General features: G+C 67.9%; 55 protein-coding genes, 1 tRNA gene and 1 pseudogene (2 of these 57 cut by a window edge). 17 read left to right on the top strand and 40 right to left on the bottom strand.

Going from position 1 to position 55327, the window contains the following annotated elements:
- The coding region annotated (locus tag E5A74_RS19675; RefSeq protein ID WP_135987318.1) for an autotransporter family protein crosses the window boundary (this coding region is incomplete at its 5' end): on the top strand, window positions 1-1073 show 1073 of its 2491 nt. 1418 nt of the annotated region lie to the left of the window's left edge.
- Window positions 1074-1116: 43 nt separating this feature from the next.
- Here the strand turns inward: E5A74_RS19675 and map are convergent.
- Genes map through E5A74_RS19660 form a run of 3 tightly spaced genes read right to left on the bottom strand, consistent with a single transcriptional unit; the run spans window position 1117 to window position 3754 of the window.
- Complete coding sequence (map, locus tag E5A74_RS19670; protein WP_135987317.1) at window positions 1117-1887, bottom strand: type I methionyl aminopeptidase; 771 nt, start codon at window positions 1885-1887, stop codon at window positions 1117-1119.
- Window positions 1884-2096 carry a ParD-like family protein gene (locus E5A74_RS19665; protein ID WP_135987316.1) on the bottom strand — a complete coding sequence of 71 codons (213 nt, stop codon included), beginning with the start codon at window positions 2094-2096 and terminating at the stop codon, window positions 1884-1886. Before E5A74_RS19665 ends, map begins: the two co-directional genes overlap by 4 nt.
- 44 nt (window positions 2097-2140) lie before the next feature.
- Window positions 2141-3754 (bottom strand): ArnT family glycosyltransferase, encoded by a 1614-nt coding sequence (locus E5A74_RS19660; protein ID WP_166745644.1) that lies wholly within the window; start codon window positions 3752-3754, stop codon window positions 2141-2143.
- Window positions 3755-3842: 88 nt separating this feature from the next.
- On the opposite strand from E5A74_RS19660, the gene rfbF reads away from it, so the two are divergent.
- Both rfbF and rfbG read left to right on the top strand, forming a co-directional pair.
- Window positions 3843-4616: a glucose-1-phosphate cytidylyltransferase gene (gene rfbF, locus E5A74_RS19655; RefSeq protein ID WP_135987314.1), complete on the top strand. Its 774-nt coding sequence runs from the start codon at window positions 3843-3845 to the stop codon at window positions 4614-4616.
- Window positions 4613-5692 (top strand): CDP-glucose 4,6-dehydratase, encoded by a 1080-nt coding sequence (rfbG, locus tag E5A74_RS19650; protein WP_240699897.1) that lies wholly within the window; start codon window positions 4613-4615, stop codon window positions 5690-5692. Before rfbF ends, rfbG begins: the two co-directional genes overlap by 4 nt.
- Here rfbG and E5A74_RS19645 read toward each other — a convergent pair.
- Genes E5A74_RS19645 through E5A74_RS19600 form a run of 10 tightly spaced genes read right to left on the bottom strand, consistent with a single transcriptional unit; the run spans window position 5647 to window position 16658 of the window.
- Window positions 5647-6600, bottom strand: a complete 954-nt coding sequence (locus tag E5A74_RS19645; RefSeq protein WP_135987313.1) for a class I SAM-dependent methyltransferase — start codon at window positions 6598-6600, stop codon at window positions 5647-5649. The two genes, rfbG and E5A74_RS19645, sit on opposite strands and share 46 nt — an antisense overlap.
- Window positions 6597-6995, bottom strand: coding sequence for a GtrA family protein (locus E5A74_RS19640; RefSeq protein ID WP_240699896.1), 399 nt, complete (start codon window positions 6993-6995; stop codon window positions 6597-6599). Before E5A74_RS19640 ends, E5A74_RS19645 begins: the two co-directional genes overlap by 4 nt.
- Window positions 6995-8815, bottom strand: a complete 1821-nt coding sequence (locus tag E5A74_RS19635; protein WP_240699895.1) for a thiamine pyrophosphate-binding protein — start codon at window positions 8813-8815, stop codon at window positions 6995-6997. Before E5A74_RS19635 ends, E5A74_RS19640 begins: the two co-directional genes overlap by 1 nt.
- Complete coding sequence (locus E5A74_RS19630; RefSeq protein WP_135987310.1) at window positions 8812-9825, bottom strand: NAD-dependent epimerase/dehydratase family protein; 1014 nt, start codon at window positions 9823-9825, stop codon at window positions 8812-8814. Before E5A74_RS19630 ends, E5A74_RS19635 begins: the two co-directional genes overlap by 4 nt.
- Window positions 9822-11114 carry a hypothetical protein gene (locus E5A74_RS19625; RefSeq protein ID WP_135987309.1) on the bottom strand — a complete coding sequence of 431 codons (1293 nt, stop codon included), beginning with the start codon at window positions 11112-11114 and terminating at the stop codon, window positions 9822-9824. The genes E5A74_RS19630 and E5A74_RS19625 overlap by 4 nt, the downstream gene beginning before the upstream one ends.
- Entirely contained in the window at window positions 11111-12079 is a 969-nt protein-coding gene (locus tag E5A74_RS19620) for a glycosyltransferase family 2 protein (RefSeq protein WP_135987308.1), read from the bottom strand. Before E5A74_RS19620 ends, E5A74_RS19625 begins: the two co-directional genes overlap by 4 nt.
- Window positions 12076-13164, bottom strand: coding sequence for a capsule biosynthesis protein (locus E5A74_RS19615; RefSeq protein ID WP_135987307.1), 1089 nt, complete (start codon window positions 13162-13164; stop codon window positions 12076-12078). The genes E5A74_RS19620 and E5A74_RS19615 overlap by 4 nt, the downstream gene beginning before the upstream one ends.
- On the bottom strand, window positions 13161-15014 hold the full coding sequence (locus E5A74_RS19610; protein WP_135987306.1) for an SLBB domain-containing protein: 1854 nt from the start codon (window positions 15012-15014) through the stop codon (window positions 13161-13163). The genes E5A74_RS19615 and E5A74_RS19610 overlap by 4 nt, the downstream gene beginning before the upstream one ends.
- Window positions 15011-15841: an inositol monophosphatase family protein gene (locus E5A74_RS19605; protein ID WP_135987305.1), complete on the bottom strand. Its 831-nt coding sequence runs from the start codon at window positions 15839-15841 to the stop codon at window positions 15011-15013. The genes E5A74_RS19610 and E5A74_RS19605 overlap by 4 nt, the downstream gene beginning before the upstream one ends.
- Window positions 15842-15845: 4 nt before the next feature.
- Entirely contained in the window at window positions 15846-16658 is an 813-nt protein-coding gene (locus E5A74_RS19600) for an aldolase/citrate lyase family protein (protein WP_240699894.1), read from the bottom strand.
- A 170-nt stretch (window positions 16659-16828) separates the two neighbouring features.
- Between E5A74_RS19600 and E5A74_RS19595 the strand changes: the two genes are divergently transcribed.
- From E5A74_RS19595 to E5A74_RS19580, 4 genes are all read left to right on the top strand, one after another.
- A complete protein-coding gene (locus tag E5A74_RS19595; protein ID WP_135987304.1) occupies window positions 16829-17494 on the top strand; it encodes a M23 family metallopeptidase in 666 nt (221 codons plus the stop codon).
- Window positions 17495-17595: 101 nt separating this feature from the next.
- Window positions 17596-18111, top strand: a complete 516-nt coding sequence (locus tag E5A74_RS19590) for an RNA polymerase sigma factor (RefSeq protein ID WP_135987303.1) — start codon at window positions 17596-17598, stop codon at window positions 18109-18111.
- A 33-nt stretch (window positions 18112-18144) separates the two neighbouring features.
- Complete coding sequence (locus E5A74_RS19585; RefSeq protein WP_166745643.1) at window positions 18145-19089, top strand: FecR family protein; 945 nt, start codon at window positions 18145-18147, stop codon at window positions 19087-19089.
- A gap of 22 nt (window positions 19090-19111) precedes the next feature.
- Entirely contained in the window at window positions 19112-21481 is a 2370-nt protein-coding gene (locus E5A74_RS19580) for a TonB-dependent receptor (protein ID WP_135987301.1), read from the top strand.
- 21 nt (window positions 21482-21502) lie between these two features.
- On the opposite strand, the gene E5A74_RS19575 is transcribed toward E5A74_RS19580, so the two are convergent.
- Both E5A74_RS19575 and E5A74_RS19570 read right to left on the bottom strand, forming a co-directional pair.
- Complete coding sequence (locus E5A74_RS19575) at window positions 21503-21898, bottom strand: TrbC/VirB2 family protein (protein ID WP_135987300.1); 396 nt, start codon at window positions 21896-21898, stop codon at window positions 21503-21505.
- A gap of 153 nt (window positions 21899-22051) precedes the next feature.
- Entirely contained in the window at window positions 22052-22957 is a 906-nt protein-coding gene (locus E5A74_RS19570; RefSeq protein WP_135987299.1) for a LysR substrate-binding domain-containing protein, read from the bottom strand.
- 87 nt (window positions 22958-23044) lie between these two features.
- On the opposite strand from E5A74_RS19570, the gene E5A74_RS19565 reads away from it, so the two are divergent.
- Both E5A74_RS19565 and E5A74_RS19560 read left to right on the top strand, forming a co-directional pair.
- The gene (locus E5A74_RS19565) at window positions 23045-24079 is read left to right on the top strand and encodes an aldo/keto reductase (RefSeq protein ID WP_135987298.1); all 1035 of its coding nucleotides are present in this window, start codon (window positions 23045-23047) and stop codon (window positions 24077-24079) included.
- A 10-nt stretch (window positions 24080-24089) separates the two neighbouring features.
- A complete protein-coding gene (locus tag E5A74_RS19560) occupies window positions 24090-25283 on the top strand; it encodes an MFS transporter (protein WP_135987297.1) in 1194 nt (397 codons plus the stop codon).
- A gap of 112 nt (window positions 25284-25395) precedes the next feature.
- On the opposite strand, the gene E5A74_RS19555 is transcribed toward E5A74_RS19560, so the two are convergent.
- A tRNA-Lys gene (locus E5A74_RS19555) sits at window positions 25396-25471 on the bottom strand.
- Window positions 25472-25565: 94 nt separating this feature from the next.
- Here E5A74_RS19555 and xth point away from each other — a divergent pair.
- A complete protein-coding gene (gene xth, locus E5A74_RS19550) occupies window positions 25566-26339 on the top strand; it encodes an exodeoxyribonuclease III (RefSeq protein WP_135987296.1) in 774 nt (257 codons plus the stop codon).
- Window positions 26336-26656, top strand: a complete 321-nt coding sequence (locus E5A74_RS19545) for a hypothetical protein (protein ID WP_135987295.1) — start codon at window positions 26336-26338, stop codon at window positions 26654-26656. Before xth ends, E5A74_RS19545 begins: the two co-directional genes overlap by 4 nt.
- 780 nt (window positions 26657-27436) lie before the next feature.
- Here the strand turns inward: E5A74_RS19545 and E5A74_RS19535 are convergent.
- The gene (locus E5A74_RS19535) at window positions 27437-28882 is read right to left on the bottom strand and encodes a UvrD-helicase domain-containing protein (protein WP_135987294.1); all 1446 of its coding nucleotides are present in this window, start codon (window positions 28880-28882) and stop codon (window positions 27437-27439) included.
- On the bottom strand, window positions 28875-30623 hold the full coding sequence (locus E5A74_RS19530) for an ATP-dependent nuclease (protein WP_135987293.1): 1749 nt from the start codon (window positions 30621-30623) through the stop codon (window positions 28875-28877). Before E5A74_RS19530 ends, E5A74_RS19535 begins: the two co-directional genes overlap by 8 nt.
- Window positions 30624-30706: 83 nt before the next feature.
- On the opposite strand from E5A74_RS19530, the gene E5A74_RS21035 reads away from it, so the two are divergent.
- Window positions 30707-30859, top strand: coding sequence for a hypothetical protein (locus tag E5A74_RS21035; protein WP_166745642.1), 153 nt, complete (start codon window positions 30707-30709; stop codon window positions 30857-30859).
- A gap of 100 nt (window positions 30860-30959) precedes the next feature.
- Here E5A74_RS21035 and E5A74_RS19525 read toward each other — a convergent pair whose 3' ends face one another.
- Window positions 30960-32399: a helicase-related protein gene (locus E5A74_RS19525; RefSeq protein WP_206365925.1), complete on the bottom strand. Its 1440-nt coding sequence runs from the start codon at window positions 32397-32399 to the stop codon at window positions 30960-30962.
- 19 nt (window positions 32400-32418) lie between these two features.
- Here E5A74_RS19525 and E5A74_RS19520 point away from each other — a divergent pair.
- Window positions 32419-32766, top strand: a pseudogene (locus E5A74_RS19520) (chromosome partitioning protein ParB); the annotation flags it as partial.
- Here E5A74_RS19520 and E5A74_RS19515 read toward each other — a convergent pair.
- From E5A74_RS19515 to E5A74_RS19505, 3 genes are all read right to left on the bottom strand, one after another.
- Window positions 32667-33662: a tyrosine-type recombinase/integrase gene (locus tag E5A74_RS19515; protein WP_240699893.1), complete on the bottom strand. Its 996-nt coding sequence runs from the start codon at window positions 33660-33662 to the stop codon at window positions 32667-32669. The pseudogene E5A74_RS19520 and the gene E5A74_RS19515 sit on opposite strands and share 100 nt — an antisense overlap.
- Window positions 33663-33790: 128 nt before the next feature.
- Window positions 33791-34483 (bottom strand): tRNA (guanine(46)-N(7))-methyltransferase TrmB, encoded by a 693-nt coding sequence (trmB, locus tag E5A74_RS19510; protein ID WP_135987292.1) that lies wholly within the window; start codon window positions 34481-34483, stop codon window positions 33791-33793.
- Between the two features lie 26 nt (window positions 34484-34509).
- A complete protein-coding gene (locus E5A74_RS19505) occupies window positions 34510-35370 on the bottom strand; it encodes an EAL domain-containing protein (protein WP_166745641.1) in 861 nt (286 codons plus the stop codon).
- Between the two features lie 279 nt (window positions 35371-35649).
- On the opposite strand from E5A74_RS19505, the gene E5A74_RS19500 reads away from it, so the two are divergent.
- Window positions 35650-36222 carry a phosphatase PAP2 family protein gene (locus E5A74_RS19500; protein WP_166745640.1) on the top strand — a complete coding sequence of 191 codons (573 nt, stop codon included), beginning with the start codon at window positions 35650-35652 and terminating at the stop codon, window positions 36220-36222.
- Here the strand turns inward: E5A74_RS19500 and E5A74_RS19495 are convergent.
- From E5A74_RS19495 to lnt, 3 genes are all read right to left on the bottom strand, one after another.
- Window positions 36140-36904 carry an EAL domain-containing protein gene (locus tag E5A74_RS19495; protein WP_208411692.1) on the bottom strand — a complete coding sequence of 255 codons (765 nt, stop codon included), beginning with the start codon at window positions 36902-36904 and terminating at the stop codon, window positions 36140-36142. The genes E5A74_RS19500 and E5A74_RS19495 overlap by 83 nt on opposite strands.
- Window positions 36905-37047: 143 nt before the next feature.
- Complete coding sequence (gene metK / locus E5A74_RS19490; protein WP_135987289.1) at window positions 37048-38259, bottom strand: methionine adenosyltransferase; 1212 nt, start codon at window positions 38257-38259, stop codon at window positions 37048-37050.
- A 72-nt stretch (window positions 38260-38331) separates the two neighbouring features.
- Window positions 38332-39891 (bottom strand): apolipoprotein N-acyltransferase, encoded by a 1560-nt coding sequence (gene lnt / locus E5A74_RS19485; RefSeq protein ID WP_135987288.1) that lies wholly within the window; start codon window positions 39889-39891, stop codon window positions 38332-38334.
- A gap of 191 nt (window positions 39892-40082) precedes the next feature.
- Here lnt and E5A74_RS19480 point away from each other — a divergent pair, with 191 nt between their 5' ends.
- The gene (locus E5A74_RS19480) at window positions 40083-40502 is read left to right on the top strand and encodes a VOC family protein (RefSeq protein ID WP_135987287.1); all 420 of its coding nucleotides are present in this window, start codon (window positions 40083-40085) and stop codon (window positions 40500-40502) included.
- On the top strand, window positions 40502-40804 hold the full coding sequence (locus E5A74_RS19475; protein ID WP_135987286.1) for a polyhydroxyalkanoic acid system family protein: 303 nt from the start codon (window positions 40502-40504) through the stop codon (window positions 40802-40804). Before E5A74_RS19480 ends, E5A74_RS19475 begins: the two co-directional genes overlap by 1 nt.
- Window positions 40805-40829: 25 nt before the next feature.
- On the opposite strand, the gene E5A74_RS19470 is transcribed toward E5A74_RS19475, so the two are convergent.
- The 14 genes from E5A74_RS19470 to E5A74_RS19405 form a co-directional block, all read right to left on the bottom strand.
- Window positions 40830-42212: a PQQ-dependent sugar dehydrogenase gene (locus E5A74_RS19470; protein ID WP_135987285.1), complete on the bottom strand. Its 1383-nt coding sequence runs from the start codon at window positions 42210-42212 to the stop codon at window positions 40830-40832.
- Window positions 42213-42214: 2 nt separating this feature from the next.
- Window positions 42215-43141, bottom strand: a complete 927-nt coding sequence (locus E5A74_RS19465) for a hemolysin family protein (protein WP_135987284.1) — start codon at window positions 43139-43141, stop codon at window positions 42215-42217.
- Between the two features lie 9 nt (window positions 43142-43150).
- Window positions 43151-43660 (bottom strand): rRNA maturation RNase YbeY, encoded by a 510-nt coding sequence (ybeY, locus tag E5A74_RS19460; protein WP_135987283.1) that lies wholly within the window; start codon window positions 43658-43660, stop codon window positions 43151-43153.
- 146 nt (window positions 43661-43806) lie between these two features.
- The gene (locus E5A74_RS19455; protein WP_135987282.1) at window positions 43807-44817 is read right to left on the bottom strand and encodes a PhoH family protein; all 1011 of its coding nucleotides are present in this window, start codon (window positions 44815-44817) and stop codon (window positions 43807-43809) included.
- Window positions 44818-45046: 229 nt separating this feature from the next.
- Window positions 45047-45253 carry a hypothetical protein gene (locus E5A74_RS19450; protein WP_135987281.1) on the bottom strand — a complete coding sequence of 69 codons (207 nt, stop codon included), beginning with the start codon at window positions 45251-45253 and terminating at the stop codon, window positions 45047-45049.
- Window positions 45253-46566, bottom strand: coding sequence for a tRNA (N6-isopentenyl adenosine(37)-C2)-methylthiotransferase MiaB (gene miaB, locus E5A74_RS19445; RefSeq protein ID WP_135987280.1), 1314 nt, complete (start codon window positions 46564-46566; stop codon window positions 45253-45255). The genes E5A74_RS19450 and miaB overlap by 1 nt, the downstream gene beginning before the upstream one ends.
- A 99-nt stretch (window positions 46567-46665) precedes the next feature.
- A complete protein-coding gene (locus E5A74_RS19440; protein ID WP_135987329.1) occupies window positions 46666-47484 on the bottom strand; it encodes a lysophospholipid acyltransferase family protein in 819 nt (272 codons plus the stop codon).
- 72 nt (window positions 47485-47556) lie between these two features.
- Entirely contained in the window at window positions 47557-47979 is a 423-nt protein-coding gene (locus tag E5A74_RS19435; protein ID WP_135987279.1) for a Fur family transcriptional regulator, read from the bottom strand.
- 111 nt (window positions 47980-48090) lie between these two features.
- A complete protein-coding gene (locus E5A74_RS19430; RefSeq protein WP_135987328.1) occupies window positions 48091-48504 on the bottom strand; it encodes a Ros/MucR family transcriptional regulator in 414 nt (137 codons plus the stop codon).
- A gap of 109 nt (window positions 48505-48613) precedes the next feature.
- The gene (locus E5A74_RS19425) at window positions 48614-49090 is read right to left on the bottom strand and encodes a GNAT family N-acetyltransferase (RefSeq protein WP_135987278.1); all 477 of its coding nucleotides are present in this window, start codon (window positions 49088-49090) and stop codon (window positions 48614-48616) included.
- Complete coding sequence (gene tsaB / locus E5A74_RS19420; RefSeq protein WP_135987277.1) at window positions 49087-49719, bottom strand: tRNA (adenosine(37)-N6)-threonylcarbamoyltransferase complex dimerization subunit type 1 TsaB; 633 nt, start codon at window positions 49717-49719, stop codon at window positions 49087-49089. The genes E5A74_RS19425 and tsaB overlap by 4 nt, the downstream gene beginning before the upstream one ends.
- Before the next feature lie 4 nt (window positions 49720-49723).
- Window positions 49724-50314 carry a malonic semialdehyde reductase gene (locus E5A74_RS19415; RefSeq protein ID WP_135987276.1) on the bottom strand — a complete coding sequence of 197 codons (591 nt, stop codon included), beginning with the start codon at window positions 50312-50314 and terminating at the stop codon, window positions 49724-49726.
- 29 nt (window positions 50315-50343) lie between these two features.
- Window positions 50344-50916 (bottom strand): NifU family protein, encoded by a 573-nt coding sequence (locus E5A74_RS19410; RefSeq protein ID WP_135987327.1) that lies wholly within the window; start codon window positions 50914-50916, stop codon window positions 50344-50346.
- A 71-nt stretch (window positions 50917-50987) separates the two neighbouring features.
- Entirely contained in the window at window positions 50988-51257 is a 270-nt protein-coding gene (locus tag E5A74_RS19405) for a hypothetical protein (RefSeq protein WP_240699892.1), read from the bottom strand.
- 149 nt (window positions 51258-51406) lie between these two features.
- Here E5A74_RS19405 and E5A74_RS19400 point away from each other — a divergent pair, with 149 nt between their 5' ends.
- Complete coding sequence (locus E5A74_RS19400) at window positions 51407-54280, top strand: M16 family metallopeptidase (RefSeq protein ID WP_135987275.1); 2874 nt, start codon at window positions 51407-51409, stop codon at window positions 54278-54280.
- Window positions 54281-54430: 150 nt separating this feature from the next.
- On the opposite strand, the gene E5A74_RS19395 is transcribed toward E5A74_RS19400, so the two are convergent.
- Window positions 54431-55327: the 3' portion of an AMP-dependent synthetase/ligase gene (locus E5A74_RS19395; RefSeq protein ID WP_135987325.1), read on the bottom strand. Its footprint extends 888 nt past the window's final position; only the last 897 of its 1785 coding nucleotides appear in the window; the start codon falls outside the window, past its right edge; it ends in the stop codon at window positions 54431-54433.

Raw genomic sequence — 55327 nt, 5'->3', positions numbered from 1 at the left:
AGAGCAGCGACGCCTTCAGCGTCAATGCGCAGGGCGCGATCGGCTATGCCAACGACCTGCTCGGCGATGGCCAGATGGTGCAGAGCTTCACGGCTGCGCTGCCGGTATTGGTCTCGGCCAGCGGCCAGTCGAATGCGGGTGCGTTCGAGCGGCTGACGCCTGAAGCCTATGCCACCGCGCAGATGCAGACCGTGCAGACCGGGCTCGCGGTCTCCGAAACGATGCGCAACCTGCGCGCGTCGGCGCCGATCGCGCCGGGCCTGCACGGCTTCGCGCAGGCGCTGGGCCAGTGGAATCGCCTCGCGGGCAATGCCGCCATCGGCGCCTCGGCCGCGCGCAGCGAGCTGCTCGGGCTGCTCGGCGGGATCGGCTATGGCTTCGGCGAGGGCAGCCGTCTCGGCGCCTTTGTCGGGACCGCGCGTTCCACCCAGAACATCGCCGACCTCGGCGCCGAGAACCGGCAGAGCGGGGCGTTGTTCGGAGCGCTGGCCGATCTCGCGCTCGGCGGTTTCGACGTGCACGCGCTGGTCGCCTATGACGCCTCGCACGCCAAAACGCGCCGCACCGCGCCGACCGGCGATGCAATCACCGCGCGCTATGGAACCGGGGGCATCATCGGCGATCTGTCGATCGGCTATGGCGTCGATGCCGGGGCGCTCACGGTCACCCCGCGCGTCGGCGTCACCTATCTCCAGGGCAAGCGCGACGCGTTCGCCGAACGCACGGCGCCATTCGGCCTCACGGTCGATCGCGACAGCGCGGGCATGCTCTATGGAGACACCGCGGTGGCGGTCAGCTTCGACCTTGGCGGGATCAGGCCGTACGCCGAAGCCGGGGTACGCAGCCGCCTGACCGGCGACGCGACGCCGGTGGCATCCGCCCATTTCACCGCCGCTTCGGGCACCGGCCCGTTGTTCGGCTTCGGCGCCGCCACCGATCGCACCGTCGGCCGCGTCGCGCTGGGGCTCGGCGCCGAACTGTCGGGCGGCGTGCGTCTCAACCTCGGCTATACCGGCGAATATGGCAGCAAGGCGCGTCACAATGTGAGCGGCGGCGTGGCGATCGCCTTCTAGTTGTGGCGACCATGAGGGTTCGGGACGCCTTGCGCCCGAGCCCTCAGCCGCGCGGGATCGTCTCGTCCGGCCGCAGCGTGAGGACGCGAACGCCGTCCCTGGTCACTGCGACCGTATGCTCGAATTGCGCGGAGAGCTTGCCGTCGGTCGTGACGACGGTCCAGCCATCGTCTTCGGTGCGCACCGTCCGCCTGCCCTGGTTGAGCATCGGCTCGATCGTGAAGACCATGCCTTCGCGCAGCACCAGACCGGTGCCGGGCTTTCCGAAATGCAGCACTTGCGGCTCTTCGTGCATCTCGTGGCCGATGCCATGGCCGCAATAGTCGCGCACGATCGCATAGCCCGCGCGCTTGGCGTGGCGCTCGATGGCGTGGCCGATATCGCCCAGCCGGGCGCCCGGGCGAACCGCGAGGATGCCCTTCCACATCGCTTCGTAGCTCGTCCGGACCAGCCGCCGCGCCGCGGGCGCGACGTCGCCGACAAGGTAGGTCTTGCTCGAATCGGCGATGTATCCGCCTTTCTCGAGCGTGATGTCGAAATTGACGATATCGCCGTCGCCCAGCACCTCCGCCTCCGAGGGGACGCCGTGGCACACGACTGCATTCCTCGAGCAGTTGAGGACGAAGCCATAGCCATATTGGCCCTTGCTCGCGGGCCGCGCGCCCAGCGTGTCGACGATCAGCGCCTCGACCTGATCGTTGATGTCCATCGTCGTCCGGCCGGCCAGCGTCTGGCGGTCGAGCCAGGTGAAGACGGAGGCGAGAAGCCGGCCGGATTCGGCCATCAGCTCGATCTCTTCGGGCGACTTGATCATTCGACGGCGACGACCATGTCGTCGGGATCGACGCCCGCTTCCCGGAGCTCGCGCACGACGATCTGCTGAAAGCTCAGCTGCGGATTGAGTTCGGCGAGCATGCCGATCCTGATCCAGAACGCCGCCTGCGCATTGATCGACCGATAGGAGGCCTTGCTGGCCTTGCGGAGCTGCTCGTGGAGCGCGTCCTCGACGTTGACGATCCCCATTACGGCATCTGAGATATACGAATCATACATGAAACGTATAGTCGTTACCGTGCGCTCGACAAGGGGGGAGGCGCTGGCGGGGTCTCGAAGATCAAGATCTCGGGCCCGCCCAGCCTTTCCGCGATCGGCGCGATCCTGTGGCGCAGCACCGCCCCTCGCGTGAGCGCGGCATAGCGCCGCCATTGCGCCGCGTAGGTCACGCGGTCGTTCGCGTAGCGATCGATATGGCTGAGCACGAGGAAGCGCGCGCGGCAGCTGGCGAGGCGTGCCGGGTCGACATTGCCGAGATCGACCACGGGGCTGCCCGAGCGCAGCGTTTCGGCATCCGAGTAGCGGATGCGGCCGGCGAGCACGGCGCGGGCATCGACGCACCCGGCCTTGCCCAGCGGAAACAGCGGCTTCCACGGCTCCGAGAGCAAGTCGAGCGCGGCGTGCTCGACGAGGATGGTGCTTTGCGGCGGCGCATTCGCCCGCAGCCAGGCGCTTGCAAGCTGGCGCGTGTCGTTCGCCCGGGTCACGGCGCGAACCTGCGTCGCCTGCAGCATGGGAAGCACGAGCAGCAGCCCCGCCAGCGGCTCGAGCAAGGCCAGCGGGCGGCCGGTGCGCGATCGCGCCATCTCCGCCAGCGCCGCGACCGCATAGCCGGCGGCGATCGCCGCGAAGGGCAGCAGCGGGATCAGCCAGCGCTCCCAGCGCAGCGCCTGCACCGCGAGAAGCAGGACGCAGGCGCCGATGCCCGGCGCCAGCGCGACTGCCGCGCGGCGATTGCGGATGCCGATCAGGATCGTCCCGAGCGCGGCGAGCGCGATGCCTGCGATGCCGAACGTGCCGCGCAGCGGATCGCCCACATACCAGGCGAGGTTGGCGACGAGGCCATGGCCCGTCGCGCCGGGGTGCGTCGGCCGGGCCTCGCTCGCGAGATTGCCGATCACGGTGGGATAGTCGAGCAGCAGATAGGGCGAGGCGAGCAGCAGCGCCGCCGGCGCCGCCGCGACGAACAGCAGCAGCTTGCGCGCGTCGGCGTGTCCGTGCGCGATACGCCAGATCGCGACGGCGATCGGCCCGACGGCAAAGGCTGCGGCGGGCCATTTGGTGGCGCATCCCAGGCCGACGAACAGTCCCGCCAGCAGATAATCGCGCAGCCGCCCCCGCTCGGCGATCGACAAGGTCGCGCCGGCGCAGAGCAGCATGAACAGGCTCGCCTGGATATCGGTGCGGATGACCTGCGAATAATCGACATGCAGCGCGTTGACCGCGAGAAAGGCCGCGCCGAGCAGGCCGGCGCGCACGCCGCCGATGCGCCGGCCGAGGCGCCACGTCAGATAGACGCAGGCGACACCGCAGGCGGCGAAGAACAGCCGGGCGGGGAGGAACAGGATTCCCGGATCGGCATAGACCGCGCTCACAAAGGCGTGCGCATCGGCATATTGGCCGGTCGCGACCCCGCTCGCACCGACCGCGAGGCTGATCAGCGCGAGGCAATAGAAGGTGATCGTGCCGGGATGGCCGAACCAGGCCGGATTCAGACTATGGCTGCGCAGCATGTCGAGCGCGGTCATCATGAACAGCGGCTCGTCGGGGTCGTGGAGCGCGGGCAGCCCGAAGCCGATCCCGCGTATCCGCAGCGCCGCCGCAATCAGCAGGATGACGAGGAGCATGCCGTGCTGCGTCCAGCGACGGGCGTTCGGCTTACGGGCTGGGGGCGAGGCTTCCGTCATCGTGCTGAAGCGATGACGTGGAGTGACGATGCGAACCGTAATCCTGGCCGGCGGTTTGGGTACCCGGCTCGGCGAAGAGACGTCGGTGCGGCCGAAACCAATGGTCGAGATCGGCGGCATGCCGATCCTCTGGCACATTATGAAGATCTATTCGGCGAGCGGATTCAACGACTTCGTCGTGTGCCTCGGCTATAAGGGCTATGTGATCAAGGAGTTCTTCGCGAACTACTTCCTGCATGCCTCCGACGTGACGATCGATCTGCGCGGCGGCAACGGCATGGAAGTACATCATGCCCGCAGCGAGCCGTGGCGGATCACGCTTGTCGATACCGGCGCGACGACGATGACCGGCGGGCGCCTCGCGGCGATCCGCCCCTATCTCGATCCCGACGAACCCTTCTGCTTCACTTATGGCGACGGCGTCGCGGACATCGACGTCGGCGAACTGGTGCGCTTCCACAAAGAGCATGGCCAGCGCGCGACGATCACGTCGGTGTCGCCGCCCGGCCGCTTCGGCGCGCTCGAGTTCGATGACGGCAAGGTCGTCGATTTCAGGGAGAAGCCGGCCGGGGACGGCGGCCAGATCAATGGCGGCTTCTTCGTCGCCGATCCCTCGGTGCTCGATCTGGTCGATGGCCCCGATACCGTCTGGGAGGCCGGCCCGCTCGAGCGGCTGGCGCGCGGCGGCGAGCTGATGGGCTATCGGCACGAAGGCTTCTGGCAGCCGATGGATACGCTGCGCGACAAGCTCTATCTCGACGAACTCTGGAAAGCGGGGAACGCGCCGTGGAAGCGCTGGTGAACGATTGGCGCGGGCGCCGCGTGCTCGTCACCGGGCATACCGGGTTCAAGGGCAGCTGGCTGAGCCTGTGGCTCCACATGCTCGGCGCGGAGGTCACCGGCTTCGCGCTGCCGCCGCCCGACGACACGCCGAGTCTGTTCGCGGCGGCGCGGATCGACGCGCTGATCGAGCATGTCGAGGGCGATATCCGCGACCTCACCGCGGTGCGTGCCGTTGTGGAGGCGTCGCGCCCCGAGGTAATTTTCCATCTCGCCGCGCAGCCGCTGGTGCGGCTCTCCTACCGCGAGCCGGTCGAGACCTATGCGACCAACGTGATGGGCACGGTGCACCTGCTCGAGGCCGCGCGCCGCGCGCCGGGGGTTCGGGCGGTGGTCTGCGTGACCAGCGACAAATGCTATGAGAATCGCGAATGGGTCTGGCCCTATCGCGAGAGCGATCCGATGGGCGGGCACGATCCCTATAGCAGCAGCAAGGGCTGCGCCGAGCTCGTCGCATCGGCCTATCGCAGTTCGTTCTTCGCCAACGGTCCGGGTCTCGCCACGGTACGCGCGGGCAATGTGATCGGCGGCGGCGATTGGGCCGAGGATCGGCTGGTGCCCGATCTGGTGCGCGCGTTCGAGGCGGGCGTGGCGCCGCTGATCCGCGCGCCCGACGCGGTGCGACCATGGCAGCATGTGCTCGAAGCGCTCGGCGGCTATCTGCAGATCGCCGAGCGGCTGCTCGCCGGCGAGCGGAACTTCGCCGATGCGTGGAATTTCGGCCCCTCGGACGACGATACACGTCCGGTATCGTGGATCGTCGAGCAGGTGCGTGGCCTGTGGGGCGGCGATGCCCGCCCGCAGACGCTGGACCATGGCGCGCGCGTGCACGAAGCGGGGCTGCTCCGGCTCGATTGCTCGAAGGCGCGGGCGGCGCTGGGCTGGCGGCCCGGCTTGACTCTCGAACAGGCGCTCGACTGGATCGTCGCGTGGCACAAGGCGATCGGCCGGGGCGAGGATGCCCGTGCGGTCACCCTCGCCCAGATCGCGGACTATTCGGCGGCCTCGCGCCACGGATCGGTGCCCGTCGCCGCCTGAGCCGGGGCGCGGGCCAGCGTCAGCATGTTGCCCAGCCGCAGGCCCAGCGAGAAATTGGGCAGCGGCACCCGTGCGGGCTTGAGCCCGAGCGTCCACAGCGCCTGGCGCGCGAGAAACGGCAGCGGGAAATAGTTGCGGCTGCGCGCGACCCGCACGCCGCCATAGCCGGCCCGCCCGAGCAGCGCAGTGATCGTCGCCGGGTTGTAGAGCTCGGGGTGCTGGAGGCAGAAAGGCGGCCAGCGGGTTCCCATCAGGCTGCGCAACAGCGATTTCTCGTTGTGGGTGACGATCAGCAGCGTGCCGCCGGGGCGCAGCTTGGCGCGGATCTGGGCCAGCATCGCCAGCGGATCGAGCAGGTGATCGAGCACGTGCACCATCACCGCGAGCCCGATCGAGCCGTCGGGCACGGGCGAGAGATCGTCCATGTCGGTGAGCAGGCGCGCCGGGCGTCCGCCCGCCGATGCGCGCAGCGTGTCGTGGATCGCGCGATTGGGCTCGAACAGCCAGAAATGGTCGAACGCGCCGCGCGTCGCCGCTTCGCGGACGATATGGCCGGTATCGGGGCCGATCTCGAGATAGCCGCCATCGAGCGTCGCATGCGCGGCGGCGGCGTCGAAATAGCCCTTCTGGGTCGCCGCGATCGCGTCGTTGGAGACGAGCTCCATATTGGGCGCCATGCTCGAATAGAGATCGGCGAGCTGCGCGCCGTCGAAGAAGGCGGGGGTATAGAGCAGCCCGCAGCCGAGGCAGCGATGATAGGTGAAGAAGCGCTTCTCGCTGAACAGCCCCGACCAATAGGGACGCAGCGCCGCGGCCGACATCGTCTCCGCGCGCACCGGGCTATGCGCCTCCGGGCGCGCCGCGCCGGCGCCGCAGGCCGGGCAGCTGCGGTGCAGGAACGCGCTCATGCCAGACCTCCGATCGAGCGGAACGTGACACGGCTGTGCCAGAACCAGCTGCCGACGATCAGCAGCGCAGTGAAGCCCAGTTGCGCGACGATCGGCGGGATCCCGCCGAGCTCGACGAGCAGCGGCAGTGCGGCCCAGTTCGCGGCATAGTTGAAGAGGTAGAAGCTCGAGAAGGCCCCGAACTCGCGCGCGACATTGCCGCGGGTGCGGAACACGCCGAGCTTGTAGGTCGCGAAGGCGAAGCACAGGCTGATCGCCTGCGCGAGCGCCAGCGCGATCAGATAATGGGTGTGCAACGGCGGCACGCTCCACAGCAGCAGCGGATAGATCGCCAGCCCGAACGCGGTGTTCGCCGCGCCGGCGAGCAGGTAGCGCAACGGACGCTCGCCGCGCATCATTCCTCCTCCAGCAGCGCGATGCGCATGTTCGCGCGCAGCACCTCGCGCGGGAGGAAGGGGGAGAGATCCTCGAGCGCCGGCGAGGTTATCCGGCCGTCGGGATGCGCCTTCGCGCCGAGCTTGGGGGCGAAGGCGACATGCTCGTCGACGAAGATCTCGCAGACCACAGGGCCCTCGGCGGCGAGCGCGGCCTCGATCGCGCCGGGCAGTTCGTCGTGCGACGCCGCGCGGAAATATCCGAAGCCGAACGCCGCCGCGACCTTGCCGAAATCGGGGAAGGTGACGTTGCTCTTGGGCCCGCCGCCAACCTCGACGCCGTTGAAGAAGTTGCGGTGCGTCTGGAAGATCGAGACATAGCCGTTGTTGTTGATCAGGAAGACCTTCACCGGCAGGCCATAGCCCGCGATCGTCTGCATCTCCTGCAGGTTCATCATGATGCTGCCGTCGCCGGCGATGGCGATGACGCGCTGGTTGCCGCCGGTCGCGGCGCAGACGCCGATCGCGGCGGGAAGGTCATAGCCCATCGTCGCGCAGCCCGAATTGGTCCACAGCCGCTGGCCGCGCTTGATCTCGGCAGCCTGGAAGCTGACCACGCAGGCGCTGCCGTTGCCGGTGACGATCACGTCGTCCTCGCCGAGCTGCGCGAACAGCGCGTCCATCGCGACATAGGGGTGCACCGCTGGGCCGTGATCGCGATATTCGGGCAGCACCGTCGGGAAATTGCGCACGCGCTCGCGCGACCACAGGAGCCATGCGTCATGCGCGGCGGTGGGCCCCTGATAGGGTGCTTCGAGCAAGGCCGGGATCAGATCCGCGAGATCGGCGACGACGGGCATGTCGGGGATCACGGTCGGCTTGCGCAGCTCAACCGGATCGATGTCGACCCAGATCTTGTAGGCTTCGCGGGCGAAGGTCTTCCAGTTGTAGCTGACCTGGCGGATGTTGAGCCGGCTGCCGAGAACGAGCAGCAGATCGGCGCTCTGGGTGACCATGTTGCCGCCGCGATCGCCGACGGTGCCGGGGCGCCCGGCATAGAGCGGGTGGGCGTTCCACAGCACGTCGTGCGCGTTCCAGCCGGTGACCACCGGCACGCCGAGCTTCTCGATCAGGCGGAGGAAATCGGCATAGGCGCCGCTCAGCCGGACGCCGCCGCCGGCGAACACGACCGGACGCTCGGCGGCCGCGAGCCTTTCGAGGATGGCGGCCGCCGCCGCTTTCAGATCGGTCGCCTTCCACGGCTCGTCGAGCTCGGCCGGGTCGAAGCCCGCCAGCTGCGCCGGATCGATCTTCGCCGCCTGCACGTCGAGCGGGATGTCGAGCCAGACCGGCCCGGGGCGGCCCGAGGTGGCGAGGTAGAGCGCCTTTTCGAGATGGTAGCGGATGGTCAGCGGGTCGGTGACCATCGTCGCATATTTGGTGATCGGGCGGACGATCGGCTCGATGTCGAGCTCCTGATCGCCGAACTGGCGCAGCGGCAGCCCGGTGGCGCGCACCGTCGTCTCGGTCTTCACCTGCCCCGAGATCACCAGCATGCCGATCGAATCGACATGCGCGCCGTAGACGCCGGTGATCGCATTGGTGCCGCCGGGACCCGAGGTGACGTTGACCACCGCGAGCTTGTTGGTCAGCCGGTAATAGGCCTCCGCCGCCATCGCCAGCGCCTGCTCGTGATGGGTGAAGATGGTGGCGAGCCCCGGATGCGTGCCGAGCGCGTGGTTGAGGTGCATCGCGCCGCCGCCGGTGAGCATGAAGACATGGTCGATGCCGCGCGCGGCCAGCGTATCGGCCACCCAGTTGGCGAGCTTCACTTGAGTCATGGTTTCCATCCGTGGGAGAGCGCGGTGCGCCGGATCGCGGTATCGAGGCCGATCGTCGGCGTGACGCCGAGTTCGGCGCGAATGCGAGCGGTAGAGGGGACATAGCGGCCGGGGTTCCAGCCGGGATCGGGCTTGCCGAGGATCTCGACGCCGGGGCCGCCGAGCAGCGAGGCTGTGCGGCGGGCAAGCTCGGCGATCGACACCGCCTCTTCGGAGCCGACATTGCAGACCGCGCCCGCCCGGCCGGCGATCAGCAATGTCCACAGCCACACCGTCAGATCGGCGGCATAGAGATAGGAGCGCACCGCCTCGCCCGATCCGGTGACGCGGATCGTCTTGCCCGCCATCGCGTCGCGGATGAAGTTGCCCGCGGCGAAGTGGATGTCGAGCGACAGCAGCGGGCCGAGCAGCGCGAAGATGCGCGCGTTGACCGTGTCGAGCCCGAACTGCCTGGCGTAGATCGCGCAGAGCATCTCGGCGGCGCGCTTGCCCTCGCCATAGGCCGAAAGCGGATCGCAGGGATCGGGGCCGCCGCGCCAGTCCTCGCCGACATGCGGCACCTCGTGGGGCTGCGCGCCATAGACCGCGCCCGAGCTCAGAAAGAAGAAGCGCGCATCGCCGCAGCCATTGGCGAGATCGAGCGCGTTGCGGGTGCCCTGCACGATCGTGTCGAACATCCGCCGCGGATCGCCGGCGTTGAGCGCGGCGCTCGCATCGGTCGCGGCGTGGATGACATGGGTATAGTCGGCGGCCGGCGCGGTGAAATGCATCACGTCGCCCCGCACGAGGCGGAAGCGGCGCGCGAGATGCGGCGCGCGCGCGGCGAAGCCGAGCGGGTCGCGGCTGAGCAGGGTAACTTCGGCCTCGACGCCCGAGCGCGCCAGCGCCTCGAGCATCCAGCGGCCGATGAAGCCCGTTCCGCCGGTCATGAAGATCCGCGCGCCCGCGAGCCGCGGCCAGAGCGGCGCGAGCGCGGCGTTGATCGCGGCCATGTCCTGCTCGAGGATCATGCCGGTGCGAGCCCGAGCGTCGGGCGGTGCGCGCGGTGCGCGCGCACGACCCGGACGAGGCTGTCGAGCGCGAGCGCCCAGAGGATCAGCGCGACCAGCCCGGGCCGGACGAAATGGCCGATCGCCAGCCCGAAGCTCGGCGTCACCGGGCGCCCGCTCAGCCAGCTGTTGGTCGACAGCTCGAGCACGGTCGAGAGCGGCCAGTCGGCGACGAGGCACAGCAGATAGGCGCAGACGATCGCGACGATCGGGCCGATTCCCTTCCACGGCTCGAGCAGGACGAGGAAGAGCAGGAAGGTCTGGGTATAGCCGCCGGGCGACTGCGTCACGAGATAGGCGGCGAGCAGGATCGTCGAGATGCGGTGGAGCGGCAGCGCCCTGGGCTGGAGCCACGCGCCCGCCAGCGCGACCAGCGCGACGAGCTGGCTCATGCGGATCACGATCGGGACGAGCCGTTCGATCGTCTCGATGGTGCGCGAAGGAACGAAGTCGAGCACCGGAATCTGCGCGCCGCGGACCAGCAGCAGCGGCGCATAGCTGGTCGAATAATGGATCTCGTTCCACACCTGCCCGCTCTGGAACACCACCCAGTTGGCGGTGTTGGCGACCAGCTCGATCGGGGTGCCCGCGCCGACGATCGCGAGCGTGACGAGATAGACGAAGACCGTCGCGATCCCCGCCAGCTCGAGCGCGCGCCAGTCGCGCTTCACCGCGTGGGCGAGCACCGGCAGCAGCAGATAGGGCTTGAAGTTGATCGTCGCCGCGGTCGCGAGCCAGCGCCACGGGCCGCGCGTCACCAGCGGCCCGTGCGCGATCACGAAACAGGCAAAGGCGACGAGGATCAGATTGCCGCGCTCGAGCGTGAAGAGCAGCGGCAGGCCGAGCCCGAAGGCGAGCGTGCGCATCGGCGCGGTGCGCGGATCGGCGCGGCGGAAGCTCAGCCAGACCAGCGCCACGTCGAGCAGATAGAAGCCGTAGATCACCCCGCGGCCCAGCCAGTCGCAGTCGCGGGCGTGGAACGGCGCCTGGAGATAGCAGCCGGGCAGGCTGAACAGATCGAGGAAGACGAACGAGAGCGGCGGATAGATGCTCCGCCACACATCGTACGCGCCCGGGCGATGCGCCCAATAGGCGGTGTTGAACCAGTCCATGAAGGTGTCGTTGGTGTCGAGCACGAAGGGCTGGGGGAGATAGCCGGTCGCGCGGAACGCCATCGCCGTTGACACGACGCTCGCCACCACGGCGAGCGCGAGCAGCAGTTCCGGGACCAGGCGCAGCCGCCCCTTCACGGCCGCCGGATCAGCGTGCGCGCGGCGGGGCGGGCGCGTTCCGGCGGGAAATTGACGCGCTCGGCCTCGATCACCAGCGGCAGGTTGCGGCTGCGCTCGGCGAGCATGCGCACCTGCTCGCCGATCAGCCCGAGGAACAGCAGGATCATGGCGAACATCGCGAAGCCGACCGCGAAGCCGAGCAGCGCGAGACCCGGGCCGCCGAGCGACACGGCAAGGATCGCCGCGACGAGCAGCGGCAGCGCGATGCCCCCCGCGACGAAGGCGAGCGCGATCGGCAGCCGCAGCAGCGACTTCGCCGATCCAGCCAGCCCCGAAAGCGCGAACGAGGCCAGCGCGCCGAAATCATTCTTGCTGGTCCCGGCGGCGCGCTCGGGCCGGTCGAAGGGGACGATCGCGAGCCGGAAGCCGCTCTCGACGAGCATCCCGCGGAAAAAGGGCTCGGGCTCGTTCCACGCCGCGAGCGTGTCGACCACCTCGCGGTCGAAAAGGCCGAAGCCGGTCGCGCCCGGGATCACCGGATAATCGCCATAGCGGCGCAGAAAGGCATAGCCGAGCCCGCGCGCCACGCGCAGCAGCGGCGAGGCGCGCTCGGAGCGGCGCTGGCCCAGCACGATCTGCGCCCCGGCGCGCCACTGCGCCACCAACGCGCCGATCATCGCCGGCGGATCCTGGAAGTCGGCGCACATGCCGATCACCGCCGCGCCCTCGGCCTGATAGATGCCATAGGTCGGCGAGCGCATCTGGCCGTAATTGCGATTGTTGAAGATCGCGCGGATGCGCGGATCCTCGGCGCAGAGCGCGCGCATCAGATCGCGGGTCGCGTCGGTCGAATCATTGTCGATCAGCAGAATCTCGTGCGACGCCGCGTGGCGCGCCGCCTCGGCGGTCACCGCGGCGCAGATCGCGCGGACATTCTCCTGCTCGTTGTAGCAGGGGATCACGATCGACAGCTCGGGCGTCATTGCGCGGCCTTGCGACCCGGCCGGAGGTCGATGCCGGTGGCGGGCGCGTAGATCTCGGTGAACAAGGCGAGCGCGATCAGCAGCGCGAGCAGCGCCACCGCAGCGACATTGTATTTGCGATCGGAGTCGAGCCGCGGCGCCTCGATCAGCTGCACGTCGGAGGCGGTCTCCGCCGCAAGCGTCTCGACCGCAACTTCCTCCGAGGAGCGCGCATAGACTTCGTACAGCGCCTGCGCGAAGCGATAGTCGCGATAGAGGTTGAGATATTCGCCCGAGACTTCGGACAGGCCTGCGACATTGGGGCCCGCGGCCTCGCTGCCCGGGCTGGTCGTCCGCGCGATCTGCGCGCGCAGCGAGGCGACTTCGGACTGGACCGCCTGGAGCTGGGGGTTCTCCTCGCCCTGGAAGCGCTGGAGCGTCTGCAGCTCGACCAGCTTGGCCTGGAGCTGCGCCTCGAGCCCCGCGCGCACCGCCAGCGCCGAGCCGAGCTGCGCTTCGGGCTCGGCGAGCCGGTTGCGCCGGCGGAAATCGTTGAGCGCGGCCTCGCTCTTGACCACCCGGCCGGCGGCTTCCCTGAAGCGCTCCTGCACCACGTCGCGCTTGCGCCGGACGCGGTCGCGGCCGAGCGCGATGATCCGCTCGCTGATCGCCTGCACATAGGCGCGGGTCAGCGCCTCGGCCTCGGCGCCGTCATGCGTGCGCGCCTCGACCTCGACGATCCCGCCGGTCAGCGAATGCACGTCGATCTTCTTCGCCAGCACGACGCGCGCACGGTCCTGGCTGGCATAGCGGTTTGGCACGAGCTTGAGCTTGCCGATCACCGCATCGGTGACTTCGGTGCCGCGCGCGATCGCGAGATACATGTCGATCGGCTGCTTCGCGCCGCCGAACAAAGCCGCGAAGCCCTGGAGCTGGCCGCCCAGCGCGTTCATCATCGAGCCGAGCCCGATGCTGTTATTGTCCTGCGGCACCAGCTTGGCGCGGGCGACATAAGGCTGCGGAAAGACGCAGAGCAAGGCGAGCACGAGGGCGAGCACGGCATAGCCGATCCGTCGCCGTTCATAGACGAATGCGACCCCCCTCATTTGACCAACGCATTGATCGAGGCGGCGCCGACCAGCCCGCCGAACAGGCTGCCGGTGATGTCGCGCAGCCGCGCCCAGAATTCGCCGCGGTTCGCGTCGATCGGGACGTAGATCAGATCGCCGGGCAGCGCGGGCGCGCGCAGCACGCGCTTGCCGTCGGCCAGCACGGTGCCGTTGGCGCGGACCACGAAGATCTCGCTCTTGTCGCCGAGCTTCTGGACACCGCCGGCCGAACGGACGAAATCGCCGATCGTCGCGCCGTCGCGCCACGCGAAGGATGCCGGGGTCGGCACCGCGCCGAACACGCCGACGGTCACCGGGCGCGGCGGCACGTAGATCGTGTCGTTGTTCTCGAGGACCAGCGCGCCGGGCAGCGCGTCGGCGGTCACCGGCAGCTCGAACACCAGCCGCCCGCTGGGCCGCCGCTCGCGCAGCTGATCGACGATCGAGCGGACGAGCGCGAGATTGGCCGGCTGGACGAGCTGGGCGCGATTGGCCGAAGTCACCGGCTGGGCGGTGAGCAGCAATTCGACATCCTCGACGGCGCGCTCGAAGCTCTGCTGCTGCTGGGCCTTGACGCTCTCGCGGGTGATCACGCTGGCATAGGGGAAAGCCTCGGCGGTGAGCCCGCCCGCCTGCGCGACGACGTCGCCGAGCCGCGTGCCGGGCTTGAAATAATAGCGGCCGGGCCTCGCCACTTCGCCGCTGATCGTGACGAGCACCGATTGCTGCGCGAGCGGGCGGGCGATGCCGACCTGCGAGAGCACGCGCACGATGTCGCCGCGCCGGGCCTTGCGGATGGAGGCCTCGCTGGCGCTGAGCTCGTCCCAGCCGCGCCCGTCGCGACCGAGCGAGTCGAATACCATCAGCCGGCTCGCATCGGCGACGGTGTTGACCCCGCCGGCATAGCGGATCGCGTCGTTGACCGTCTCGCCGGGCGCGACCTCGAAGATCGCCTCGCGATTGACGCTGCCGATCACCGCGACCTGCTCGCCAGCGGGGGCGATGTAGATCACGTCGCCATTCTGGAGCACGGCGTCGCCGCTGCGGTCGCCCTTGAGCAGCAGGTCGTACAGGTCGAAGTCCGAGACGAGCTTGCCGCCGCGGCGCAGCTGGATCGAGCGGAAGCTGCCGCCGGCGGCGGGCCCGCCCGAGGCGAGCACGGCGTTGACCAGAGTCGAGAGGCTGCCGACGGTGTAGGAGCCCGGCGCCGCCGCGAAGCCGGTGACATAGACCGTCACGCCGTGCAGTCGCGCCACGCTCACTTCGAGCTGGAAGCCGCGATATTGCCGCGCGACGCGGCGCGCGATCACGTCCTGCACGTCGCCATAGCGGACGCCGGCGACCATGATCGCGCCGATCCGGGGCACGAAGATCCGCCCCTCGCTGTCGATCTTGAGGCGAAGGCTCGAGGCCTGGACCGAGCCGGTGAGTCCAAGCAGCAGCTCGTCGCCGGGGTTGAGGCGATAATCGGGCGGCACGGTGGCGGTCGGTCCGGCCGCGAAATCGCGCGCGCCGGGCACGAGCAGATCGGCGCCGAAGCGGCGCAACGGCGTGCCGGCGGCGGCCGAGACGAAGCTCTCGAACTCGCTGGGCGGCGTTGCCGGAACCGGCCTCGGCGGCAGATCGGGTTTCTCGTCATGCGCGACAGGCGCGGTCGATTCGATCACGGTCGGCTGCCACGCGGTGACGTCGGGCGAGGGTACCGCGACCTGCGCCGCGGCGGCGCCGCGCGCGAGCGGGGTCGCCGATTGCTGCGTCGTCGCGACCGGGGAAGCGAGCTGGGCGGCGGCGGGCAAGGGCAGGCTGGCGAGCGCACAGCCCGCGAGAAGCATCCGGCGAACAATCATGCGGCGAGCCGATCCCTTTCGACGAGCCCGGCCGCCGGGCGTAGCAGGGCATCGGCGGCGCGCTCCCACAGCCTTGGCGAGGCGGCGGCGAGCACGCCGACGCCATGGCCGCCGACTCGCCACGGGGAGCCGTCCCAATGCGTCACCATCCCGCCCGCCTCGGTGACGAACAGCGCGCCTGCCGCATGGTCCCACGGGAGGATGCGCTGGAACAGCGCGGCGTCGTCCTGACCGAGCACCAGCCGCGGATAGCTTTCGGCGGCGCAACGCGGGACGGCGACGACGTCGAGCTGGAGATCGGCCTCGGCGTGCACCCGCGCGCGCCGGTCGGGAGCGAGGAAATGCGTGCCGAGCGCCGCGCGCGGACGCAGCGCGCCGCTCGGCCGCGCGCGGATGACGGCGCCGTCGCAGATCGCGCCCATGCCGCGCACCGCGTGGCAGAGCCGGCCGGTCAGCGGATCGAGCATCCACCCCGCCACCGTGCTGCCATTCTCGACGAGCGCGATCATCATCCCGAACGGCGCACGGCCAGCGGCGAAGTTGGCGGTGCCGTCGAGCGGATCGATCAGCCAGACCAGCCCTTCGTCGACATTGTCGAGCAGCGCCGGATCCTCCTCCGCCGCTTCCTCGCCGAGGATGCGCGCGCCGAGCCCGAGCGCGGCGAGCCCGTCGTGCAGGCGCAACTCGGCCTCGCGATCGACGATCGTGACGACTTCGCCGGCGCTCTTGATCGCGACGTCCTCGGCGGCGAGCGCGCGGAAGCGCGGCAGCACCACCTCGGCGGCGACGCCGCGCATCAGCGCGGTGACTTCCTCGTGCAGCGGCATCGGATCAGGCCGCGGCGCTCGCGAGGCGATCGGTCGCGGCGTCGGCGCTGCGCTCCTGGATCATGCGAATGCGCGACAGATCCTCGTCGGCGATCGCGCGATAGTGGTCGCGCTTGTTCTCCAGCCAGGCGAGCTCGAACGCCACCGCGTTGGCGATGCCGGCCTCGAAGAGCGACGATTCGGCCATCGCGCCGTCGAAGATCACCTTGCGGGTCTCGAACCGGTCGAGCCGCACGCCGCGGATCTCGCGAAGTGCCGGGCCCGCCTCGACCGCGACCGAGCCACCGACGACGAGGGTCAGATCATTGGCCGCGCAGGCGCGCGCGACCTCGAGCACCGCGTCGGTGATCTGGCGGTCGTTGATGCTCTTGCGCGGCAGCCCGCGCGACAGCGTGAAATCGACGCGGCCGAACACGATACCGTCCAGCTTCGCCTTGGCGATCGGCGCCATCGCATCGAGATTGCGCAGCGTCGCCTCGGTCTCGAGGTTGAACAGGAACTGGGTGCCGTGGACGTTGTCGCCATAGGTCTTGGCCTTGGCCTCGGCGAACTTGGTCAGCGCATAGGGCGTCTCGACCATCGGCGCGATGATGTGATCGACGCCGTAGAGCTTCGACGCGAGCAGATCGGACACCGCCTCGCAGCCGCCGATCTTGAGCGCGACCTTCAGATCGGCGCGATGGGCGAGCTCGAGCAGGCGGAGGAATTCGTCGGGGCGCGTGCCCTCCGCTTCGAACTCGGCCTTGACCGCGACGACCCCGTAGCGGTCACGGCCCATCTTGAGCATGTCGAGCATGCGGCGCTCGGTGGGGTTCATCCTGGCCTCCCTGGCTGAAAAAGCATTTACTGGCTGAGCGGGAGACGGCGCGCGGCGCGGCTTTCCGCAACGATCGGACGGGCAAAATATATTTGCGAAAAGCTTTGCGGGTCCGGCGCGCCGGCTCCGTCGAGACAGTGATGCCCGGCATTTTACCCCTGTTCCTGGCCATGCTCGCGTCCCCCCCGGACGCCGGCCAGGCGGCGCCGGGCATCACCCCCGAACTCCCCGGCCCCGAACTCCCCGGCCCCGAACTCCCCGGTGGCGCCGGTGCGGCCTTTCGCCCGTCGCGGGCGGAGCCGACCCCGACCCCGACGCCGCTGGTTGCCGCCGCGCCCGCTGCCGCACACCCGCGCGCGGCGCTCCCGCGCCTGTCGTCGCGTTTCGGACGGCGGGGCGATCCGATCCGCGGGACCGTGGCGACGCATTACGGCATCGACATTCCGGGCATGCTCGGCACGCCTGTTTTCGCCGCGGCGCCCGGCACCGTCCGGTACGCCGGCACCGCGGGAAGCTATGGCAATATGGTCGAGATCGCGCATGGCGGCGCGCTCGACACGCGCTACGCGCATCTCTCGCGGATCCTGGTTCGCCCGGGCGCGCATGTCGAGCAGGGCGAGCCGGTCGCGCTGATGGGTTCGACCGGGCGCTCGACCGGGAGCCACCTGCATTTCGAGGTGCGCGTCGGCGGCAGCGCGGTCGATCCCTTGCCGTGGCTGGAACGCGACGCGGTCCTGCCGCCCGCGCCCGCGCGCGCGCCCGTGATCGCCGAACCGCCGCACGTCTCCGCGTTCGCGCGCGCGCGTGCCGCGGCGCTACAGGGACGGGCGCTCTGAAATCGCATGAGTTCTCGATCGTGCCCGTCGTTCGGCCGTTGCGTCCTGAGTCACTCGGGTCGGGCTTGGCAAATGCAGCCGGAAATGCTTTGCCGCGCGCCATGAATCGGGCCGGCGACATCAGCGGGCTCCAGCGCGTTGTGATGAACGAGCGGAGCCGATTGCTCCGTTTCCTCGCCGCACGCGGGATGGGCGAGGATGCCGAGGACGTGCTCCACGATCTGTGGCAGCGCGTCGCGGCGACTCCCACCCAGCCGATCGCCGATCCGCTCTCCTATCTGTTTCGCGCGGCCGAGAATCTCGTTCGGGACCGACGGCGCTCGGCCGTCAGCCGTGATCGCCGCCATCACGACTGGCACAAGGTCAGCGTGGCGAGCGAGGAGGCGCCGCAAGGCGAACGCGCGCTGATCGCCCGCGAGCAGCTGCGCGAGGTGCAGGAAGCGCTCGCCGCGCTCGGGCCGCGGGCCGAGCTGGTCTTCCGCCGCTGCCGGCTGGAGGGTGTCGGCCAGGCGCAGATCGCCCGCGAGCTCGGCGTCAGCCTGAGCTCGGTCGAGAAGGATTTGCAAAAGGCATATCGCGCGCTGGCGCAGCTTCGGGCGAAATTCGATGCGGAATAATCGCCCGGGCTCCGTCATAGGGGCGTTATGACGATGCGCGCAGACCATCTGGAGATCGAGGAGGCGGCCCGGCTATGGGCAATCCGCGCCCAGGATCCGGCGTTCGCGGAGTGGGAAGGCTTCACCGAATGGCTGGAGCGCGATCCCGCGCATCTCGCCGCCTATGAGGCCGCGCTCGCCGACGCCGATTGGGCCGCCGGCCTGATGGCTCTGGCGCCCACGCCCGTGCAAGCGCCGGTTGCCACGTCGCGCCCGCGCTGGTGGTTCGGAGCGGGTGCCGCGATCGCGGCCGGCATCGCGGCGGTCGGCGGCTGGGCGGTTCTCGACCGCGAGGCGCCCGCGCAGCAGATCGCGACCGCGCCGGGCGAGCATCGCACGATCGATCTCGCCGACGGCTCGCAGATCGCGCTCAACGGTGCGACGCGGGTGACGATCGACCCCGATACGCCGCGCCATGTGGTGCTCGATCAGGGCGAGGCGCGCTTCGCGGTGCGCCACGACGCCAGCAAGCCCTTCGTCGTGATGGCGGGCACGACGCGACTGCTCGATGCGGGGACGGTGTTCAACGTCGTGCGCGACGGCGAGGCGCTCGAGGTCGCCGTCGCCGAGGGAGCGGTGATCTATCAGCCCGGATCACGCGAAGTGCGCCTCGCCCCGGGCGACACGTTGAAGCGCGCGGGGTCGGGCGCTGCCCCCGTCGTCGGGCGCGCGAACCCGCAGACGATCGGCAGCTGGGCCTCGGGCGAGCTCCAGTATGACAATGCCTCGCTGGAGCAGGTCGCGCGCGATCTGACGCGCAGCCTCGGCCGGCCGGTCCGCACCGCCGACGGCGTGGGCAAGCTCCCGATCAGCGGCACGCTCCGGCTCGAAGGGTCGCCCGAGGAGGTTCTGGCGCGCGCGGGTCCGTTCCTCGGCGTCAGGTTCGTGAAGAACGGGGAAGGATGGACGATGTCCCCCGCACATGGTGCGCCCCGCTAGCCCGCTCGCCCTGGCGTGTTTGATGATAGCGTCTCCTGCGCTTGCGCAGGAGCGAGCGGCCGAGGTCGACATAAGCGAAACCCGGCTCGACGCGGCCATCCGCGCGCTCAGCCGGCAGGCCAGCGCGAGCATCGGCTTCCGCGAGGCTCGCCTCGCCGAGACCGTGGTGCGGCCGGTGCGCGGTCGGTTTCTCGCGTCGCAGGCGCTCGAGCGGATGCTGGCCGGCACCGGGCTTCGCGCCCGCCGGGTCGCGCCCGCGACCTATCTCATCGAGCCCGCGCCCGCGCGGAAGGTCGCCAAACGATCGCGCCCGCCGGTGCCGGTCCAGGCCGTGGCCGAAACGCCGACGCAACCGGTGGAGATCACGGTCACCGCGTCCAAGCGCGACGTTCCGCTCGGATCCTATCCCGGCGGCGTGCAGATCGTCTCCGGATCGGAATTTTCGGCTGCCGACGCCCTGCGCGGGACCGAGGCGATCGAGGCCCGGATCGCCAGCGTCGCCTCGACGCATCTCGGCCCCGGCCGCAACAAGCTGTTCATCCGCGGCATCGCCGATTCGAGCTTTGTCGGTCCGACCCAGTCGACCGTCGGGCAATATTGGGGCAACAGCCGCATCACCTATAGCGCGCCCGATCCCAATTTGCGGCTCTACGACGTCCAGAGCGTCGAAGTGCTCGAAGGGCCGCAGGGCACGCTCTACGGCGCGGGATCGCTGGGCGGGGTGGTGCGCGTGGTGCCGCGCTCGCCCGATCTGCGCAGCGTCGAAGGTGCCGCCTGGGGCGGGGTTCAGGCGGTCCAGCACGGCCAGCCCGGAGTCGATGGCGGCGCGGTGCTCAACCTTCCGATCAAGGAAGACGTGATCGGCCTGCGCGCGCTCGCCTTCGGATCGGTCGAGGGCGGCTATATCGACGACGTCCGGCGCGGGCTCGACGACGTCAATCGCGTCCGCACGCTCGGCGGCCGCGCGGGGCTGCGCGTCGATCCCGGAGACGATTGGATACTCGATCTCAACGCGGTCGGCCAGCGCATCGACGGCGACGACAGCCAATATGCCGAACGCGGCGTCGGCGAGCTCGATCGGGCGAGCAGCATCGCCCAGCCGTTCCGCAACGACTACTGGCTGGTCGATCTGGTCGCGCGCAAGCAATGGGGATCGCTCGAGCTGACCTCGTCGCTCGGCTATGCCGGGCAATATGTCTTCGAGCGTTTCGAGGGCCCCGAGCTCGCCGAACCCGAAGATCCCGGAATTCGCCCCGCCGCGAGCGCGGCCACCGCGGCCTATTCACAGGCCAATCGCATCTCGATGGTCACCGGCGAGGTGCGGCTCGCCCGCCGTGGCGCCAACGGCACGGGCTGGCTGCTCGCCGCCAGCCTGCTCCACAACGAAGCGCGGACCAATCGCCGGATGGAGGTCGCGTTCGGCACGCCGCTCACCGGCGTCAGCAACCAGGTCGAGGAAGCGACGCTCTATGGCGAGGGCACGCTCGAGCCGTTCAGGCGATTCACCGTGACGCTCGGCGGTCGGCTGACGCACGCGCGGCTGTCGGGCAGCGCCGAGGACGTCACCGAGGCGTTCGCCTTTCGGATGGATCCGACCGCGCGCGCGTCGCGCGAGGAGACGCGCCTGCTCCCGTCAATCGCCGCGGCCTATCGGGCAACCGACGCGCTCACGTTGTTCGCGCGGTTCCAGCAAGGGTTCCGGCCCGGCGGCATCGCGGTGCGCCGCGAGTTCATCCAGCGCTTTGCCGGGGATCGGGTCTCGACCGCCGAGGCCGGCGCCCGATATCGAAGCAGCGCGCTCGATGTCGCGGTGAGCGTCGCGGCGACGCGCTGGACCAATATCCAGGCAGATCTGATCGACGGCTTCGGCTTCCCGACCACCGCCAACGCCGGTGACGGACGGGTCCTCTCGCTCGGCATGATCTCGCGTTGGCGCCCGATTGCGGGGCTCGAGCTCGACGCCGCGCTGTATCTCAACGACAGCAAGGTCACCGAGCGCCTCTTCATCACGCTTCCAATCGAGGATGCGGTATTCGTCCAGGCCGATCGCCTGCCCAACGTCGCGGACGCCAGCGGCCGGGTAGGCGCCAGCTATGTCGCGACGCTCGCCGACGGGCTTCAGCTCACCGCCAACGCCTATGCGCGCTATGTCGGCAAATCGACGCTCGGCATCGGGCCGCTCCTCGGGCGGTTGCAGGGAGACTATCTCGATACCGGCGCGGAGGTGCGGCTCGGAAACGCGCGGCGCGGGATCAGCCTGTCGCTCGGCAATTTGCTCGATGCGCGCGGCAATCGCTTTGCCCTGGGATCGCCCTTCCTCATCCGGGATCGCGATCAGACGACTCCGCTCCGGCCGCGCAGCATCAGGCTCGGCTTCGACGCCAATTTCTAGCGCCGCTATCGGCGCGGTCGATCATCGCTGCGGCACTGCCGCGCCCGCATAGGGATCATAGCCGGATTGCCGCGGCGGAAGCTCGGCCAGGGGAGAAATCTCGGCCTGCCCCATGTCGGCGGCTTCCGCCGGCGCGTCTCCGGCCACGAGCCCTTGCAGACCCGCCGCGATGCTCGAGGCGCCGAACAGGACGAAGCATCCGATCACCACGGTGGCGCCGCGCCGGAGATCGATCCGTCCGGTGAGGGCGCCGTAGCCGACGCTCGCAACGGCAAGGACGGCGATGGTTGTCGCCACGGTTCCGAGCAACGTTCCCTCGAGCCATCGAACCGCTGCGTTCAGGGCGCTTTGACCGGTGGGCTCGGCCAGCGATGCGGCATAGGTCAGCGCGAAGGTCGAGAGAGCGGTCGCCGCCATGCCAGCCCTTTTCCCCATTGCGCCGATCGACGCGCGACCGGCCGTGCCCGACCGCAACCCTAGACGCCCGTCCGGGGCGGGCGCGAGACAATTCGTCAGCCTGGTCCATTCGGGCGCGAGGCGGCGGCGGCCGTCCCGTGGCCGCAGAGGCCCTCAGCGCAGATGCTCGGCGAGGAAGTCCACGAAGACCCGCACGCGTGCCGGCGTGGAGGCCCCGCCCACGAACACGGCGTGGATCTGTTCGACATCGCCCGGATTGAAGTCCTCGAGCACGGGCACCAGCCGCCCGTCGGCAAGCTCGCTCGCGACGCTGAACGCGCCCACCCGCGCGATGCCGACGCCGATCGCGGCGAGCTGGCCGAGCGTCTCGCCATTGTTCGCTTCGATGTTGCCGTGCACCGTCATCGCGAAGTCCTTTCCGGCGCGACAGAACGGCCAGACCGGCTCGGCACGGCGGAAGTTGAAGTTCAGGCAGTTGTGCCGGTGCAGATCTTCGGGGACCCGCGGCAGGCCGGCTCTGGCGAGATAATCGGGAGAAGCGACGATCACGCGGCCCGTCTCGCCGATCTTGCGCGCGGTCAGGCTGCTGTCGGCGAGCGGGCCGAAGCGCACCGCCACGTCGGCCTGCCCGGCCGCGACGTCGACCAGCGTGTCGGTCAGGGCGATGTCGACGAGGATATGTGGGTGGCGCGCGGCGAAGCGCCCGAGCAGCGGCACCACGCAGAGCCTGCCATGCGATAGCGCGGCGCTCACCCGCAGCCGCCCGCGCGGCGCGCCCTGATCGGCGATCTGCTGCTCGGCATCGTCGAGATCGGCGAGAATCCGCCGCGCGGCCTGCAGATAGGATTGCCCCTCGGCGGTGATCGTCAACGCGCGCGTCGAGCGCAGCAGCAGGCGGACCCCGAGCCGGGCCTCGATCCGGTCGATCGCCCGCGCAACCGCCGAAGGGCTCAGGTCGAGCAGGCGCCCGGCTCCGGAAAAACTGCCTCGATCGACCACGGCGACGAACAGCGCCATCTCGCGCGCGCGGTCCGCCCCGGCAGCCAGCTTTGCGTCCATTGCAAAAATCCTTCGCGTTTCCGGGCGGTACCGCAGCCGTGGCGGCGCGTCCATCTATGCGCTGCAATAGCAATGGGAAGGTGGAACATGGAGTATCGGCAACTCGGAGCATCGGGCCTGCGCGTGCCGGCGCTGAGCTTCGGCACCGGCACGTTCGGCGGCCAGGGGCCGTTGTTCAGCGCCTGGGGTCAGAGCGATGCCGCCGACGCGCGGCGGATGATCGACATCTGCCTCGATGCCGGCGTGACGTTGTTCGACACCGCGGACGTCTATTCGGGCGGCGCTGCCGAGGAGATTCTGGGCAACGCGATCCGCGGACGGCGCGACGCGGTTCTGATCTCCACCAAGACCGGTCTGCCGATGGGCGAGGGGCCGCAGGATTGGGGCGTCTCGCGCGCCCGGCTGGTCACCGCGGTGGATGCGGCGCTCAGGCGCCTGCAGACCGATCATATCGATCTGCTCCAGCTGCATGCCTTCGATGCCTCGACTCCGGTCGAGGAGCTCGTCGGCACGCTCGACCTGCTGATCGCCGCGGGGAAGGTCCGCTATGCCGGCGTCTCCAACTATCCCGGTTGGCAATTGATGAAGGCTCAGGCCGCCGCGGACAGACTCGGCGCGCCGCGGCTGGTGGCGCACCAGGTCTATTACTCGCTGATCGGCCGGGCCTATGAGCACGACCTGATGCCGCTGGCGGCCGATCAGGGCATCGGCGCGCTGGTGTGGAGCCCGCTCGGCTGGGGGCGGCTGACCGGCAAGATCGGCCGCGATCGCCCAATTCCCGCCGCCAGCCGTCTGCACGAAACCGAGCAATTCGCGCCGCCGGTCGAGAGCGAGCATCTCTATCGCGTCGTCGACGCGCTCGAGGCGGTCGCCGCGGATACCGGACGCAGCGTTCCGCAGGTCGCGATCAACTGGCTGCTGCGCCGCCCCACCGTCGCTTCGGTGATCGTCGGCGCGCGCAACGAGAGCCAGCTGAGGGATAATCTCGGCGCGGTCGGCTGGTCGCTCAGCCCGGCCCAGATCGCCGCGCTCGATGCGGCGAGCGATGTGCTGCCGCCCTATCCGCACACGCCCTATCGCCAGCAGGAAGGCTTTGCCCGCCTCAATCCGGCGCGGGTCTGAGGGGCGTTCCATGAAGCTCAATCCCGGTCTTCTCGCCCTGTCCGTCGGCGCGTTCGGCATCGGCGTCACCGAGTTCGCGCCGATGGGGCTGTTGCCCGTCATCGCCCATGATCTGGGCGTGTCGATCCCCACCGCCGGATTGCTGATCAGCGCCTATGCGCTGGGCGTGATGATCGGCGCGCCGTTGATGACACTCACCACCGGTCGCGTGCCGCGGCGCACGCTGCTGATCGGACTCGCCGGCATCTTCACGCTCGGGAACCTGCTCGCCGCGGTCTCGGACGGCTATGGCATGCTGCTCGCGGCGCGGTTGCTCACCTCGTTCAACCATGGCGCGTTCTTCGGCGTCGGATCTCTGGTCGCGGCGGGCCTGGTGCCGCCCGCAAGGCGCGCGAGCGCGGTCGCGACGATGTTCATGGGGCTGACGATCGCCAATGTCGTCGGCGTGCCGCTCGCCACCTGGGCGGGCGAGTATCTCGGCTGGCGCGCGTCCTTCTGGGGCATCGCCGCGCTGGGCGTCGCGACGATGGCCGCGCTGCGGCTCACCTTGCCCGCGCTGCCGGCGCCCGGCGGCGGCGATGCCCGGGCGGAGCTGCGCGTGCTGGCACGCCCCCGGGTGCTGGCGGCGCTGGGGCTGACCGTGGTCGCATCGAGCGCGATGTTCACCGTGTTCACCTACATCACGCCGATCCTGCGCGACGCGACGCATGCATCGCTCGGTTTCATCACTGCGATGCTGGTGCTCTACGGCGTCGGCCTCAGCGTCGGCAACTGGTTGGGCGGGCGCTTCGCCGATCGCTCGGTGGATCGCACGCTGATGGTCACGCTGGCATCGCTCACGGCGATCCTCGCCGCGTTCGCCGTGCTGATGCCGTATGCGGCGCCCGCCGCGGTGGCGATCTTCCTGTGGGGCGTGGCGAGCTTCGCGCTGGTGCCGCCGCTGCAGGTGCGGGTGATGGGCGCAGCGGCGGATGCGCCGAACCTCGCGGCGTCGGTGAACATCGGTGCGTTCAACCTCGGCAATGCTTTCGGTGCCGCGCTCGGCGGCGGGGTGATCGCCGCGGGGCTGGGCTATCCCGCCATTGCGATCGCGGGCGCCGCGACCTCGTTGGCGGGTCTCATCGCGGTCCTTTTCGCCAACCGGCGCAATTCCAGCGCCGTGCGGACCCCTGCCGGCGATGCCGCGCTCTGCGAGCAATATTGAAAGCGAGCCGGCGCGCGGCGGGGCGCAAATGGGGGATTTGGATGCGTGTCGAAGCGCCCCCCGGCCATCGGCGGCGGACAGGCGAATTTCGCAACATTGGATGGCTCTCGAGTGGTGGGTCCGCCGGGATTCGAACCCGGGACCTCTCGATTAAAAGTCGCTTGCTCTACCGACTGAGCTACGGACCCACGCTGCCGCCCCCCTAGGCGTGGGTGCGGTGCGGGTCAACGGAGGAATGGGAACCGTTCGCCGCCGCGCGGCTTGTCGCGCGAGGAGGCGTGCATGCGGATCGCGACGTACAATGTGAACGGCGTCAACGGGCGGCTGCCGGTGCTGCTGCGCTGGCTCGCCGAGACCGCGCCCGACGTGGTCTGCCTGCAGGAATTGAAGGCGCCCGACGAGAAGTTTCCGGAAGCGGCGATCCGCGATGCCGGCTATGGCGCGATCTGGCATGGGCAGAAGAGCTGGAACGGCGTCGCGATCCTCGCGAAGGGCTGTGATCCGGTCGAGACGCGGCGCGGGTTGCCCGGCGATCCGGACGACAGCCACAGCCGCTATATCGAGGCGGCGGTGGGCGGGGTGCTGGTTGGCGGGCTCTATCTGCCCAACGGCAATCCCCGGCCGGGGCCCAAATTCGACTATAAGCTGCGCTGGTTCGATCGGCTGATCGATCATGCCGCGACGCTGATCGGGATGGACGCGCCGGTGGTGATCGCCGGCGATTACAACGTGATGCCCACCGACCGCGACGTCTACAAACCCGAGCGCTGGCGCGACGACGCGCTGTTCGCGCCCGAAGTGAAGGCGGCCTATTTCCGCATGCTCGGGCAAGGCTGGACCGACGCACTGCGCACGCTCCACCCCGACGAGACGATCTACACCTTCTGGGATTATTTCCGGAACGCCTATGCCCGCAATGCCGGGTTGCGAATCGACCACCTCCTGCTCAACGCCCCTGCGGCGAAGACGCTCAGGGCCGCTGAAGTCGATTCCTACGTCCGCGGCTGGGAGAAGACCAGCGACCATGCGCCGGTCTGGGTCGAGCTCGGCACGTGAAGCATCCGGTGACGCCCGATCGCCGCTATTTCGTGGTGCGCGAGCGCCTGTGGCGGATGGCGGATCCCGCTCTCGACGATTCGGCACGCGCGGCGCTGGTTGCCGAGCTGATGGCGGCGCGGCGCGCGGTCGGCATGGCGCTCGGGGCGGACGATGCAGCTGGCGAGAAGGCCGCGCGGACGCGCGTCGACGCTGCCAAGCGCGCGCTGGGCGAGCGCGGGCCGCCCTGGTGGACCGACGGCGCGCCCGATTTCAACCGACACAGGGTCGCCAACACCCCCTATGCCGGCTGGTATCGCGATCAGACGCGCAGATAGCGGAAATACCAGACCTTAATGAATAAATTACCATAAAACATTGAATTATAGTCAGAAAATGGGGATTTTGAAGTTGCGGAATTCATCGATGTAATCACCGGGTAATCACCAGATTTGCTGCTCTCATGGGTGAGCGCATGTCCTGTGCCACCCTAACCGCTGCCAGCATAGCGCAACTCCGGGCGACCATCGCGCCTGCAGAGGCCAGCGCTCCGTTCGCCGCTATAGCCGTTTCGCCTTTAATAAGCGGCACGCAAGCATCTGATCACTCCATCGCGTGGCGAAAGTTTCGGATATCTCGAACCAGGTCCCGTCGTTACCGGCGCCGTGATTGCGTCCCATGCACGAGCACTGGCATTCGTGACCGACCGCGTTGAGACAGGCGGGGGAACACTTCTCTTGCTCGCGATATGGCTGGATAATGTAGACTTGGCCAAACGTCTCGAGCGCGCGTTCGACGAAGTCGTTGAACCAAAGCCTTTGGCATCTCCCAATAGCGTTTGTTTGAAATCCAGATTGGGCTGTTGCGGCGGCCGTTCTGAAGCCACGACCGATTTGCCTCAGCGTAGGGAAGGCGGGCACGCAGCATCTCGCCCTTACCCTGCCTACGCAAAATCACCGGAATGTCGCTCTGATTCCACACCTGAGTGAGCGTCCGCTCGTCCATAGTGGCATCCCTTTTCTGACCTTCAGACAGCCTATATTTGTGATCTGATATGAATAGGTTGCGCCACACCAAAGGTCACGGCTGAGACTAGGGCGACTGAACACCGGGCAAATTTAGCCTGGAGGTCGGATACTTCTGTCCGGCGAGAGGATCGTGATCCGGTGGGTGGCGCGGGTGAGCGCCACATACCAGTCCTTGTTGCTCAGGTTGGGCGAGTGGACGATAACGACATTCGCAAATTCCAGCCCTTTGACCAGTAAGGTGCTGCCCACGCTGTAATAGGGCACGCGCCGGCCAGCGTGCCGGAGTTGATTCTGGACGCGCCAGACCGCCTCGGCGAGACTGACGTTTTCGCCCGACATGATCAGCTTGAGCGCGGAACGCACCGCTGACAGCATCTCGCGGCGATAGACATGGCATGCTGGCAAACCCGCAAAACCGTCGATTAACGCGAGACACGACGCGTTGCTCGCATCCTGTTCGAGCGCGAGCGCCAGCCCGATCAGGGTTCCAAAGCGCGTTTCGCCGAGCTTGCGGCCGAGCTTTCGTGCCGCAACGGCCTTTTTGAAGTCGGCCCGGCCGACGCCTGACATGCACTTCTCGAGCAGATCCAGCGTGGCTTCCAGCCGCTTGGGGCCGTTGGTCGTGGCAAGTTTCCGGGTCGCACCGAAGATCGCCTTGCACTCCACGGGCTCGATTGTGGAGAAACGCTGCTTTCCGAGCGAGCGCGCGATCGCGGCTCTCGCACCTTCATTCACCGAATCCGCGATGACGACCAAGTTGCCATCGTTGCCCATGGCCTTGAGGCACGCGTTGATGATCTTGTTCTGACGCGGACCATCCTGGTCCGGGAGCCACTCCCACGTCACGCACGCTGGCCTCTTGTCCAGCGCGACAATGCTGCCAGATTCGAGCGCAGGCCTGATCGCCTCGAGCCATGTGGCGAGCGCCGCATTGCCGTGCCGATGCCACCGGTGGGCCTTCGTAAGTGTCCGGATGAGGGGAAAGTGTGGAAAGACCGCCGCATTCCAATCAACCGGCACCTGGCTGTTGAAATCGAAGATCGCCTGCAGCGGATCGCCGAACACGCATGTGGGCAGAACCTTCGAGATGGCCGTCACAATCTCATGCTGGCGGTGACTGCAATCCTGATATTCGTCGACGAGGACGCCGCAATAGGAGGCGCGCAACACACGTTCGATGGCGCCGCTCGCCAGCAGTTGCAGTGCCGCCGCATAGACCGCCGCCCAATCCTGCTCGCCCTTGGGTTCCGTCACGGTCAGCCCGGAGCGTAGCGGGTAAGATGCGGAATAGCGCAGACACCAGCCAGCGATGGTGTCGATGGCGTATCGGGTGGTAGGCACCTTGCGGTCGCGGAGCCGACGGCGCAGGGCATCGACCCCGGCATGGGTATGGGTCAGGATAAGACGCCGGCCCTCACCATGTTCGACAGCATTGGCGATCTGCTCGGTCTTGCCGCAGCCGGCGGCAGCGACGACGCTGCCCACCCGGGTCGCGCAGACAATGGCGGCTAGATCTGCATCGTCGGGTTCAGCCATCGATCCAGTCGCGGACACGCTGAAGGCCGATCGCCAGGGGCGTCATGGGAATCTGATGGAGACAGGGCTGGATGATCGCTGCAATCGCTTCGCCGTGATCGATCGACTTGAACCAAGGCTTCTTCTTCGCCTTGGCGGTCGCACCGAGAAGGCGGCGAAAAACCAGCGTGTCGAAAGCCACCGGCAAGGTAAGATCGGGAAGAGGTGCGACGCCCGCGAGCGCGCACTGCGCGTTGATGCGCGTCAATATGCTTTCCGCCGTGTGGCAGGACGCCGCATAGGCAATGAGGTCGCGCACGATGGGCCAGGGGAGGTCGAGAAAGATGCGTTCCTCGGTCGAGCAGGTATCGGGCCAGAGCAGCATCACCGCGCCGGCGGCCTCAGCGGCGGAGATATCGGCAGGGGATGGTGGCTCGTCGGTATCGAGCAATGCCAGGCATTGATATCCCAGTTCCTGAAGGTGCTTGGTCAACATGACCGCTTCGGGCACGCCGCGCCCGTCGATCGCGACCGTGCCGCTCAACGCAAAGGAATCGGAGCCAGCAGCGATCCAGAGCGTATCGAGGCCGCGAAGCAGTCCGCATTCGGTCCGGCCTTCGCCGACCAGAATGCGACGCGCGAGAAAGGCTTCAGGAGAACTGCGCAGATATCGCTGGGCCGCGCCGTCTTGGGTCGTGCCCTCGACCGAGCGCACCATGGTATCGCCATCGTCACAGCACACGGCGTGGATATTGGGCGCGCTAAGCTCGCGCAGGACGACTTCGGAATGGGTCGTCAGGAATATCTGCGGCGCAGCGGCAGCAGCGGGCGCGACGCTGGTTGCCGGCGGTACGAGCAGATATTTCAGCAGGCGGGCGATCCGGTGCGGCTCGAGGCCGTGCTCGATCTCGTCGACCAGCGCTATATGCGAGCCGCGCGCATTATGCTGGAGCGCGGAGACAATGAGCCTGGAGGAGCCGGTGCCGAGCGTACGGAGCGGCAAATCGCCATCGTGCAGCGTGACCCCGCCTGCCGTGATCGAGGCGCTCTGGATATCGAGCTCGGCGGTCAGCCCTTTGCGGACTCGAACCGAAAAATGCTTACCCAAGATCTCGGCACGCTCCGTCGGGATAGCGAAGACATCCTTGTTGCTGAGGCGGAAGGCGTCGCGCGCTGCGCGGCTGGCTGCGGCGAGCTGCTCGGTCATGCGGGCGCCATCGCCGATGCGGTTCAGAATCGAATGGCGTCCCCAGCCGAGATGGCGTTCGGCATAAGGTCCAAGGCGCGTGGTCGCCAGTTCGCGCGCGTCGGTGAAGCGCAACGAGGGCGGGTCGTCGGTGCCGCTGAGCCGGTCGTTGAAGATCGACCAACGCCCCTCGAGTGTAGCGGGATCAAGTTCGACGCGGATCGAGAGCGCGTCCACAAAGCCGGTGTCGGTTTCGCCAGGCTCGTCGATGAGGGTAGCGGTGGCCGAATTCCAGCCCCGCAAATGGAGGCCATAGCGATTGTCGGCGCAAAACTCAGCTGGAATGCCGACCAAGGTCACGGTGATCGTGGCGGCGGCGGTGAAATCGAGGTTATGGAAGTCGGTATCGTCGCCGAGATAGTTGCTGCGCGGATTGAGCGCGAGGTCGATCGCGTCAAGGATCGTCGTCTTGGTCGAATCTCCAGGTCCGATGAGACAGTTCATCCCGGGCGATGGCGACCAGTCGAGGGACCGGATTCCGCGGTAATTCCTGATCTCGAGATGAGCGATCCTCACAGAAACCTTTCCGGCGCTAGGCGCGCTTCATGGTGAGATAATTGTAGAAGAACAGGTTTTTCACAAGGCGGTGCAGCTGGTGCATGTTGCGGTATCCCTGGACGATCGTGCCGGTCGAGCTGCGCGACGACTATGTGGCCACCCTTGAGCGTGCGAGCACCGAGGCTGACATCGGCCCCTTCGCGGATTTCTTGGCCGAGCTTGTCAGGGAGCAGCTTGCTCGCCCCCTTTCTTGAACCGGCCCGACCCGAAATGCCACTGGGATGAACGCCCCAATCTCAGGGCCGCGCGCGTGAATGGATATAATCCGCTCTCTCGCTGGTCGTCGCATAACGGTCAGGCGCGGCGGCGACCGGCAATCTCGACATATCCAATCAGTTCCGCCGAATAGCTGCCGTCACCGTTCACAGCTCCTTTGTGTTTCAATTCTCGCTGCAAGGTAGGTTCGACCGCGCGGACGAACAGATCGCGGCGCTGCTCGGGCTGGAGGGCCGGTGTCCCCCCAGGTGCCTGTAAGTATTTTTCGCATTGTCGCTCAACCGCCGGGATGCGCGTGCCGTCCTGCTTGACTGCGATCGGCTGCACCACCACCCGACGCTCGCCGTTGCCGGCCGACGTCTCGACCATCCACAGGGAGAGCAGAACCGGCTCATCCATGTCGCCGGACACGGCAATGCCGATCTCCTCCGGCGCCAGGCCTCGCCACCGTCCCAACTCCTCAAGGACCAACGGGTGATCCAAGCCCATAAGTTGTAGCTCATCCTCGTTTGTCGCAGCTTCACGGCTCAGGCTGAAGCGGGCACGGCGCGTGCCCTCCGAAGTGACCAGATCGTAGGTGACATTGTCCACCTTCACCAATTTCTGCTGGCGATCTGCAACAGCCGCCGACATGAAACGCACCAACCGATCCAGGCTGCTCGATACGTCCGAGAACGGTTTGTAGTCGTCCAAACTGAAACCATCGAGATCTTGGAAAAGGTCGAACACAACCTGCCGCGCCTCGCGAGAATTCGACAGCGCCGCTTCCAGCTCCACCTGCGTGCGCTTCAATTCGGGATCAGACAGGGCTTCTTGATATAACCGGTCGTAATTCAACCGCTCGGACAATTGCCCCAGAATCTGCGCCCGTAGGTCTTCGGCAACATTGCCTTGCTCATCAACCTTGCCGACCGTGCGCGCAATCTCGGTCAGTTTCTCGTCCAGCAGCAGGAAGATACGGCCCTCGATGGTGTCCGAGAGCACCAGGTTGTAAACCTGCGCCGTGTGGCTCTGTCCGTACCGATGAATGCGCCCGATGCGCTGTTCCATGTCCATCGGATTCCACGGCAGGTCGAAGTTGAACAGGATGCGCGCGAATTGGAGGTTGATGCCTTCCCGCCCCGCTGCAGTACAGACCAAGACGCGCGGACCATCCTTCTGCCGGAAGCGACGCTCCGCAGCCGCTTTGGCGCCGTGATCGCCGCCACGCAGCACGACCACGCCTTGACCAGGGAAATTCTGCTCGATCTCCCGAGAGATCATGTCCACCGTACCGAGGTAGGTGGCGAAGATTACGATCTTTTCGTTCTGGTTTTGCCTCCACAGAGTGCCCAAGCCATCGACCAATTTTTGCATCTTGGTTTCGGGCCGGAACACGATGCCGTCGTCATCGACCGCGACGCCAAGGATTTCCTGAAAGACCGCCGCGAGCTGCTCGGGTGCGTTTTCGCCCATACCAAGCAGATCTAGGTCGCCGGTGGCGCGGTAGGGTGCTGCCGCCCACAGACTGAACAGCATCGCGCCCTTGGGCGACGCTTCCCTTTCCGTGGTGAAGCAACGGCTTCGCTTGGGGGCTGTCAGCCCTAAGCTGTTGCAGGTCTATCGCGAGGACGGGCTTACGCTGGACCAGCTTATCGCCTTCGCCATCACCGAGGACCATGCCCGGCAGGAGCAGGTATTCGAGGGGCTGCATCACAACCGCGAGCCGTGGATCATCCGGCGCGACATGACTGCCGCCAACGTGCCCGCCGATGACCGCCGCGCGGTGTTCGTGGGGGCCGATGCCTATGTCGAGGCGGGCGGCACCATCATCCGCGACCTGTTCAGCGAGGACCGGGGCGGGTTCTTCGAGGATGCGGGCTTGCTCGATATGCTCGCTGCCGAGAACACCCTGCCGCGACTTGGCCACTTTTCGCCACCCGCGACCGAGTCGAGTTCGGAGATCGCGAGGTCATTGAGCGGTATCGTGGTCGGCTCGCCATTCTTCGTTCGATCGCCGGACAACCGCATCTCGCGTTCCGAACGGCTCAATTCGTGCCAGTGAAGACCACCGATCTCTTCTCGCCGCTGGCCAGTAGCGATGAGGAGCCGAACGATGTGGCCAAAGCAACGATGGCACTCTGAAGCCTGAACCCAAACTCTCGCCAACTCGCTGTCACTCAGCCAGCGCTCGCGAGGTTTAACGGCTTTCGGCGTTTCCATGCCTTCCATCGGGCTTCTGTCAATGTCGCCGCGGCTCACTGCCCATCGAAATAGGCGCCTCAGCACGGCGAAGACGTTGCGACGATTGGCGGCCTGGTCCGCCGGCATGCGATCGAACACGGCCACCACATCAATGCGCGTGATTGTAGGAAGCGCCTTATCCCGCAAGACCGGCTTGACGTGTAGGTGAAGTGATCGCGTTACGAGCGTCGACCACCCTTTCCCTTTGCAGTCGGCCGCAAAGCGGTCGGCGTAGTTGGAAAAGGCGAGGTCGACAGCCTCGCGCCGTCGTTGCTTGTCCGATTCGACGGGGTCGATCCCTTGGGCGACTAGGCGGAGGAGTCTCGTCGCCTCCTCGCGAGCGGTGAAGGGCGTCCATGGCGAACCATGACCGCCGATGGTGTAGCGACGCGTCTTCGCCTCGCGGCCACCCATGCGATACTGGACGACATAAGACGCAGAGCCGCCCGCGGTGATCTTGAGTCCAAACCCCTTCAGTTCGTCATCCCAAAGGAAGCCGGTAACGGCGCCTGCCTGGAGGGCGTCGAGGGTCCGCTTGGTGATTTTTCCGGTGGCCATGACAAACCTCATGTACCAGAAAAGTAATCACCCAGCAATCACCGAAGCGGAAACCGGCGGCGGCAGGCGGCGGCGGGTTTCGGATTAAGACACTGAAATAAGGCGATTAACTGTGATAAGCCATTGATCTAAATCCGGCGGTAACGGAAGTACCAGACCTCGTGCCCCTGCCGGCGCGCCTTGCGCTCGTAGCGGGTCTCGGGCCAGTCGGTGGGGCGGGTGAGGAAGTCGGCGGCGCTCTTCGCCTGCCAGACGAAGTCGCGGCGCTGGTTCATCACCATCATCGACCAGCGGCAATAGGTCGGGTCGTCGGTGCCGAGGCGAAATTCGGCGCCGGGCTTGAGCTTGGCGGCGATCATGTCGAGCGGGCCGTTATTGACCATCCGGCGCTTGGCGTGGCGCGCCTTGGGCCAGGGATCGGGATGGAGCAGATAGAGCCGGTCGAGGCTGGCGTCGGGAAGCCGCTCGAGCACGTCGAGCGCGTCGCCCATGTGCAGCCGGACATTGGCGAGCTTGTCGTCGCGGATATGGTTGAGCGCGCCGACCACGCCGTTGAGGAACGGCTCGCAACCGATAAAGCCGTGGTCCGGGCGCATCGCGGCCTGGCCGGCGAGATGCTCGCCGCCGCCGAAGCCGATCTCGAATTCGAGCGGGCGCCCGGAGCCTTCGGCGTCGCCGAACAGGGTTTGCGCATCGAGCGGACCGGTCTCGGGCACGCTGAGCTGCGGCAGCATCTCCTCGACCAGGGCCGCCTGACCCTGGCGCAACTTGTGACCTTTGGCGCGGCCGTAGAGGCGGCGAATGGAAATCGGATCAGGCATGCGCGCCTGTTAGCGCCGCAGCGCGGTTACGCAACCTGGGCGGTGAGCGCGGCTTCGGCGGGGCGCGCGGCGCGGAGCGGGAAGGCGGCGCGGTGGTGATGCGCGAGACGGCGATGCGTCGGCGCGCTGATCGGATTGCGCGCCTCGCGGCGGGGGAGATCGGGCTGCGGCAGCGCGGGCGCCTCGATCTGGTAGTGGCGCACGCCCATTGCGTGGAGGACGTCATGCTCGCCGCGCCGCTCGACGCCGCGGGCGATCACGGTGACCCCCATGTTGCGCGCGAGGCGCATCACGCCCTCGGCGATCAGCCGGCGCGAGGCGCTGGCGTCGATGCTGCGGACCAGCGACGGATCGAGCTTGACGAAGCGCGGGGTGAAGCGCGCGAGCAGCTTGAGCGCGACCGGGCCGGCGGCGAAGCCGTCGAGCGCCACCGAGAGGCCCCGTCGGGTGCAGGCCTGGGCGAGCGCCGCGGCGGCGTCGAGATCGCCGCGCTCGTCGGCGTTGATCTCGATCACCAGCCGGTCGGTGGGCACGCCATTGGCCAGCGCGGCGCGGAAGAGATGCGAGAGCAGCGGCTCGGCGAGCCCGGCGGCGGCGCCGAGCGGGATGGCGATCAGCGCGTCGCCGCGGTGCAGCTCCATCGCGACCGCGGCTTCGAGCGCGAGCGTGATGCGGCGCGCCTCGAGGCTGGGGCGCTGTTCGGGGAGCAGCGAGGCCGAAAGCGCGGCGAAGCTGCGGCCGCTGGCGGCGGTGGCGACGGCCTGCCACGCGAAGGCGCGATCGGCGCCCTTGGCGATCATCGGGTGGAAGGCGATCTGGAGATCGAGGCGCGCATCGGCGCGGTTGAGCGTGACGGCTGAAATCGTGGCGGTCGGCGTAGCGGTCATGCAAGCTCCTCTGTTGCCGCTGAAATATTGGTTAATGTTTAGGCCGCCCATTCCGTGTGTCGCCGCATTGGGTTCGCACCGATAGGGATTCTCCGGGGTACCCCGCCGGCGACCCGCGGAGTCGCGCGGCGAACCCCACGGCGTTTCGCGGGTTGTTACGCTATGGCAAAAACGAAGCTGAAGGCTCCGAGGGCCGCTGCACGCGCGAGCAAGGCCGAGCGAATCGACGCGGCGCTATCGAAAGCGCTGGTTTGGCACCGCGCGAATCCGGCGGTGCGCGTGCTGGGAATCGCCAGCGAGCTGGCCGACCAGCCGCCGCTGATCGGCATCTGCCTCGCCACGATCGGCTCGGGCGCGGCGCTGCGGCGGCCGCGTCTGCTGCGCGCGGGGCTGCGGATGCTGGCGAGCGCGCTCGTCGCGACCGCGGCCAAGGCCGTGATCAAGCACCATGTCGATCGCACCCGGCCGCGCAAGATGCTCCGCGACGGCCGCTATGCGCTCCGTGCCGACGGCAAGGGCAGCAAGGACGAGGGGCCGTGGAACAGCTTCCCGTCGGGTCACACCGCGGGAGCCGTCGCGGTGGGCAGGGCAGTGACGCGCGAATATCCCGCCGCGCTGCCCGCCACCGGCCTGGCGATGGCGACGGTCGGGCTCATCCAGCTGCCGCGCGGCAAGCATTTCGCCAGCGACGTGCTCGCCGGCGCCATGATCGGGGCGTTGTCGGAAGCCTTGGTGAACGCGGCGGCCCGGCGCCTGCGCGAGTCAGCTTTCAGGCAGCGTCGCGGCGAAGCGCCGGCGTCGGCAGCGTGCGCTCGGCGGGGCTGGCGATCTCCTCGCCCTGCACCAGCGTGATGCCGAAGCTGCGCAGCCGCTGGAGCACCGGCTCGCTGTCGACCCCGGTGGCGATCACCTTGAGGCCGAGTTGGCGGATGCGCGGGGTGAGATCCTCGAGGACGAGGCGGCGCGACCAGCTGCTCGCGATCGCGCTGACCAGCTCCGATTCGAGCTTGACCAGATCGGGGAGATAGCGGCCGCACAAGGCGAGCCCGGCATGGTTGGGCCCAAGGCCGATAAACGCCGTCAGCGGACCCGCCTTGCGATGCACGTCGATGATCTCGGCGAGCTTGTTGCCCGGCAGATCGCGATAGCCTTCGAGGCCGAAGATCAGCCGCTCGGCGATCAGCCCGGCATGGCGCGACACGCGCAGGATCGGCTCGAGATGCTCGGCGGGGGCGCCGATCGATTGCGCCTGGACCGGGATCAGCAGCCGTGCGCCGCTGGTGCCGAGCCCGGCCGCCATCGCCCAGCGGATCGCGCCGGCGGCGCAGCGCTGGTCGAACGTGGCCCTGGTTTCGGGCGGCAGCGAATCGAAGATCTGACCGGCGGTCTCGCCGCCCCGACCGCGGATGATCGCCTCATAGGCATAGACGCGGCTCGCCGCGATGTCGGCGATCGGCTGAAACGCAACGGTGAGGCCGCCCGAGTCGGACACGGGCTTGCGCTCGACTTCCGATGTCACTGATTGCGACTCCAACGTTTCCGCTCCTTTGCACCCTGTGTAGTGAACAAATGCGGTTACCCGGGGGTTAACGCGAGCTCCGCAAATCTGCGGAGTGCCATGACAACGAAAAGGGCCGGGGAATGCTCCCCGGCCCTTCGTCAAGCTTACGGATCAGCTCAGGCCAGCGCGGCCTTGAGGTCGTCGACGAGATCGGTCTTCTCCCACGGGAAGAAGTCGCCCTCGGCCTTGCGGCCGAAATGGCCGTACGCCGCCGTCTTCTGGTAGATCGGCTTGTTGAGCTGCAGGTGCGTGCGGATGCCGCGCGGGGTGAGGCCGCCCAGCTTCTCGATGCCCTGGATCGCCGCCTCGATCCTGTCGTCGCCGACGGTGCCGGTGCCGTGGGTGTCGACATAGAGCGACAGCGGCTTCGACACGCCGATGGCGTAGGCGAGCTGGATCGTCACGCGCTGGGCGAGCCCGGCGGCGACGATGTTCTTGGCGAGGTAGCGGGTGATGTACGCCGCCGAGCGATCGACCTTGGTCGGATCCTTGCCCGAGAAGGCGCCGCCGCCGTGCGGCGAGGCACCGCCATAGGTGTCGACGATGATCTTGCGGCCGGTGAGGCCGGCGTCGCCGTCAGGGCCGCCGATCTCGAAGCTGCCGGTCGGGTTGATGTGATAGACGGTCTCGTCCGAAAGCAGCTCGGCCGGAAGAATGTCGGCGACGACCTTCTTCACATAGGCGTGGAGCTCGGCTTCCTTGTCGCCCTCGTCATAGCCCTTGCCGTGCTGGGTCGAGACGACGATCGCGGTGGCGGCGACGGGCTTGCTGCCCTCGTAGCGCAGCGTGACCTGGCTCTTGGCGTCGGGCTCGAGGAACGGCGCGGTGCCCGAATGGCGGTCGGCCGCCATCTGCTCGAGGATCTTGTGGCTGTAATAGAGCGTCGCCGGCATCAGATCGGGCGTGTCGTCGGCGGCATAGCCGAACATGATGCCCTGATCGCCCGCGCCTTCGTCCTTGTTGCCCGAGGCGTCGACGCCCTGGGCGATGTGCGCCGACTGCGGATGCAGGTTGTTCTCGAAGCGCAGCGTCTCCCAGTGGAAGCCCTCCTGCTCATAGCCGATGCGCTTGACGGTATCGCGCACGGTCTTCTCGACCTCTTCGCGCACGCCCGGGGCCCAGTTGCCCTCGGTGTCCATGATCCCCTTGCCGCGGATCTCGCCGGCGAGGACCACGAGCTGGGTGGTGGTGAGCGTCTCGCACGCGATGCGTGCTTCCGGGTCCTTGGACAGGAACAGATCGACAATGGCGTCGGAGATCTGGTCGGCGACCTTGTCGGGATGGCCTTCCGAAACCGATTCGGACGTGAAGAGATAGCTGGAACGCATGGTTTTCCTCAATCGTGGGAAGGAAGCCGGGCCGTTGCCATGCCCATATAAAGCTTTCCTTATATCTTGCCCCTAGCGGGTGCGGCGCCGCAACGCAATCGCGAACAAATACAGGGCCCCGGCGGTGAGGAAGGCGAGCCAGTTGCCCAGCCGCGCGAACGGCGTCGGCGCGAGCGGCCGCGGCAGCTCGAGCTCGATCGCGCCTTCCTGATGATGCGGGATCGATTCGAGCAGCCGGCCGTGCGCGTCGATCACCGCGGAGATGCCGTTGGGGGTCGAGCGCAGGATCGGCAGCCCTTCCTCGATCGCGCGCAGCCGCGCCTGGGCGAGATGCTGCGGCGGGCCCCAGCGGCCGAACCACGCGTCGTTCGACGGGTTGAACAGGAAATCGGGCCGGTTGCGGCGATCGACGACCTGCCCGGAAAAGATGATCTCGTAGCAGATCTGGATGCCGGCCTTGCCGAAGCCGGGAAGCGCGATCGCGCGGGGTCCCGGCCCGGCGACGAAATCGACGTCCCCCATCACCAGCCGGGCGAGCCCGAGCGGGGCGAGCAGACTGCGCATCGGCAGATATTCGCCATAGGGGACGAGATGCGCCTTGTCGTAGCGCTGGCCGAGCGCGGCGCGTGAATCGACCGACCAGACCGAATTGCCGGCGCCGTTGACCCGGGCGTCGGGGCCGAAGAAGAGCGCGGTCCCGCCGATCAGCGCGATGTCCTTCGGGCCGAGCGCCGCGGCGATGCGCGTGCGCACCCAGCGCGGATCGGCGCGGCCATAGAAGCGCGGATCGGCATAGTCGTCCTCGACATAATAATTGACCATGCCCTCGGGCCACACGAGCAGTCGCGGCGCTTCGCCCGGACGCCCGCTCCATTCGAGCAATTTGACCAGCACGCGCTCGGGATAATCGGCATCGCCGACACCTTCCTGCCCGATATTGGGCTGCACCACGCGGACCCGCGGCGCGAGCGGGTTCGGGTCGACGGGGGTGGCGAGCAGGTCGGCGCGGAGCAACGCCAGCACGATCAGCAAAGGCGCGCCGATCAGCAGCGGGCGATATTGGCGGCGCGCGGCAAGAAAGAGCAGCCCGGCGACGAGCAAGGTGACTCCCGACAGCGCATAGGTGCCGATCCACGCGGCGAGCTGGGCGATCGGCGTAGGCAGCCAGATCACCCCGAGCGGGTTCCACGGATAGCCGGTGAACAGGACCCCGCGCAGATATTCGGTGACGATCCACGATGCGGCGGCGGCAAGCACGAAGCCGGAATCGGGCCCGTTGGCGCGATCGCGCCGCGGCATCGCGCGGGCGAAGCGCCATGCCAGCCCCATCGCCACCGCCGGATAGACCGCGAGATAGAGCGCGAGCAGCACCACGGCGAAATAGCCGAGCGCCGGCGGCATCTTGTCCTGATAGTCGAAGGCGTGCTGGATCCAGTTGTTGCCGACGGTGAAATGCCCGACGCCGAACACCCAGCCGCGCAGCAGCACGCTCTTCAGCGTCGGCGCGGACCAGCTCAGCCAGAGCAGCACCGCGAAGGCGAGCAGCGCGATCGGCCACAGGTTCAGCGGCGCGAAACCGGTGGCGGAGATCAGGCCGGCGATCAGGGCGGTGAGCAGTGGACGGGAGAGCATTGCAGGCGTGCTTAGCCGTTCCTTCTGGGAAGCGGGAGAGGCGATTGCCATATCGTCACCCCGGCCTTGTGCCGGGGTCCACGGTGCCCCGCCGGAAGGACACGAGGCTCTTGCCTTTCCTTTGCCGCACGGTGGACCCCGGCACAGGGCCGGGGTGACGGTGAATGGTCGGCGCGCTAAGGGATGCACCCATGGCCCTGCGTCCCTTCCACCTTGCTTTCCCGGTCCATGACCTCGAAGCCGCGCGCAACTTCTACGGCGATGTGCTCGGCTGTCCCGAAGGGCGCTCGTCCGACCACTGGATCGACTTCGATCTGTTCGGCCACCAGATCGTCGCGCATCTCGATCCGGGCGCGAAGTCCGTCGCAGTGGCCAACCAAGTCGACGGCCACGATGTGCCCGTCCCCCATTTCGGCGTGGTGCTGACCATGGTCGACTGGCAGACGCTGGCGACGCGCGTCGAGGCGGCGGGCATCCCGTTCGGGATCGCGCCGCATGTCCGCTTCAAGGGGCAGGTCGGCGAGCAGGCGACGATGTTCTTTCGCGATCCGAGTGGCAACGCGCTCGAGTTCAAGGCGTTTGCCGATGATGCCTTGTTGTTTGCCCGCTAATGGCTGATCCGGTCATCGTCGAGATCCCGCACCGGCTGGGACGGGATGCGGCTCGCGTGCGGATCGCGGGCGGGATCGGCAAGCTCGCCGAGGTCGTTCCCGGCGGCGGGCAGGTCGAGCAGCGCTGGGAAGGCGACACGCTCTATTTCAGCGTGACCGCGATGGGCCAGACCGTCGCCAGCCGGCTCGACATCTTCGACAACCGCGTGCGCGCCGAGGTCCATTTGCCGCCGATGCTCGCGCTGTTCGCGGCCAAAGTGCGCGAGAAGCTGGTCGAGAAGGGCGGCAAGCTGCTCAGGTGATCGCCCCGGCTTTCGCCGGGACGGCTTAGGGCTTCGCGCTCACCCGCCAGATCATGTTGCCGACATCGTCCGCGACGAGCAGCGCGCCGCCCGCATCGGTGATCACTCCCACCGGGCGGCCATGGACGGTCTTGCCGTCAGGCGCGAGGAAGCCGGTGAGCAGATCGACCGGCTTCGCCTCGCGCACCGGGAAGCCGTTGTCGGCGAAGGGCACGAAGACCACCTTGTAGCCCGATTTGGGCTCGCGGTTCCACGAGCCGTGCAGCCCGATGAACGCGCCATTCGCCCAATTGCCGCCGAGCTTCGCGTCGCTGGCGAAGGCGAGCCCCAGCGGCGCGGTGTGCGCGCCCAGCGCGAAATCGGGACGCCGCGTATATTCGCGCAGATCGGGGCGTTCGGGGGTGACGCGCCGGTCGACATAGCCGCCCCAATAGATCCACGGCCAGCCATAGAAGGCGCCGAAATCGACCTGGGTCAGATAGTCGGGCGGCATGTCCGATCCGAGCATGTCGCGCTCGTTGACCACGGTCCACAGCGCGCCGCTCTTCGGCTCGAACGCCATGCCGTTGGGGTTGCGCAGGCCCCAGGCATAGACGCGCAGCGTCTTCGTGTCCGGAAAGACCTGCAGGATCATCGCGCGGCCGGGCTTGGTCGAGGCGCGCGCCATCTCGGCGACGCCCGCGGCGGTATAGGTCGGGCCCTCGGCCTCGAGCCCGTTCTCGGCGATGTTCGACGACGAGCCGACGCTGACGAACACGCTCTTGCCGTCGGCCGCGGCGATCACGTTGCGCGCCCAGTGATTGCCGCCGCCGGGCAGGTCGACGATCTTCTCGGGCTTGGCGGTGATCCTCGTCTGGCCGGGGGTGAAGGGGAAGCGCACCAGCGCGTCGGTATTGGCGACGTAGAGCCACGGCCCGACCAGCGCCATGCCGGTCGGCGAATTGAGCCCGGTGAGCAGCGCCGAGCGCTGGTCGGCGACGCCGTCGCCATTGCTGTCGCGCAGCAGCGTGATCCGGTTGGGCGAGGGGACCGCGGCGCCGGCCTGGCCGAGCAGCTTGTTCATCACCCAGCCGGTCACACCGCCGCCTTCGCGCGGGGGCGAATTGGTCTCGGCGACGAGCACGTCGCCATTGGGCAGGCGATAGAGCCAGCGCGGATGCTCGAGCCGGTCGGCAAAGGCGGCGACCTGAAGCCCCGCGGCGGCGGTCGGCTTGCCGCCGTTCCAGCCCACCGGCTTGGCGATGCCAACGGTGGGGACGGACTGGCTCCGCGTCTCGCTCAGCTGCGGCGAGCGGCCGGTGACCGCCTGCTCGCTCAGCCGAGCCTTGTCCGGCCGGCTCGCCCAATACCAGCCGCCCGCGACCAGCAGCACGAGGACGAGCAGGACGATGAGAATGCGCTTGAGCATGGTTATTCCTCGGACTCGGCGAGCTTCTTCGGCGGGTGCAGGCGGAGGCGCGTGACCTTGCGCGAGTCCGCCGCGGTCACCTCGAGCGTCCAGCCGCTCGGATGGGCGAGGCACTCGCCGGCGGCGGGGACGTGCCCGGCGAGCACGAAGGCGAGGCCGCCCAGCGTGTCGACATCCTCCTCGACCTCGCCGAGCCGCTCGTCGATCGTCTCGGCGACGTCCTCGAGCTCGGCGCGGGCATCGGCATCCCAGCCGCCGCCGTCGATCGGCACGAGCAGCGCGGTCGGCGCCTCGTCATGCTCGTCCTCGATCTCGCCGACGATCTCCTCGATCAGATCCTCGATCGTGATCAGCCCCTCGGTGCCCGAATATTCGTCGAGCACCACCGCGAGATGGGTGCGGCTCGAGCGCATCTGGGCGAGCAGGTCGAGCGCGCCCATCGCCTGCGGCACATAGAGCGGCTGGCGGATCAGCCCGGCGATGCTCGCGGGCTGCGGCGCGCCGGTCGCGAGGATCGCGAACACGTCCTTGATATGGACCATGCCGATGATCGTATCGAGCTCGTCGCGATACACCGGCAGCCGGCTGTGCCCGGCCTCGGCAAACAGCTGGACGAGATCGGCGAAGCTGGTCGATTCCTCGACGGCGATGATGTCGGCACGCGGCACGCCGACATCGCCGGCATCGCGCTCGCCGAAATGGAGCAGGTTCTTGAGCATCTGGCGCTCGATTGGCGCGAGGTCGCCGGCGGGCGCCTTGCCGCCTTCCTCCTCATGCTCGTCGATCGCTTCCTCGATGCGGTCGCGCAGCGTCTCTTCCTGCTCGTCGCCGAACAGGAGCGTGCGGATGCCCCGCCATATGCCGCCGGATTCGCTGGGGGTCTCGTGGGTTGCGGTGTGCTGACCGCTACTACTGGGGCCCTCGGGCATGGTGTGTATTCAGTCCTCGCGAACGGGATAGGGGTCATGCAGGCCGAGACTGGCGAGCGCGGCGCGCTCCATCTCTTCCATCGCCTCGGCTTCGGCGTCGCCCATATGGTCATAGCCTAGCAGATGGAGCACGCCATGGACAATCAGGTGAGTGGCATGATCCGCCACGCTGATCCCGCGTTCCTCCGCCTCGGCGGCGCAGACGCCATGCGCGAGAATGATGTCGCCTAGGATGACCTCGCCGTCGTCGCTGTTCTGCGTCACGCTCTCGAGCAGGTCGGGCTGGACCATCGGGAAGGACAGCACGTTGGTCGGCTTGTCCTTGTGGCGATAGTCGCGGTTGAGCGTCTGCACTTCCGCGTCGCTGGCGAGGCGCACCGCGATCTCGATCACGGTCGGCCATTCGCGCCATTCGCCGAACGGCGTCTCCGCGATCGCCGCCTCGGCGGCGCGGGCGGCGAGCGCTTCCCAATCGCCCGCGGGCCATGGGTCCTCGCGCAGCGCGGCGACGTCAAGCATGTGCGTTCCTCCCCGGAACGGGGAGGGGGACCAGCCGCAGGCTGGTGGAGGGGGCGCGCCATAAGCGGATCGCTGGAGGAGAGCCCCCTCCACCACCAGCTTCGCTGGCGGTCCCCCTCCCCGTGCCGGGGAGGATCGAGTGGAAATTACGCATTGGGCCCCTCATAGGCCTGGACGATGCGGCCGACGATCGGATGGCGCACCACGTCGGCGGCGCTGAACCACGAGAATTCGATGCCTTCGACGCCCTCGAGCCGGCCGATCGCGTCGTTGAGGCCCGATGCCGCCGGGCCGCCCGGAAGGTCGACCTGCTTGGGGTCGCCGCAGATCACCATCCGGCTGTTCGCGCCGAAGCGCGTCAGGAACATCTTCATCTGCGCGGGCGTGGTGTTCTGCGCCTCGTCGAGGATCACGAAGGCGTCGGCGAGCGTGCGGCCGCGCATGAAGGCGATCGGCGCGATCTCGATCTCGCCACTGGCGATCCGCCGTTCGACCTGCTCGGCGGGGAGGCAGTCATAGAGCGCGTCGTAGATCGGGCGGAGATAGGGATCGACCTTCTCCTTCATGTCGCCGGGCAGGAAGCCGAGCCGCTCGCCCGCCTCGACCGCGGGGCGCGACAGGATCAGCCGCTGGACACTGCCGGTGATCAGCTGCGCCACCGCCTGCGCCACCGCGAGATAGGTCTTGCCGGTGCCCGCCGGCCCCAATGCGAAGATCATGTCGTTCGACATCAGCGCGCGCATGTAATGCGTCTGCGCGACCGAACGCGGCACGATCGTCTTCTTGCGGGTGCGGATCATGATCGGCGGGGCGCCGGCACCGCTCTCGGCGGGCTCGGCCCGGACGATGCCGGAGAGCGTCGGTTCGCTCGACATCGCGATCACTGCGTCGATCAGCCCGGTATCGATGTCCTCGCCGCGGATCACGCGGCTGTGAAGCTCCTGAAGCACTTCGCGGGCATGCGCGACCGACTCGGCCGAGCCTTCGATCACCACGCGCTGGCCGCGGGCATGGATATAGACGCCCAGCCGTTCCTCGAGCGCGAGGATGTTCGAATCATATTCGCCGAAGAGCTGCGGCAGGAGCTGCGGCTTGTCGAACGTGACCTCCACCCGTGAGCGTTCACCGGACTGGGCGGGGACGGGCTTGCGGCTCATGCGGTCCTTTCAGGCGAGTGGATGCGTGTGCTTGGCCGCGCCGGATGACAGCGCGATGAAGCGAAGAATGCGCGCGGCCCGAAAAGGCGAAAACCGGAAGCGAAGCGAGTGGTTCCGTGGCGCATGTACAAGGGCGAGATTGGCAGGTTTGCGCAGCAGAGGACAGGCGGAAAACCCACTGGCTGTTAAAATGGCGGCAGCGTGTTCTGGCGGCAACGGTGTTGATCGATCAGCAAAACTCGATCGGTACCAGATTTTGATCCCGCGCGATTTCCTGCAGATGGTGAGAGAACGCGCCATCGATCGGATGTCGGAGGCTCTCGGCATTTGCGAAGATCCGCTTCACTCCATCCGGCCAGCCGGGGCCGCCGTGCAAGGCGTCCCAGAAAGCATCCTCGCTCTCGATTCCTCCGCAATCGAAGGTGAGCGTTCGCATCACGCCGCGACGCGCATCCGCTCCATTCCGGCAAGCGAATTGGGATCCGCCCGGACGATGTCGACCTCGACGAGATCGCCGATCTGCGCGTCGGTCGTCAGGTGGACCGATTGCAGCCAGGGCGATTTGCCGAGCATCTGGCCGGGCAGCTTGCCCTTGCGCTCGATCAGCACGGTGCAGCGCTTGCCCAGCGTGGCGGCATTGAACGCCGCCTGATCGCGGTTGAGATGCGCCTGCAGCCGCTGGAGCCGTTCGTCCATCACTTCGGCGGGAACGAACCCGTCGGTCATCTCCGCCGCCGGGGTGCCCGGGCGCGGGCTGTATTTGAAGCTGAAGCACTGGGCATAGCCGACCGCGTCGACGAGGCTCAGCGTCTCCTCGAATTCGGCGTCGCTCTCGTGCGGGAAGCCGACGATGAAATCGCCCGACAGCGCGATGTCCGGCCGCACGGCGCGGACGCGGTCGAGGATGCGCAGATAGGAATCGCGCGTGTGGCTGCGGTTCATCGCCTTGAGCACCCGGTCGCTCCCCGCCTGCACCGGCAGATGGAGGAAGGGCATCAGCTTCCCGATCTCGGCATGCGCGCGGATCAGCCCTTCACGCATGTCGTTGGGGTGGCTGGTGGTGTAGCGGATGCGGTGCAGCCCCTCGATCCGGTCGAGCGCGTGGATCAACCCGTGCAGTCCGTTGCCCGCCGCATCGTCCCACGCATTGACGTTCTGGCCGAGCAGGGTGATCTCGCGTGCGCCGGCGTCGACCAGCGCCTTCGCCTCGTCGATGATCGTGTCGAACGGACGGCTGATCTCGGCGCCGCGGGTATAGGGCACGACGCAATAGGTGCAGAATTTGTCGCAGCCTTCCTGCACGGTGAGGAACGCCGAGGGGCCGACCTTGCGGCGTGCGGGGAGCGCGCCGAACTTGGCGGTCGCCGGCATGTCGGTATCGAGCGCGGCGTTGCCGCTGGCCGCCTGCGCCACCAGCTCGGGAAGGTTGTGATAGGCCTGCGGGCCGACCACGACATCGACCTTGGCGCGCGCGACGATCTCGGCGCCTTCGGCCTGCGCGACGCAGCCAGCGACTGCGATCATCGGATCCTTGCCGTGCTTTCTGAGGCGGCCGATGTCCGAATAGACTTTCTCGGTGGCCTTTTCGCGGATGTGGCAGGTGTTGAGCACGACGAGATCGGCGGCGTTGGCGTCGTCGGTGGCGGTCATGCCCTGCGCGGCCATCAGCTCGCCCATGCGCTCGCCGTCATAGACGTTCATCTGGCAGCCGAACGACTTGACGTGGAAGGTCTTGGGAGTCGGTTTCATTTGGGCGGGGCTATAGCCCGCTTGTTCCTCCCCTGAAAGGGGAGGGGGACCGCGCAAAGCGCGGTGGAGGGGGCTCTCCAAGGGGGGCGTCGCTCGCGGCTATCCCCCTCCACCAGCCTCCGGCTGGTTCCCCTCCCCGTTCCGGGGAGGAGCGGGCCGATACCCGATCGCCTCCTCGGCGTAGCGGAACGGCCGCAGCGGGTGGCCGAGCGTCGCGACCAGCGCGTCCTCGATCCGGCGGCGGCTTTCGGCGGCGATCGCCTTGCGGCCGGGGAAGTCGCGCGGATCGAAGGGCTCGAGGAAATGGACCCTGAGCGCGAAGCTGCCCTTGCGCGCGAGGATGCGCCGCGCATTGTTGAGCCCGCGCTCCTGCCCGATCCAGCCGATCTCCTCGCCGACATCGCCATAATCGAGCAGCACCGGCTGGACCAGCACGCCCGGCGGCGGTGGCTCGAGCACGCGCAGCATCGGGGTCTTGAACGGCAGCAACGACTTGCCGTCGGTGGTGGTGCCTTCGGGGAAGATCGTGATCGCCCAATTGTCGGCGAGCGCGTCGCGCAGCTGGTTGATCTGGTCGGCGACGCCCAGCCGGTGCTCGCGCTTGACGTAGACCGTGCGGTTCATCCCCGCGAGCCAGCCGACCACCGGCGCGGTGGCGATCTCGGCCTTGGCGACGAAGGCGGTGCCGCTTGCGCCGCCCAGCGCGAGGATGTCGATCCAGCTGAGATGGTTCGAGACGTAGAAGACGTCGCGGCGCAGCGGCGTGCCGATCTTGACGACGCGCGCCCCGGCGATGCGCGCGGCATTGCCGAGGAACCAGCGCGGCCACGGGTTGGGCAGCCGCAGCAGCCGCCAGAGATAGTAGATCGGCACATGGACGAGCACTGCGAGCAGCAGCAGCGCGACACGGCCCCACATCCGTGCCTGTTCGATCAGGCGCAGCCGGGTGGGAATGCCTTCCGCGGCATCGGCGCGCCGCGGGTCCACGCCTCAGTTCTTCCTGTCGAGCGTGACGCCGTAGAGTTCCATGCGATGGTCGACGAGGCGAAAGCCCAGCCGCTCGGCGATCTGCTTCTGGAGCAGCTCGAGCTCGGGATCGACGAACTCGATCACTTCGCCGGTCTCGACGTTGATCAGATGATCATGGTGCGCCTCGGGCGAAGGTTCGTAGCGCGCGCGGCCGTCGCCGAAATCATGGCGGTCGAGAATGCCCGCCTCCTCGAACAGCCGCACGGTGCGATAGACCGTGGCGATCGAGATGCCCGGATCGATCGCCGAGGCGCGCTCATAGACCTTCTCGACATCGGGATGATCTTCGGCGTCGGAGAGCACGCGCGCGATCACCTTGCGCTGTTCGGTGATGCGCAGGCCCTTTTCGTGGCACAGGGCTTCGAGGTCGATTTTCCGCGGCATGGCGTCGATGTAACGGCATTGCGCGCGAGGGGAAAGGGGGCAGCAAAACGCCGGCCGGGGCGGGTGCCCGGGCCGGCGTCGATTCCGTCCTCCGCGAGGCGGAGGCGAGGATCAGCGCTTGCGGCGCTTGGTGCCGAGACCGATCTTCTTGGCGAGCGTGCGGCGCTGCTCGGCATAGTTGGGAGCGACCATCGGATAGTCAGCGGGAAGATTCCACTTCGCGCGATACTGTTCCGGCGTCATCTGATAATGCGTCATCAAGTGACGCTTAAGCATCTTGAGCTTCTTTCCGTCCTCGAGGCAGACGATATAGTCAGGCTTCACCGAAGAGCGGATCGAAACAGCCGGCTCCTGCTTCACTTCCGGCTCGGCGGCGGCGCGGCCGAGACCGCTCAGCGCGCCGTGTACATTCTGGATAAGCACCGGAAGATCGGAAACTGCAACACTATTGTTGCTCACATGCGCGGCAACAATATCCGCAGTGAGCGTCACGAGTGTTTCCTGAATGTCAGCTGAATTGTCCATCATAATCCCTTCGACCCGACTAAATGGCGACTATAGGTGTCGCCTGCGCGGACCCTATCGGACCTTTAGCCACCAAAGGCAAGTCGTTAACCCTGAGTTATGGAAAAAATCAGCCAAGCTTGCGGGCATAGGTATGCGCGTCGAACGCTTGGCCCATCTTGCCTCTGTAATAGTTTCGGCGCTCGCCGACCTTCTCGAAACCTTCGCGACGGTATAGCCGTACGGCATCGTTTCCCGCGCGGACCTCGAGATGGAGCTGCACGACGCCGCGCGCCCGTGCCTCGGCGACTATCGCGCGGAGCAACGCGCCGGCGATTCCGCGCCGCCGCGCGTCGGGGCGCGTCGCGAGCAGCAGCAGCTCGGCCTCGTCACCGATCGCGCGGGCGAGCGCGAATCCGGCATCCTCGCCGTCGAGGCTGGCGACCACCAGCCACACGCCGGGAAGTGCGAGCATCCCGAGGCACTGCGCGCTGGTCCACGCCTCGCCGAAGCGCGGATCGAACGAATCCTGCATGATCCGGTTGACCTCGCCGAGGTCCTGCGTGCCGCCTTCGCGCAATTCGGTGAGGTTGAGCGCCCCGCTCATGCGAGCCCCCGCTCGGCGAGCGTCCTGGCGTCGGGGGCGCGGCCGTAGATCGGGCGAGCCGGCAGGCGCGCGAGCCCGGCCGGCAGCAGCCGTGCATCCTCGGCGCGGGGAAGCGTCTCGGTGAACGACAGCGTCGGGTCGAGGGCGGCGAGATGCCGCACGCCGTTGCCGATCATCGCCCGCCCGCCGAGCGCCGCCAGCGCCGCGCCGGGAACGAGCGACTGGAGCGGTGCTTCGGGCGCGAGTGGCAATGCCGTGAACGACTGCATGAAGACCTCACCGTGCCCGCCTTCGAGCACCACGGCAAGCGCGTCGCTTCCCGGCGCCGCGGCGAAACCGGTCGCGGCGAGCAGCGCGAGCGACGAATAGCCCGCGACTTCGGCCTGCCAGCCGATCGCGAGGCCCAGCGCCGCGGCGAGCCCGACCCGCACGCCGGTGAAGCTGCCCGGGCCGACATCGACGAGGATGCGCGGTGCCCGCCCCTGATCGGGCAGCGCCGCGATCATCGGCAGCAACCGCTCGGCATGGCCGCGGCCGACGACCTCGTGCGCGCGGGCCACCACTTCGTCGCCGTGCAGCAGCGCCACCGAGCAGGCGGCGGTCGCGGTCTCGATGACGAGCGTCAGCAACGCGTCAGACGATGCGGTTGAACTGGTCGAACTCGGGGCGCGGGCTGCGCGCGAAGATGGTGGAGGGGTCGCCATGGCCGATGGTTGCGATGAAGTTGCTCTTCACACTCGGCTGGTCCGCAAAAAAGGCCGCGTCAACATCCGCGTGGCGGATTCCCGACATGGGACCGGTATCGAAGCCCAGCGCGCGCGCGGCGATCAGCAGATAGGCGCCCTGCAGCGAGCCGTTGCGCATCGCATGGACCTTGCGCGCCTCGAGGTCGGGGAACCAGCTCTTCGCGTCGGTGTGCGGGAAGAGCCAGGGCAGCTGCTCGTGATAGTCGTGGTCGGTCGCGATGATCACCGTCGCGGGTGCCTTGCGGATCTTGGGCGGGTTGGCGCCGGTGGCGAGATCGGCGAGCTTGTCCTTGGCGTCCTGGCTCAGCAGCCACACGAAGCGCGCCGGCTGCGAATTGGCCGAGGTGGGCCCCATCTTGAGCAGATCGTAGATTCGCTTGATGTCGGCCTCGGTGACCGGCTGGTCGGTATAGCCGTTATACGAGCGCGCGGTACGGAAGATTGTATCCAGCCCCGCATCGTCGAGGGGTTGGCCCATGGTGCAATCCTTTCAGCGAATGGGCGGAATCAGACCGCGCGGACTTCGGTGACTTCGGGAACGTAGTATTTGAGCAATTGTTCGATGCCGTTCTTCAGCGTCGCCGTCGAAGACGGGCAGCCCGAGCAGGCGCCCTGCATCTGGAGATAGACCTTCCCCTGATCGAAGCCGCGATAGATGATGTCGCCGCCATCATTGGCGACCGCGGGGCGGACGCGCGTGTCGATCAGCTCGCGGATCTGCGCGACGATCTCGGCATCTTCGGGGTTGTCGCCGAAATCGGCCGATTCCGGCGGCACCGAGAAATCGGCGGCCGAGCCGAGGAACAGCGGCATGTTCGCCGAGAAATGATCGAGCAGGATCGCCAGCACGTCGGGCTTCACGTCGCGCCAGTCGACGCCCGGCGCCACCGTCACCGAGATGAAGTCGCGGCCGAAGAACACGCCCGTAACGTCGCCAAGCCCGAACAGCGCGATGGCGAGCGGCGAGGCCTCGGCCTCTTCGGGGCTGGCGAAGTCGCGGGTCCCGGCATCCATCACGGTGCGGCCGGGGAGGAATTTGAGCGTCGCCGGATTGGGCGTGGCTTCGGTCTCGATCAGCATGTCTGCCATGTGGCGCGTGGGGCGGGCCGGATCAAGCGGGCGACGCGAAACGAAAGGTTTCGCGGGCCCAATCAGTCGGAAGGCGTGTCGTGGCGAGTCGCGTCGCTGACATGGGCGTCGTGGCCGCTCTTGTCGCTGAAGAACGCCGCGGCGAAGAGCCCGCAGCCGAGCAGCGTCGACAGGAACACCCCGCCGATCGTCGCGAGGATCGCGGAGAGATACAACGCATCGTTGATCGCGAGATACCAGATCGCGCCGGCGACCATCAGCACCCCGGCGAGCGCGATCCACAGCATCATCCGGCGAAACTGGCTCCAGGCCTGGCTGCGATCGGTGGGCAAGGCTTGCTCCTTCAGGCGCCTAAATGGTGCGCCGGCGGCGCGCGTTCAATCGCGCGCCAGCTTCGGGGATAGCGCGGAACGCCAGGCTGTACACCTGGGCGAAAGGTCCCAGGTGGCAAGGCCGGCGCTTCACCATTAGATGGGGACACATGCCTCGTACCCTGCGGCCTCCGCTCCTCGCCTCGCTCGCCCTCGTCCTGCTGGTTCCGGTCCTGCCGGTTCAGGCGCAGACTGCACCCCGGCCGGTCCAGACCGCCGAAGATCCCTGGCTCTACAAGGGCAGCGATCTCGTCCATGACGACGAATGGAAATTCGGACGCCTTTCCAATGGTGTGCGCTATGCGGTCCGCAAGAACGGGGTGCCGCCGGGGCAGGTCTCGGTGCGCGTCCGGATCGATGCCGGCTCGCTCAACGAGCAGGAAAGCGAGCGCGGTTTCGCGCATCTGCTCGAGCATCTTTCGTTCCGCGGATCGACCTTCGTGCCCGATGGCGAATCGAAGCGGATCTGGCAGCGCCTCGGCGTGACCTTCGGCTCGGATTCGAATGCGAGCACCACCTTCACCCAGACGGTCTACAAGCTCGATCTGCCGACCGCGACCGCCGCGGGGCTCGACGAGAGCTTCAAGATCCTCGCCGGGATGATGGCCGCGCCGGCGATCACCCAGGCCTCGCTCACCGCCGAGCGGCCGGTGGTGCTCGCCGAAGCGCGCGAGCAGCCCGGCGCGCAGGAACGCCTGCAGGATACCATGCTCGGGCTGATGTTCGCCGGCCAGCCGGTCGCCAATCGCAAGCCGATCGGCACCACCGCGGCGCTGACCGCGGCCACCGCCGAGACGGTGCAGGCGTTCCACGATCGCTGGTACCGCCCCGAGCGCGCGGTGGTGATCGTCATCGGCGACATGGATCCGACCGTGCTCGAGGCGATGGTGCAGAAGCATTTCGCCAGCTGGCGGGGCAAGGGCCCCAATCCGGCGAGCCCCGATTTCGGCAAACCGGTCGAAGGGCAGCCGGTCGCCGCGAGCATCGTCGAATCGGCGGTGCCGCCGCTCGCGATGATGACGATCGTCCGGCCGTGGACGGTGTTCTCGGACACGGTGATCTTCAACCAGAAGCGGATGATCGATCTCGTCGCGGTGCGGATCATCAACCGCCGGCTCGAGACGCGCGCGCGCTCGGGCGGCAGCTTCCTCGCCGCGGGCGCCGATCTGAGCGACGTCGCGCGTTCGGCGAACGTCACCACGGTCAACGTCATGCCGGTCGGCGCCGATTGGGAGACCGCGCTGCGCGATGTGCGCGGCGTGATCGCCGACGCCCAGACCAGCGCGCCCACCCAGGCCGAGATCGACCGCGAGCTCGCCGAGATCGAATCGTCGATGAAGCAGCGCATCGCCACCGCCCCGGTCGAATCGGGGATGAAGCTCGCCGACGATCTGGTCGAGGCGGTCGACATCAACGAAACGGTGACGACGCCCGAGGCCTCGTACGACATCTTCAAATCGGCGGTGGCGGCGAAGATGTTCACGCCCGAGACCGTGCAGGCCGCCTCGAAGCGCGTCTTCGAGGGCACCGCGGTGCGCGCGCTGGTCAACACCCATACCCCCGATCCGCAACTGATGACCAAGGTCACCGCGGCGCTGCAGGCCGACGTCGCCGGCAGTGGCGCACGGCGCAAGGCGCTGGGCGATATCAGCTTCGCCCAGCTGCCGAAGCTCGGCGCGCCGGGCAAGATGGTCAGCCGCACGACGCTGCTTCCCGAGCTCGAGATCGAGAAGGTGGTGTTCGCCAACGGCGTAAACCTGCTGATGCGCAAGGATTCGACCGAGACCGGCAAGGTCTATGTCAATGTCCGCTTCGGCGGCGGGCTCAACGCGCTGCCCGCCGATCGTCCGAGCCCCGCCTGGGCGGGCGAGATGGCGCTGACCGCCAGCGGCATCGGCAAGCTCGGCCAGGAAGAGCTCGACGCGCTGATCGGCCGCCGCCAGATGGGCTTCGATTTCGACATCAACGCCGATGCGTTCCGCTTCGGCGGGCAGACCAACAAGGAGGATCTGCCCGATCAGCTCCGCCTGTTCGCGACCAAGCTGGCCGCGCCGGCCTGGGACCCCAATCCGGTGACCCGCGCCAAGACCGCGGTGCTCTCGGGCTATGCCGGGCTGTCCTCGTCGCCCGATGCGGTGCTCGGGCGCGATCTCGAGAAGCTGCTCCATTCGGGCGATCCGCGTTGGGGCATCCCCGAGCGCGGCACGATCGAGGCGACCACCCCGGCGAGCTTCCGCAAGCTGTGGGCGCCGCTGCTCGCCAGCGGGCCGATCGAGGTCGAGGTGTTCGGCGACATGGATTCGGATGCGACGATCAAGGCGGTGGCCGAGACCTTCGGCGCGCTCAAGCCGCGTCCGGCGCGCACCGCGGCCGCCCCGGCGATCACCTTCCCCGCGCATGTCGACAAGCCCGTGGTGCGCCTCCACACCGGCAAGGCCGATCAGGCCGCGGCGGTGATCGCCTGGCCGACCGGCGCGGGCAGCGCCGGCATCACCGAGAGCCGTAAGCTCGAAGTGCTCGCCGCGATCTTCCGCGATCGCCTGATCGATCAGCTGCGCAGCCAGGCGGGCGTCAGCTATTCGCCCAACGTCGCCAGCCAATGGCCGCTCGGCCTCACCGCGGGCGGCAAGCTGATCGCGCTCGGCATGGTGCCGCCCGACAAGACCGACTTCTTCTTCCAGCTCGCGCGCGGGATCGCCGCCGATCTGGTCGCCAAGCCGGTCGACGCCGACGAGCTGACTCGCGCGCTGACGCCGATCAAGCAGCAGCTGATCCGGCAATCGAGCGGCAACATGTTCTGGATGCGGCTGGTCGAGGGCGGATCCTATGATCAGGCGCGGGTGGACGCGGTCGATACGCTGGCGCGCGACGTCGCGCTGACTTCGCCCGCCGAGGTTCAGGCGCTCGCGGCGAAATATCTCCAGCCGTCAAAGGATTGGTCGATGGTGGTGATGCCCGGCCCCGACGCCAAGGCGGGCGGCTGAGGCCTACCTGAATCCTCCCTCGCGCAGCGGGGGAGGGGGACCACGAAGTGGTGGAGGGGGCATCTCCACGGGCTATGCGGCTTGGGGAGAGGCCCCCTCCGTCATGCTGCGCATGCCACCTCCCCCGCTGCGCGAGGGAGGATCCGGACCTCAATACAGCGAGTCGAGCCGTTCCCCATAGGCCTGCCGCAGCACGTGCCGGCGGATCTTCAGGCTCGGCGTCAGCTGCTCGTTCTCGATCGTGAACGGCGCGTCGGCGATGATGAACTTGCGCACCCGCTCGATCACCGACAGGTCCTTGTTGACCCGCTCGACCGCCGCGCCGATCGCCGCCTTATAGTCGGGGTCGTGGCTGAGCTCCTTGAAGTGGCACGGCGTCGCGGTGTGCGCGCACCATTCGGCGGTCCATTCGGGATCGGGCACGATCACCGCGGTCATATAGGGCTTCTTGTCGCCGGCGATCATCGCCTGGACGATCTCGGGCTGCAGCGTCAGCATCCCCTCGACCTTTTGCGGCGCGACATTGTCGCCCTTGTCGTTGACGATGATGTCCTTCTTGCGATCGGTGATCTGGATCCGCCCCTTGTCGTCGATCAGCCCGATATCGCCGGTATGCAGCCAGCCGTTCTTGAGGACGCGCCTGGTTTCCTCCTCGTTGCGCCAATAGCCGTGCATGACGAGCTCGCCGCGCACGAGGATCTCGCCGTCTTCGGCGATGCGGACCTCGACGTCGGGCAGCGGTGGGCCGACCGTGTCGTGCTTGAGCCCCGCCTTGGGGCGGTTGCACGAGATGACCGGCGCGGCCTCGGTCTGGCCATAGCCCTGCAGGAAGGTCAGCCCGATCGACTCGAAGAAGATGCCGACCTCGGGGTTGAGCGGCGCGCCGCCCGAGACCATCGCCTTCATCCGCCCGCCGAAGCGCTTCGAGATCTTCGGCAGCAGCGTCGCCTTGAGAATGAGATTCATCGGCTGGTCGTGGATCGGGACGCCGCCGCGCGCCTTCTTGCCACCGATCGCCACCGCGCGGTCCAGCAGATAGGCCGATAG

It is taken from the genome of Sphingomonas naasensis, from assembly GCF_004792695.1.
Classification (GTDB): domain Bacteria; phylum Pseudomonadota; class Alphaproteobacteria; order Sphingomonadales; family Sphingomonadaceae; genus Sphingomonas; species Sphingomonas naasensis.
Note: the sequence above shows the minus strand (reverse complement) of the source record. Positions and strands in the feature narration are given on the sequence as shown.

Excerpts from the sequence above, each read along its gene's own strand:
- map (WP_135987317.1), bottom strand. The coding sequence starts at position 1,887 with ATGATCAAGTCGCCCGAAGAGATCGAGCTGATGGCCGAATCCGGCCGG.
- E5A74_RS19665 (WP_135987316.1), bottom strand. The coding sequence starts at position 2,096 with ATGGGGATCGTCAACGTCGAGGACGCGCTCCACGAGCAGCTCCGCAAG.
- E5A74_RS19660 (WP_166745644.1), bottom strand. The coding sequence starts at position 3,754 with ATGCTCCTCGTCATCCTGCTGATTGCGGCGGCGCTGCGGATACGCGGG.
- rfbF (WP_135987314.1), top strand. The coding sequence starts at position 3,843 with ATGCGAACCGTAATCCTGGCCGGCGGTTTGGGTACCCGGCTCGGCGAA.
- E5A74_RS19645 (WP_135987313.1), bottom strand. The coding sequence starts at position 6,600 with ATGAGCGCGTTCCTGCACCGCAGCTGCCCGGCCTGCGGCGCCGGCGCG.
- E5A74_RS19640 (WP_240699896.1), bottom strand. The coding sequence starts at position 6,995 with ATGCGCGGCGAGCGTCCGTTGCGCTACCTGCTCGCCGGCGCGGCGAAC.
- E5A74_RS19635 (WP_240699895.1), bottom strand. The coding sequence starts at position 8,815 with ATGACTCAAGTGAAGCTCGCCAACTGGGTGGCCGATACGCTGGCCGCG.
- E5A74_RS19630 (WP_135987310.1), bottom strand. The coding sequence starts at position 9,825 with ATGATCCTCGAGCAGGACATGGCCGCGATCAACGCCGCGCTCGCGCCG.
- E5A74_RS19620 (WP_135987308.1), bottom strand. The coding sequence starts at position 12,079 with ATGACGCCCGAGCTGTCGATCGTGATCCCCTGCTACAACGAGCAGGAG.
- E5A74_RS19615 (WP_135987307.1), bottom strand. The coding sequence starts at position 13,164 with ATGAGGGGGGTCGCATTCGTCTATGAACGGCGACGGATCGGCTATGCC.
- E5A74_RS19610 (WP_135987306.1), bottom strand. The coding sequence starts at position 15,014 with ATGATTGTTCGCCGGATGCTTCTCGCGGGCTGTGCGCTCGCCAGCCTG.
- E5A74_RS19605 (WP_135987305.1), bottom strand. The coding sequence starts at position 15,841 with ATGCCGCTGCACGAGGAAGTCACCGCGCTGATGCGCGGCGTCGCCGCC.
- E5A74_RS19600 (WP_240699894.1), bottom strand. The coding sequence starts at position 16,658 with ATGAACCCCACCGAGCGCCGCATGCTCGACATGCTCAAGATGGGCCGT.
- E5A74_RS19595 (WP_135987304.1), top strand. The coding sequence starts at position 16,829 with ATGCTCGCGTCCCCCCCGGACGCCGGCCAGGCGGCGCCGGGCATCACC.
- E5A74_RS19590 (WP_135987303.1), top strand. The coding sequence starts at position 17,596 with ATGAATCGGGCCGGCGACATCAGCGGGCTCCAGCGCGTTGTGATGAAC.
- E5A74_RS19585 (WP_166745643.1), top strand. The coding sequence starts at position 18,145 with ATGCGCGCAGACCATCTGGAGATCGAGGAGGCGGCCCGGCTATGGGCA.
- E5A74_RS19580 (WP_135987301.1), top strand. The coding sequence starts at position 19,112 with ATGATAGCGTCTCCTGCGCTTGCGCAGGAGCGAGCGGCCGAGGTCGAC.
- E5A74_RS19575 (WP_135987300.1), bottom strand. The coding sequence starts at position 21,898 with ATGGCGGCGACCGCTCTCTCGACCTTCGCGCTGACCTATGCCGCATCG.
- E5A74_RS19570 (WP_135987299.1), bottom strand. The coding sequence starts at position 22,957 with ATGGACGCAAAGCTGGCTGCCGGGGCGGACCGCGCGCGCGAGATGGCG.
- E5A74_RS19565 (WP_135987298.1), top strand. The coding sequence starts at position 23,045 with ATGGAGTATCGGCAACTCGGAGCATCGGGCCTGCGCGTGCCGGCGCTG.
- E5A74_RS19560 (WP_135987297.1), top strand. The coding sequence starts at position 24,090 with ATGAAGCTCAATCCCGGTCTTCTCGCCCTGTCCGTCGGCGCGTTCGGC.
- xth (WP_135987296.1), top strand. The coding sequence starts at position 25,566 with ATGCGGATCGCGACGTACAATGTGAACGGCGTCAACGGGCGGCTGCCG.
- E5A74_RS19535 (WP_135987294.1), bottom strand. The coding sequence starts at position 28,882 with ATGGCTGAACCCGACGATGCAGATCTAGCCGCCATTGTCTGCGCGACC.
- E5A74_RS21035 (WP_166745642.1), top strand. The coding sequence starts at position 30,707 with ATGTTGCGGTATCCCTGGACGATCGTGCCGGTCGAGCTGCGCGACGAC.
- E5A74_RS19525 (WP_206365925.1), bottom strand. The coding sequence starts at position 32,399 with ATGCTGTTCAGTCTGTGGGCGGCAGCACCCTACCGCGCCACCGGCGAC.
- E5A74_RS19515 (WP_240699893.1), bottom strand. The coding sequence starts at position 33,662 with ATGGCCACCGGAAAAATCACCAAGCGGACCCTCGACGCCCTCCAGGCA.
- trmB (WP_135987292.1), bottom strand. The coding sequence starts at position 34,483 with ATGCCTGATCCGATTTCCATTCGCCGCCTCTACGGCCGCGCCAAAGGT.
- E5A74_RS19505 (WP_166745641.1), bottom strand. The coding sequence starts at position 35,370 with ATGACCGCTACGCCGACCGCCACGATTTCAGCCGTCACGCTCAACCGC.
- metK (WP_135987289.1), bottom strand. The coding sequence starts at position 38,259 with ATGCGTTCCAGCTATCTCTTCACGTCCGAATCGGTTTCGGAAGGCCAT.
- lnt (WP_135987288.1), bottom strand. The coding sequence starts at position 39,891 with ATGCTCTCCCGTCCACTGCTCACCGCCCTGATCGCCGGCCTGATCTCC.
- E5A74_RS19480 (WP_135987287.1), top strand. The coding sequence starts at position 40,083 with ATGGCCCTGCGTCCCTTCCACCTTGCTTTCCCGGTCCATGACCTCGAA.
- E5A74_RS19475 (WP_135987286.1), top strand. The coding sequence starts at position 40,502 with ATGGCTGATCCGGTCATCGTCGAGATCCCGCACCGGCTGGGACGGGAT.
- E5A74_RS19470 (WP_135987285.1), bottom strand. The coding sequence starts at position 42,212 with ATGCTCAAGCGCATTCTCATCGTCCTGCTCGTCCTCGTGCTGCTGGTC.
- E5A74_RS19465 (WP_135987284.1), bottom strand. The coding sequence starts at position 43,141 with ATGCCCGAGGGCCCCAGTAGTAGCGGTCAGCACACCGCAACCCACGAG.
- ybeY (WP_135987283.1), bottom strand. The coding sequence starts at position 43,660 with ATGCTTGACGTCGCCGCGCTGCGCGAGGACCCATGGCCCGCGGGCGAT.
- E5A74_RS19455 (WP_135987282.1), bottom strand. The coding sequence starts at position 44,817 with ATGAGCCGCAAGCCCGTCCCCGCCCAGTCCGGTGAACGCTCACGGGTG.
- E5A74_RS19450 (WP_135987281.1), bottom strand. The coding sequence starts at position 45,253 with ATGCGAACGCTCACCTTCGATTGCGGAGGAATCGAGAGCGAGGATGCT.
- miaB (WP_135987280.1), bottom strand. The coding sequence starts at position 46,566 with ATGAAACCGACTCCCAAGACCTTCCACGTCAAGTCGTTCGGCTGCCAG.
- E5A74_RS19440 (WP_135987329.1), bottom strand. The coding sequence starts at position 47,484 with ATGTGGGGCCGTGTCGCGCTGCTGCTGCTCGCAGTGCTCGTCCATGTG.
- E5A74_RS19435 (WP_135987279.1), bottom strand. The coding sequence starts at position 47,979 with ATGCCGCGGAAAATCGACCTCGAAGCCCTGTGCCACGAAAAGGGCCTG.
- E5A74_RS19430 (WP_135987328.1), bottom strand. The coding sequence starts at position 48,504 with ATGGACAATTCAGCTGACATTCAGGAAACACTCGTGACGCTCACTGCG.
- E5A74_RS19425 (WP_135987278.1), bottom strand. The coding sequence starts at position 49,090 with ATGAGCGGGGCGCTCAACCTCACCGAATTGCGCGAAGGCGGCACGCAG.
- E5A74_RS19415 (WP_135987276.1), bottom strand. The coding sequence starts at position 50,314 with ATGGGCCAACCCCTCGACGATGCGGGGCTGGATACAATCTTCCGTACC.
- E5A74_RS19410 (WP_135987327.1), bottom strand. The coding sequence starts at position 50,916 with ATGCTGATCGAGACCGAAGCCACGCCCAATCCGGCGACGCTCAAATTC.
- E5A74_RS19400 (WP_135987275.1), top strand. The coding sequence starts at position 51,407 with ATGCCTCGTACCCTGCGGCCTCCGCTCCTCGCCTCGCTCGCCCTCGTC.